This is a genomic window from Cupriavidus sp. SW-Y-13 (genome assembly GCF_009793345.1).
Lineage (GTDB): Bacteria > Pseudomonadota > Gammaproteobacteria > Burkholderiales > Burkholderiaceae > Cupriavidus.
In genome coordinates this window covers 1835612-1892798 of the sequence record NZ_WHLX01000001.1, presented here as the reverse complement: position 1 = coordinate 1892798, position 57187 = coordinate 1835612, and the positions used below count along the sequence as shown (strand labels likewise).

Here is a 57187-nt window from a genome sequence, read left to right as displayed (position 1 = left end):
CCGGCGCTCCTTTGCGCCCGTTCGGCAGGCACTCGAACGTGAGCGGGCGGCCACCGTGGCCCATACCGTTACCGACGAAACGCCGCCTTTCTGAGATTTTCCTTGAAGCACGTCACTTCGCGCGATAACGCGCTGTTCAAGCACCTGAAGGCCCTGGTCGGCTCCACGCATCAGCGCCGGAAGGCCGGCCAGTCGGTACTGGACGGTGTTCATCTGGCCGATGCCTATGTCGCCGCGCTTGGGCAGCCGGTCAGTTGCGTCGTGAGCGAGCGTCACTACGATCATTCCGAAGTGCGCTCTCTGCTGGAGCGCATCGAGCCGGAGCGCGTCGTCGTGCTTGCAGATACGTTGTTTGCGCAGATCAGCAGCGTGGCCAACGGTATCGATCTACTGTTTGTCATCGAGACGCCTGCGGGCCATCTGCCGGCAACAATCGATACAGATTGCGTCATCCTCGATGGCGTACAAGATGCGGGCAATGTCGGATCCATCCTGCGAAGTGCCGCTGCAGCGGGAATCGCTCATGCATTCCTGACCACCGGCTGTGCCTTTGCCTGGTCGATCAAGACGCTGCGGGCTGGTATGGGTGCCAACTTCCATCTCAATATCGTCGAGCACTGCACGCTGGACATGCTTGCCAGCCGCTTGTCAGTCCCACTGTTCGCGACGTCTTCCCACGCCGATGCTGCCGTTTTCGATACCGATCTGCGCCAACCCGTTGGCTGGATTGTCGGCAATGAAGGGGCGGGAGTGAGCGCGGAGTGGATGGAGCGGGTTACCCGCACGGTCGGTATTCCACAGCCAGGTGGGCTGGAGTCTCTGAACGTAGCTGCCGCCACGGCAATATGCCTGTTTGAAGCGGTGCGGCAACGGCGCTGAGTTGCTACTTGCTGTGCTTGGACGATGACTTCATCCTGCGCTCATGACTGCCGTATGCCTATTGGACGATTCTCAAAGATGCCCGCAAATCAGTAGTTATCGCGGTCGACTTTGATCTCCTGCAAAATCGTTGTCGCAATCTCTTCAATCGACTTGTGCGTTGACGACAGCCATTTGATGCCCTCGCGGCGCATCATGGCTTCCGCCTCGTTGACTTCGTAGCGGCAGTTTTCCACAGCCGCGTACTTGCTACCCGGGCGGCGTTCGTTGCGAATTTCGGTCAGTCGCTGTGGATCGATGGACAAGCCGAAGATCTTGGCCTTGAAGGCATAGAGCGCGGAGGGAAGCCTGCCTCGTTCGAAATCGTCCGGAATCAGCGGGTAGTTCGCGGCCTTGAGGCCATATTGCATGGCCAGGTACAGGCTGGTAGGGGTCTTGCCGCTACGGGAAACGCCCACCAGGATGACATCAGCTTCTGCCAGGTTCTTGTGGGACTGGCCGTCGTCATGGGCAAGCGAAAAATTGATCGCCTCGATGCGGTTCTTGTAGGCCTCGGTGTCGGCATTCTGATGGAACCGGCCAATCGCGTGGGTGGATTTCAGCCCCAGTTCCTTCTCGAGAGGCTCGATAAAGGTCTGGAACATGTCAAGAATCATGCCCTTGGCGCGGCGTATCGCCTTGTTCGAGTCGGAGTTGACCAGCGTGGTGAAGACGATGGGCGGTACGCCCTCGTTGTAGAAGGCCTCGTTGATCTTGCTGACAGCGATATGTGCCTTTTCCGGCGTGTCCACAAACGGCATCCGCACCTTGCGGAAGCGCATCTCGAACTGCGCGAGAATCGAGTGGCTGAACGTTTCGGCCGTAATGCCGGTACCATCGGAAACGATAAAAACCGTACGTACAGCAGGGCGATCCGCTGTCGCGGGGGCTGCGGGCTGCACAGCGCTGGCAGCCGGCGCGGTGTCAGTGGCTGGGGCGGAGGCGGGTTGCGATGCGTCAGGCGCGTCAGGCAGGGACATGTCTGGACAATTATTTTTGAGACGGCCGCCGCGCGAAAGTGCGATGCGGCACGGTAGAATAGCGGCGATCTTTTGGCTAAGCAATTCCGCCAACGTCGATCAGGCAACGATCCGGGGCCCGATTGTCGACAATGTGCGGTGCAGCATCGGAAGTTGCCGATTGCAGCCGGAATTGCTCAGCCAAGCGATCCGCCGGGGACAGAACATCAACAACATACCGGTCGGTGCAAAAGATTTCTTACTTTGTTTTGAGGCTTTTATGACCAACCAGGTAGATAACGGCGCCTACGTGCTGCCGTTTGAAGAACTGCGCATGCAGGATGTCGAGATCGTCGGCGGCAAGAATTCGTCGCTCGGCGAAATGATCTCGCAACTCGCCAACGCCGGCGTACGCGTACCCGGCGGCTTCGCGACCACGTCCCTGGCCTTTCGCGATTTTCTCGAACACAACAATCTCACCGCGCGTATATCGGAACGTCTGAAGACGCTTGACGTCGATGACGTCAAGGCGCTGGCCGAAGCTGGCGCGGAAATCCGCGGCTGGGTGGCATCTGCACCGTTCCAGCCCCGTCTCGACGCCGAGATCCGCGAGCACTACGCGCGCGTATCGGCGCGCGAAGGTGCCGAGGCGTCGTTCGCCGTGCGCTCGTCGGCCACGGCCGAAGACCTGCCCGACGCATCGTTTGCCGGTCAGCAGGAGTCGTACCTGAACGTCAGCGGTATCGATGACGTGCTGGACAAGGTCAGGCACGTATTTGCGTCGCTGTACAACGACCGTGCGATCTCCTACCGCGTGCACAAGGGCTTTGCCCACGACGTCGTGGCGCTGTCGGCTGGTATCCAGCGCATGGTCCGCTCGGATCTGGCCGCCTCGGGCGTGATGTTCACGATCGACACCGAATCCGGTTTCCCGGACGTGGTCTTCATCACGTCGAGCTACGGCCTGGGTGAAACGGTGGTGCAGGGCGCCGTGAATCCGGACGAGTTCTATGTCTTCAAGCCGACCTTGCAAGCCGGCCACTACCCGATCATCCGCCGCTCGATTGGCTCGAAGCTGATCAAGATGGAGTTCACGAAGCCCGGCGAAGCTGGCCGCGTGAAGACCGTGGACGTACCGCCCGAACTGCGCAACCGCTACTCGATCACCGACGAAGATGTCAGCGAGCTGGCGCGCTACGCGATGACCATCGAGAAGCACTATGGCCGCCCGATGGACATCGAGTGGGGCAAGGACGGCAAGGATGGCAAGATCTACATCCTGCAGGCGCGTCCGGAAACGGTGAAGAGCCAATCGGCTGGCAAGGCCGAGCAACGCTTCAAGCTCAAGGGCACGTCCGCCGTGCTGACGAGCGGTCGCGCGATTGGCCAGAAGATCGGCACGGGTCCGGTGCGCGTCATCAACGACCCGTCCGAAATGGAACGCGTGCAGCCGGGCGACGTGCTGGTGGCCGACATGACCGACCCGAATTGGGAACCGGTGATGAAGCGCGCTGCGGCAATCGTCACGAACCGTGGCGGCCGTACGTGCCATGCCGCGATCATCGCGCGTGAACTGGGCGTTCCGGCCGTGGTGGGTTGCGGCGACGCGACCGATCTGCTGAAGGACGGCACCCTCGTGACCGTTTCCTGCGCAGAAGGCGACGAAGGCCGGATCTACGATGGTCTGCTCGAAACCGAGGTGACCGAGGTCCAGCGCGGCGAGATGCCGCAAATCGCGACCAAGATCATGATGAACGTCGGCAACCCGCAGTTGGCCTTCGATTTCGCACAGATCCCGAACGAAGGTGTGGGCCTGGCCCGCCTGGAATTCATCATCAACAACAACATCGGCGTCCATCCGAAGGCGATCCTCGACTATCCGCAAGTCGATGCCGACCTGAAGAAGGCCGTGGAGTCGGTGGCACGTGGCCACGCGAGTCCGCGCGCGTTCTACGTCGACAAGCTGGCCGAAGGCATGGCCACGATCGGCGCAGCGTTTTATCCGAAGCCTGTGATCGTGCGTCTGTCGGACTTCAAGTCGAACGAGTACAAGAAGCTGATCGGTGGGTCGCGCTACGAACCGGATGAAGAGAACCCGATGTTGGGTTTCCGTGGCGCGTCGCGTTACATCTCGGAAGACTTCGCGGAAGCGTTCGAGATGGAATGCAAGGCCATGAAGCGCGTGCGCGACGAAATGGGTCTGACCAACGTCGAGATCATGGTGCCGTTCGTGCGCACGCTGGGCCAGGCCGAGCGCGTGATCAACCTGCTCGCCAAGCACGGTCTCAAGCGCGGCGAGAACGGCCTGCGTATCATCATGATGTGCGAGGTGCCGTCGAACGCGATTCTTGCCGAGGAATTCCTGCAGTTCTTCGATGGTTTCTCGATTGGCTCGAACGACCTGACGCAGCTCACGCTGGGCCTGGACCGCGACTCGGGCATGGAATTGCTGGCCAAGGATTTCGACGAACGCGATCCGGCCGTGCGCTTCATGCTGCAACGCGCCATCTCCACGGCGCTGCGCCTGGACAAGTATGTCGGTATTTGCGGTCAGGGTCCTTCGGATCACCCGGACTTCGCGGCATGGCTGGCTCAAGAAGGCATCAAGTCCATCTCGCTGAATCCTGATTCTGTGGTCGAAACCTGGAAGCAGCTGGCTTCGTGAGGCATTACACGTCACAATAGCGACATGACAACAAATTGGCGCCGGTCCTGAACCGGCGTCGTGCGGCACCGGCCCTGCGGCAGGTGTTCCTACTGCCCCCGCAGACGCCGAAGGCGTTTGGCGGGGGTTTTTGTTTTTCGGGTTGGCGTTTTGTGAAATGGAAAGGAGCGGGATGACGCCGTATTACGTTTGGTTTGCTGCTGCGGTGATTCTGATCATCGCGGAAATGGCCACGGGCACGTTCTATCTGCTGATGATTGCTTCCGGAGTTTTGGCAGGGGGTGTTGCTGCCATGTTGGGCCTGGACGTGCCACTGCAGACCGTAGTGGCCGCCGTCGTTGCGATCATTGCGATAGGGGCGCTGCGCCGTACGCGCTATGGCCGCTTGCGGCGCAGGGAGCCGGGCACCGATCCAAACGTCAACCTGGATATCGGGCAGGAACTGGATGTAGGCGCCTGGGATGGCTTCGGTCGAGCGCGGGTGCCATACCGCGGCGCTGACTGGACCGTGGAACTGGCGCCGGGGAGTGATCCGACGCCGGGACGATATCGGATCGTGGAAGTACGGGGCACTACGTTGATCGTGTCGCCACGGTAGATCTCACGGCCATGGGTGCCGGCTTTTTTCTTTGACGGGAGTTTTGTTGATGTCTGCTTTCCAGCTTGGCCTTTTTCCGCTGATTCTGCTTGTTGGTGCGATCGTGCTGATCGCAAAATCCATCAAGATCGTGCCGCAGCAGCACGCTTGGGTACTGGAACGACTGGGCCGCTACCATGCGACCCTGACGCCGGGTCTGTCGATCGTGGTGCCTTTTGTCGATCGCGTTGCCTACAAACACATCCTTAAGGAAATCCCGCTCGATGTGCCGAGTCAGGTGTGTATCACCAAGGACAACACGCAGTTGCAAGTCGACGGGGTCTTGTACTTCCAGGTGACGGACCCGATGAAGGCGTCGTACGGTTCCAGCAACTTTGTGGTGGCGATTACGCAGTTGTCGCAGACGACGCTGCGTTCCGTGATTGGTCGGCTGGAACTCGACAAGACGTTCGAAGAGCGCGACTTCATCAACCACAGCGTGGTCAACGCACTCGACGAGGCGGCCGCCAACTGGGGTGTGAAGGTGCTGCGTTACGAGATCAAGGACCTGACACCGCCCAAGGAAATCCTGCATGCCATGCAGGCGCAGATCACGGCGGAACGCGAGAAGCGAGCGTTGATCGCAGCATCGGAAGGTAAGCGCCAGGAGCAGATCAACCTGGCGTCCGGTGCCCGTGAAGCAGCCATTCAGAAGTCCGAAGGGGAAAGGCAGGCCGCCATCAACCAGGCGCAGGGCGAGGCGAACGCCATTCTGGCAGTGGCGGAAGCCAATGCTCAGGCGATTGCAAAGATCGGCCATGCCATTCGTAGCGAAGGTGGGGTGGAGGCCATGAACCTGAAGGTGGCCGAGGAATATGTGGCAGCCTTCGCGAACCTCGCCAAGCAGGGCAATACGCTGATTGTTCCCGGTAACCTGGGCGATATGAGCAGCATGGTTGCGACCGCATTGCAGATCGTGAAGTCGCAGGGTGGGACGAAGATCTGAAGTCCTGTGCACCATAGAAAACGGAGGCCTTGGCCTCCGTTTTTTTTGCCGCAACTGCGGACCTATTCCTTGGCGCCGCCCTTCATGATGCGAGCCTTTTCGCGTTCCCAGTCGCGATTCTTCTCGGTTTCGCGCTTGTCGAACTGTTTCTTGCCCTTGGCGAGGCCGATTTCGCACTTCACCCGGCCGCGCGTGTAATGGAGATTCAGCGGGACAAGGGTGTAACCGCGTTGCTCCACCTTGCCGATCAGTTTCTTGATCTCTTCGGCCTTGAGTAGCAGCTTGCGCGTCCGGACGGGGTCGGGCGTGACGTGGGTGGAGGCGCTCTGCAGCGGGCTGATGTGGGCGCCAATCAGGAACATTTCGGCGTCGCGGACTACGACGTAACCTTCCTTGATCTGGACGCGGTTTGCGCGGATTGCCTTGACCTCCCAGCCTTCCAGCACGATCCCGGCCTCATAGCGCTCTTCGATGAAGTAGTCGAAAAAGGCTTTCTTGTTGTCAGCGATCGTCATGCGGGTGGTGGAATCCTTTGCGGGCCGCCTGGTCTGTCAGGTGGCCGGTTATCTGGTGTGTGGCCGGTTGTCGAACCAGCGGTGTGGTGCGCAGGCCAAGCCGGGCGTGCCGTGTTGGCGGCTGTCGGCTAAAATCGGGATTCTAGCAAACCACCCGGCCCCAGCCCAGTTTCGCGGGGCCTGCGATCCGAATACATGGCAGACGTCCATAAATCCGTACTGCTCGGTTTCTCCGCCGAACAGATGTACGACCTGGTCACGCGCGTGGAAGATTATCCAAAATTCCTGCCCTGGTGTGGCGGAGTGGAGGTCTTCGAACAGACCGAGACCTTGCTCGATGCCAAGATCAACATCCATTTCAGTGGCATCAAGCAGTATTTCCATACACGCAATACCCAGGAGCGGCCGACGCGTATCGATATGACGTTCGCAGACGGTCCTTTCAAGACCTTTAATGGCTGCTGGCGATTTACGCCCCTGCGAGCCGATGCCTGCAAGGTCGAGTTTCACCTTCACTATGAGTTTTCGAGCGTTCTGCTCGAAAAGATCATCGGGCCGGCCTTCAGCGTCATCGCCAATACCTTCGTCGATGCCTTCGTCAAGCGTGCCGAGGTAGTGTATGCCGACAAGTCCTGAGCCTGGCGGCACCGTACGTCTCTCGGTCTGCTACGCGCGGCCCGATACGGTATTCCTCGAATCCGTGGCGGTGCCCGCAGGCACTACGATCATGCAGGCCGTTCAGTCCAGCGGACTGATCGCCACGTGTCCGGAAGTGGATCCCACCACGATGCGCGTGGGCATTTTCGGCAAGCTCAAGACCATTGACACCCCGGTGCGCGAGGGAGATCGCGTCGAAGTCTATCGTGCCTTGACGGCTGATCCCAAGCAGGCGCGCCGCAAGCGTGTGCAGAAAACCCGTGCCACAGCCACTGGCATCCGGGAAGGCCAGAAATGGCTGCGTGGCGGGGCGGGCGACTGATGTTGCCGGGAGCCTAGCTCGTGCAGTGCTGGCTCAGCGATTCGTTCATCCGGGCGATTTCGGCGGAGCGCTCCTCGTCATTGAGTCGCTGTGGCGCACCGTCCGGACCGGATCGTGATACGCGGACGCCCTGGCTGAGGCCCGTCGCATAGTTGCGCATTTCCTGGCATTTCTCCTGACGTGCCAGATCCTGGCGTTCCTTCGTCGCAGCTTCCAAATCAGCCTTGATCCGCGCATCGCGACGCTCGCGGAACGCTTCGTCAGCGTCTCCCGATTTCTCGCCCTTGCTCTTGGTGCTCACGGACTGCATACGCGGCTCGCCGGGCTTTGCGGCTTTCGCTGCCGTTCTGCCGTCGTTCTGGATCTCGGTGGCAGAGCCCTCGGCTTCGACCGGCCGGTAGGCCCCGGCAAAGCGCCCGGGCGCAGCCTTGATCGCGCTTGCCGGCACAGACAGCGGGGGCGGCACGTCGCTGTAGACGGTGCGCCCGTTGGCATCCGTCCATTGCCATTGCGAGATGGCGGTGCCCGGCACAAGCGCAGCGAGCGTTGCAGCAATCAGCGGATACAGCACGGATCGTTTCATGGCGAAGTCGTGAACAGGTCAGGCAGGTTTCAAGAGTGATGGACATCATGCGCCGGTGGGGTTGACAGCGATGTGACCCGTGCGGCATTGCGCTAGTCTACTGAGCCTTGTCCGTCGCGTGCAAGCGGACCGACCATGCCACACCCACCATCAGCAAAGCGATGGCGGCAATTTCCAGTGGTCGCGGCCAGCGATGATCGAACACAAAACCGTACGCCAGCGCGAAAAGCGTCTCGAATACGATCATCTGACCCGATAGCGTCAATGGCAATCTGCGGCTCGAGATGTTCCAGAGATTGTTGCCAATAAGCGACGCGCCAAGCGCAACGGCAGCGTTGACCGTCCAGAACCACTGCCATTCCCGACCGCTGCCGGGCGCTGTCAGATGGTCGGCGAAGGCCAGCCAGCCCACCACAGCCAGAATCAATGAGACAAGTCCGGTAGACAACCCATACAGCGCGGACCATTCATTTCCGCTGAACTGTGGATTGCGCTGCAAGTAGCGTGCGTTGTCCACGGCGTATAGCGTCCAGCAGATCAACGCCCCCGCCGCGCAGACAACGCCGGCCAGCTTCTGCCAGGCTGGGCGGGCCAGCGCACCCGCCACGGCACCCTGCGCGCCGTCGCCGCCAGTGAAGAGGTCGATGTTGATGCAGGCGATGCCTGCGGCCACCACCAATAGCGGAAGAGCCAGTCTGCCAAGCGGCACGGCGCCATGATCGCGCCGGCCCATGAGCGTGACCGAAATCGGCAGGATGCCGATGATCAGTGAAGTCGGGCCGACGCCTGCCAGTTGCACGCCAAACGCAAGCAGCACGTAGTAGAGAAGATTGCCCGTGAACGCCTGACGCAGCAGGGCGATGCAGTCGGCGCGCGTAAGCTTGCGGGCAATGCGACGCATCAGCGGTAGGGCGGCAACGCAGGCCACGATCCCGTAAGCGAGATAGCGGCCGATTGCCAATTCCCATGGAGAGAATGCGGGCAGCAGCTTGGGTGCAATGAAGACCATGCCCCAGAAGGCCCCGGCCAGGAGGCCGCACAATACGCCGATTCCCATGGTCTCCGATGCGCCGTTGAAAAAGGAGGCCGAGAATAGCAAACGCATTGCAGGAACGCATCAGCAAATCCTGCATTCCTGTATAATCTGCTTTTGCGCCTAGAGGATTCGCTATGCGTCTTGTCCAGAAAGCACTCACATTCGATGACGTGCTGCTCGTCCCGGCCTATTCGGCCGTCCTGCCCCGGGATGTTTCCCTCCGCACCCGACTGACCCGTTCGATCGAACTCAATATTCCGCTGCTGTCCGCCGCCATGGATACAGTGACGGAGGCTCGCCTCGCCATTGCCATGGCCCAGGCCGGCGGTATCGGTATCGTCCACAAGAACCTGAAGCCCGCTGACCAGGCTCGTGAAGTGGCGCGCGTGAAGCGCTACGAATCGGGTGTGCTGCGTGATCCGATCACCATTTCGCCCGACATGAAGGTGCGCGATGTGATCGCACTGTCGCAGCAGCATGGCATTTCGGGTTTCCCGGTGCTCGAGGGCAAGACCGTAGTCGGCATCATTACCAACCGCGACCTGCGCTTCGAGGAAGAACTCGACGCCCCGGTGCGCGCCAAGATGACCCCGCGCGAGAAACTCGTGACCGTGGCCGAAGGTGCACCGCTCGAGGAAGCCAAGCGTCTGATGAACCGCCACCGCCTGGAGCGTGTGCTGGTCGTCAACGGTGCATTCGAGCTGCGCGGCCTGATCACGGTGAAGGATATTCAGAAGGCCGTGGACAACCCGCTGGCCAGCAAGGATGCGCATGGCCAACTGCGCGTAGGCGCCGCAGTGGGCGTGGGTCCCGATAATGACGAACGCGTGGAACTGCTGGTCAAGGCCGGCGTCGATGTCATCGTCGTAGATACTGCGCACGGTCATAGCCAGGGTGTGCTGGATCGCGTGCGCTGGGTCAAGCAGAATTTCCCGCAAGTTGAAGTGGTCGGCGGCAATATCGCCACCGGTGCAGCCGCGCTGGCGCTGGTCGAGCATGGTGCAGATGGCGTAAAGGTCGGTATCGGCCCGGGGTCGATCTGCACCACGCGTATCGTGGCCGGTGTGGGCGTGCCGCAAATTACCGCCGTGTCGAACGTTGCCGAAGCGCTCAAGGGCACGGGCGTGCCGCTGATCGCCGACGGCGGTATCCGTTATTCGGGCGATGTGGCCAAGGCCCTCGCAGCCGGTGCACACACCGTGATGATGGGCGGCATGTTCTCGGGTACCGAGGAAGCGCCGGGCGAGGAGTTCCTGTTCCAGGGGCGCTCGTTCAAGAGCTACCGCGGCATGGGTTCGGTGGGTGCGATGAAGGATGGCGCGGCAGACCGCTACTTCCAGGAAGACAACACTGCGAACGTCGACAAGCTCGTGCCGGAAGGCATCGAGGGTCGCGTGGCCTACAAGGGTCCGGTGCAGGCGATCATCCACCAACTGACTGGTGGTATCCGCGCCTCGATGGGCTATTGCGGAGCCAGCTCGATTCCGAATTGGCACGAGAGCGCCGAGTTCGTCCAGATCACCGCCGCGGGCATGCGTGAGTCGCACGTCCACGATGTGCAGATCACCAAGGAAGCCCCGAACTACCGTATCGACTGATCTAGTCCCAAGCCCCTGGCCGGATATGCCGGCCCCGGGGCACCACGGCCGCGCTGGCTACGTCGATGTTGACGGGGCCACGCGGCCGCGCCGCAAGAAGGAGCGCCTGTTCATGAAGGTATTGCTGCGAGCCGTCCTGTTTTTTGACGCATTGCTCGACCTGCTGCTCGGCATGCTGTTGCTGATGTCGCCGTTCACCACGCTCTATGCCGCCTTGCAGTTGCCTGTGCCGGAGCCGGCGCTGTTTGGCCAGTTGCTGGGCGCTGCTACGATCGGCATGTCCTGGCTGCTGTTCTCGGCCGCAATCAACGGTCATCTGACGGTGCCGGTGGCACGTACAGTGGGCTGGGTGAATCTGGTCAGCGCGATCCTTATTGCGGTCTGGACGCTGTTTCTGGACATGCCCGTACAGGGTGCGGGCAAGGTATGGCTGCTGACGATGGCCGCCATGCTGCTGTTTTTCGCCATCGTGCAGATCCCGGCAGCGAAGAAGGTACGGCTGCGTGAGCGGGAACTCGCCGAACAGGCAAGGGCGGCGCGCGAAGTGCGGCCCGCCGAGGTTTATTATCCGAACAACGCCACCGATGTCCGCGACGCCCGCGACGTGACTGACGTAAGCGACGTGACCGACGTGTACGACCGTGGCGCCCCGCGTCCGACACGCGCGGCCACGTCCCCCGCATCCCCCGAATACCGGCGCGAGCCGATCATCACACCGCCGCCTGGCTACGGTCCGGGCACCGAAGTGATGCCCGACGAAGATCCGGAAGCAACGCCAACTGCACATCATGCACGACAAAATCCTCATTCTTGATTTCGGTTCGCAAGTCACGCAGCTGATCGCGCGCCGCGTCCGCGAAGCGCATGTCTATTGCGAAATTCATCCCAACGACGTGACCGACGAGTTTGTCCGCGAATTCGCGCCAAAGGGCGTCATTCTGTCGGGTAGCCACGCCAGCACGTACGAAGACCATCAGCTGCGCGCACCGCAAGCCGTCTGGGATCTCGGCGTGCCCGTGCTGGGCATTTGCTACGGCATGCAGACCATGGCCGTGCAACTGGGCGGCAAGGTGGAGTGGAGCGATTCGCGCGAGTTCGGTTACGCCGAGGTGCGCGCCCATGGCCATACGAACCTGTTGAACGGGGTCGAGGACTTTGCCACGCCGGAAGGCCACGGCATGCTGAAGGTCTGGATGAGCCACGGTGACAAGGTGACGGCGTTGCCCGAGGGCTTCAAGCTGATGGCCTCGACGCCGAGCTGCCCGATTGCTGGCATGGCTGACGAGGCTCGCGGCTACTACGGCGTGCAGTTCCACCCGGAAGTCACGCACACCGTGAAGGGCCGCGAGATGATCGAGCGCTTCGTGCTCAAGGTCAGTGGCGCGAAGGCGGACTGGGTCATGCGCGATCACATCACGGAAGCTGTGCAGAAGATTCGCGAGCAGGTGGGTGACGAAGAGGTGATCCTGGGCCTGTCCGGTGGCGTGGATTCGTCGGTGGCCGCTGCGCTGATTCATCGCGCCATCGGCGATCAACTGACCTGCGTGTTCGTCGACCATGGCCTGCTGCGCCTGGACGAAGGCAAGATGGTGATGGACATGTTTGCCGGGCGCCTGCACGCCAAGGTGATTCACGTCGATGCTTCCGAGCAGTTCCTCGGTCATCTGACCGGCGTGACCGATCCCGAGCAGAAGCGCAAGATCATCGGCCGCGAGTTCGTGGAAGTTTTCCAGGCCGAGGCCAAGAAGCTGAGCAATGCCAAGTGGCTGGCGCAGGGCACGATCTACCCGGACGTGGTGGAATCGGGCGGCACCAAGACCAAGAAGGCCACCACGATCAAGAGCCACCACAACGTGGGTGGCCTGCCGGAAACGCTGGGCCTGAAGCTGCTGGAGCCGTTGCGCGACCTGTTCAAGGACGAAGTCCGCGAACTTGGCGTGGCATTGGGCCTGCCGCCCGAGATGGTCTACCGCCATCCGTTCCCGGGTCCGGGCCTGGGCGTGCGTATCCTCGGTGAAGTCAAGCGCGACTATGCCGACCTTCTGCGTCGTGCCGATGCCATCTTCATCGAGGAACTGCGCAAGACCATCGCCACGGAACAGGACGCCGCCGCGGGCATGTGCGAGCCGAACCAGGTAGGCAAGAGCTGGTATGACCTGACCAGCCAGGCTTTCGCGGTGTTCCTGCCGGTGAAGTCAGTTGGCGTGATGGGGGATGGCCGCACGTACGATTACGTGGTCGCCCTGCGCGCCGTGCAGACCACTGACTTCATGACCGCCCACTGGGCACACCTGCCGTACGCGCTGCTGGGCCGTTGCTCGAATCGCATCATCAACGAGGTGCGTGGCCTGAATCGCGTGGTGTACGACGTATCGGGCAAGCCGCCTGCGACGATCGAGTGGGAATAACAACGGGTAGGACAGAAAAGGCCGACGGTTAAGTCGGCCTTTTTATTTTGTCAGGAACGTGTTGCCCGATCCCGTGCCTTCGGAATCGTCATCATGATCGATATTGCCGCGATCACGACCATCAGCAGGTTGAAGGAGAGGGCGATGCTGGCGGCTTCTCGCACGGCGATTTCCTTGCCCCCCTGAAATTCCAGCAGGCCGTCGAATATCGGGCCACCGGTATCGGTCCGGATCGCCGTAAAGATGGCTGCCGAGATGGCTACGCCAAATGCGCCGCCGAGTGACGATGCCATCTTGTAGATCCCCGCACCGGCGCCGGCCTGGTTCTCGGGGAGGGCCGACAGGGCCGCGTCGGTCGAAGGCGTTGCGTAGAACGCCAGTCCGATGCCTTGCAGCGCGAAGCCCACGAACACCAGTATCTTGTAGGTTTCCAGCGAGAATTGCGTCTGCGCCAGCAGCAGCACGGAAAGCCCTGTGATCATGCAGCCCCACAGCATGGGCAAGCGCGAGCCGAAGCGCCGCAGCAGTATTTCACCCACGCGGATAAACCCGATGATCGTGACGGCAAAGCCGATGGTCAGCATCCCCGCCTGCTGCACGGACAGCTTGCCGCCTAACTGCATCGTTTGCATCGTGACGATCAACGTACCGGCCACGCCGTTCAGCATGAAGTTGGAAATTGTCGCGCCGGTGTAGGTGCTATTGCGGAACAGGCTGAAATCGATGAACGGATCCTGTGTGCGCAATTCATGCCGCAGGAAGATCGCGCCGAACAGCAGCGCGCTGGCGCCGAGCAACAAGGTAGCGACGCTGTCCCAGCCAAGTCGGCTGCCCTGTGTCACAACTACCTGCAGCCCGATCATCGCGAGCATGAAAGTGAAGATGCCGAAGCGATCGATGCGCACCGCACGTCCGGTGTTGGCCCGGCTTTCGGGTGTGCCGCGGATCAGCAGCAATCCGGCCAGCGCCACGAAGATCGACACGAGAAAGATCGAGCGCCAGCCGAAATTGCCGGCGACGAACCCGCCGAACAGCGCGCAGAGACCCGAGCCGCCCCATGATCCGATCGACCACAGGCTGATGGCACGCTGCCGCGCCGCGCCGTGCCAATACGTCTTCACCAGCGCCAGGCTGGACGGCATGATGCACGCTGCCGATAAACCCTGCAGCGCACGGCCGAGGATCAGCGCCGGCGCGGCGAATGTGCCTGACGGCGCGAGCGCTACCAGCAGGCACCCACAGATGCTTAGGACAAAGCCGAAGCGGAGAATCCGCATCCGACCGATACGGTCGGCCAGGCCGCCCGTGAAGACGATGAAGATGCCGGAGAACAAGGCTGTGATAGCGACGGCGATGTTCATCGTCGTGGCAGGTAATCCCAGCGTCTTTTCCATATCGGGCGCCACATTGAACACGGTCTGCGCGAACAGCCAGAATGTGAGAACGCCCAGCACAATGCCGAACAACAGGCGGTCATTGCCCTGGAAACCGGGATCGGAGGCCGCGTCGACAGGCTGGATGACGGCGGTTGGGATGGCTTGCGAATTTGACACGTTGCTTCCCCTTTTCAGTTGCGCTTTTGTGCGCGATCGACAGCATTCCTGCTGGCGATCAACGTATCAGGGGGAGAAGAGGCGAGTCTTGCGCCAGCACAGTTTCCCGTCGCCAGCGGCATCGGGCTGCCAATGGGATTGACGCAGGCCAATCCGGCCTGGGGGCCAATGCGCGGCACCGCACAGCCGGGCGTGGCATTCCGTCCCATGCTGCGCAGGCGGACCGCACCATATGGGGCCGGCGCTACCGATCGAGAGCGATCACCCCGGGGTCAGGCGTGGAGGAGGGGGACATGCTGAACAATATTCAGATTCTGCGGGCGCTGGCCGCGCTGGCCGTGGTGATGTTCCATGTGATCGGCATTTCCAAGGTGTACGGCTTGTCCACTTCGCTGGTGCGGATCGAGGGGTGGGGTGACTGCGGCGTCGATGTCTTCTTTGTGATTTCCGGCTTCGTCATGGTCTACACGCAGGATCGCAAGCACCGTACCGCATCCGAGTTTTTCAAGGAGCGGCTTCTGCGGATCGTACCGATCTACTGGCTGCTTACCTTCGCCATGATCGCGCTGCTTTTTGTGGTGCCCGCCGCGTTTCGCGATGATGACCGCGGTCTGCTGCACATCGTGTCATCGCTTCTGTTCGTCGCGGGCGTCGCACTGGATCGCATGCCCGTGCTGTATGTCGGATGGTCGCTCGAGTACGAGTTGCTGTTCTATACGCTGTTCGCGGTAGGGCTCATCTTCACCCGCAGGCGTTATGCGTTCCTGTTTCCGATCCTGGCGCTGATCGTGGCGGTGCTGCTTGGGTGGAGCCGGCCGATAGCGCTCGAATTCGCGTGCGGCATGATGGTGGCAAAGGCTTACCAGTCAGGCAGATTTCGCATCGGACTGCCGCTCGCGATGGTGGGTGCGGCGTTGCTCTGCGTGACGATGGTCTGGCGGCCCGATATCGACCGCTTGCTGTTGTCGGGTGTCCCCGCTGTGTTGCTGGTCTATGGCGCGCTCCATATGCGGCAATTGGCCTCGAAATGGCTGGTCTACCTCGGGGGCGCGTCGTACAGCATCTATCTGGTCCAGGTCTTCACGATCCCGGCGTTCTACAAGTTTTCTTCGCGCTACCTGGACGCCGTGCCAGTGGATCTGCTGGCAGCGGCGGCCTTTGTCTCGACAGCGGTGTTCGGCTGTTTGGTCTACCGGTATGTGGAACTGCCGATGACCGCGCGGCTCAAGAAAATAGCGGCCGGCGACGGCGTGCTCGCGGTCAAGACCTGAGTCCGGCGGTCGACGGCAGGCTCAATCCCACTTCGGCGCGAAGTCTGGGCTGACGAGCCTTTCGCCACGGTCCAGTGCGGCAATCTCCGCCATTTCCGCATCGGTCAGTGTCAGTTGCGCAGCCGTCAGATTGCTGGCGAGGTTGGCGCGCTTGGTAGACGATGGAATCACGGCGATGCCTTGCTGCAACAGCCAGGCGAGAGTTACCTGCGCGGCGGAAACTCCATGCGCGCGGCCGATACGCTGAAGCGTGGCGTCCTCCAGCACTTTGCCGTATGCCAGCGGCATATAGGCGGTGACATGCAGCCCGTGTTCGCGCATGAAATCGGTCACCTTGCGGTTCTGCATGAACGGATGCATCTCGATCTGGTTCGTGGCGATGGCCGCGGCACCCACGACGTCGATGGCCTGTTTCAGGTGCCCGATCGTAAAGTTCGAGACGCCGATCTGGCGCGTCAGGCCATCAGCCTGCGCCTTGGCCAGGGCTTCCATGGATTCCGCCAGCGGCACGCCGTCGTCCGGTGCTGGCCAGTGGATCAGCGTCAGGTCCAGACGATCGAGGCCGAGCTTTTCGCGGCTGGTCTCCAGGCTGGCGTGCAAGGCGTCGCGACCCAGGTTCGCCATCCAGATCTTGGTGGTCACGAACAACTCGCCGCGCGGTACGCCGCCCGTGGCAATGGCCTGTCCGACATCGGCTTCATTGCCGTAGATCTGCGCGGTGTCGATATGGCGATACCCGAGCTCCAGGCCGGTAGTCACCGAGTCGATGGCCTGCTGTTGCTTGAGGCGGAACGTGCCGAGGCCGAGTTGAGGCATTTGCATGGGTGGCTCCTTGTGCATGCTGTGTGTAGACGATGAACGCAGTGTGCGCCAAGGTTTGTTGCGCAGAAACCCCGTGATCGACAGAACATAGTTGACTAGAATTCAACAATGACTCTGACACTAGAAGAACTGCTGGCCTTTGTCACCGTGGTGGACAGTGGCTCGATCACCGCCGCCGCCGAACAACTGGGACAGACCGTTTCCGGCATCAGCCGTGCGTTATCCAGGCTGGAAGAAAAGCTCGACACCACTTTGCTGCGCCGAACCACGCGGCGGCTTGAGCTGACCGAGGAAGGCGCGGTGATGCTGGCCCACGCGCGGCAGATCCTCGGGGCGGCGGATCAGGCCGAAGAACAGATGCGGCTGCGCCGGCAGAAACCGGCGGGGCGGCTGCGCGTCAATGCGGCGTCGCCGTTCATGTTCCACGTGATCGTGCCGTTGGTTGGGGCGTTTCGTGCGGCGTATCCCGAGATTTCGCTCGAACTGAACACCAACGATCAGATCATCGATTTGCTGGAGCATCGCACCGATGTCGCCATCCGCATCGGCCCGCTGCGCGATTCCACACTGCACGCCCGGCCGTTGGGCACGAGCCAGATCCGCGTCGTGGCAAGTCCGGGCTATCTGAAGGCGCACGGCCGGCCAAAGAGCGTAGCTGACTTGAGCCAGCACACGCTGATCGGCTTTACGCAACCCGAAACCCTGAACCGGTGGCCACTCCGGGATGCATCGGGCAGCGACATTCAGATCCAGCCCGCGCTAACGGCTTCCAGTGGCGAGACGCTCCGCCAGTTGGCGTTGGCCGGGGAGGGCATCGTGTGCCTGGCCGATTACATGACCGATGCCGACCGCCGGGCGGGCAGTCTGGCGCAGGTGTTGCCTCAAGACACCATCGAGGTGCGCCAGCCTATCCATGCCGTTTACTATCTCAACACGCAGCTATCCACTCGGATTGCTGTATTTCTTGATTTCCTGACCGATCGGCTGCGGGCCATGCCATAGGATGCCTTAGCAGAAACCCTAAGTTCTTGATACAATCGCCGGTTGCTCACGCTGCGGCTTTTGCCTATTTTTTGAGCAGGCAACCACTCGATTACAAGCCCTACACAAGTCCCATACCCACACGCATGACCTACGCCGTCAAGGAAATCTTCTACACGCTGCAAGGCGAAGGCGCTAACGCCGGCCGCGCCGCGGTGTTCTGCCGTTTCTCGGGTTGTAACCTGTGGACCGGTCGTGAGGAAGATCGCGCGAAGGCCGTGTGCCAGTTCTGCGATACCGATTTCGTCGGCACCGATGGTACGCGCGGCGGCAAGTACAAGACTGCAGAGGAACTGGCCGCGGTGGTGGCTTCGGAATGGCAGGGCCGGGGCGGTCAGCCGCTGGTGGTCTGCACGGGCGGCGAACCGCTGTTGCAGCTCGATGCGCCGCTGATCGACGCCCTGCACGCGCAGGGTTTCGAAATCGCCATCGAGACCAATGGCACCCTGCCAGTGCCGGACGGTATCGACTGGGTTTGCGTGAGTCCGAAGATGGGTTCGGAGCTTGTCGTCAAGAAGGGCGACGAGCTGAAGGTGGTGATGCCGCAGGACGGCCAGGACTTCGCGGCATACGAACAACTGGATTTCCGCTATTTCCTGGTGCAGGCCATGGATGGTCCGCTGGCACGGCAGAATACAGCCGCAGCGGTGGATTTCTGCCAGCGCCATCCGCGCTGGCGCCTGTCGTTGCAGACCCACAAGCTGCTGGGCATTCGCTGACACATGAGCAAACAAGTTTCGATTACACGCCGGCTCGAATTCGACTCCGGCCACCGCATCCCGAGCCACGGCGGCCAGTGCCGCAACATCCACGGCCATCGCTACCGGCTGGATCTGACGCTTTCCGGCGAGGTCTTGCATCAGGAAGGCGCGCCCGATGACGGCATGATCCTGGACTTCGGCGATATCAAGACGCTCGCCAACGAGCATCTGGTGTCGAAGTGGGACCACGCGTTCCTGATCTATCGGGGAGACACGGCACTGCTGAATTTCCTGCAGACCATGGACAACCACAAGACCGTGGTCATCGACAGCATTCCGACCGTCGAGAATTTGGCGCAGGAAGCATTCGACATCCTCGCCCCGGTCTTCCGCAACTGCTTCAACCACCATCTGCAACTGACCAAGCTTGTGCTGTTCGAAACGCCGAACTGCTGGGCCGAAGTCAGCGCCCCGTTCTCGCTGCCTGCGCAGGACTGAGCGAGCCGGATCATGACCACCGCGCCCACGTTCGAGGACGACGCTGCACGTGACCGCTTCTACATGACGGCTGCGCTCGAAGAGGCGCGGCTGGCGGAAGCGGCAGGCGAGGTGCCCGTGGGGGCCGTGGTGGTCTGGAACGACACGATCATTGCCCGCGGTCATAACCTGCCGATCCGTTCTGTCGATCCCTCGGCTCACGCGGAAATGCAGGCTTTGCGCGCCGCCGCCCGGGTGCTCGGTAACTACCGCATGCCCGAGTGCGAGATCTACGTGACGCTGGAGCCATGTGCGATGTGCAGCGGTGCCATCCTGCACGCGCGGCTCAAGCACGTGGTGTTCGGCGCTACCGATCCGAAAACCGGGGCGGCTGGCAGCGTCGTGGACCTGTTCGCGCAGGCCACACTCAATCACCAGACCACGGTCGCACGGGGTGTCATGGCCGACGAATGCGGGCAGATGCTGCGCGATTTCTTCGGTGCGCGACGCCGGGCGCAGAAGGCCGCACAGAAACTCGCCCAGGCGGCAGCCACGGAAGCGCAGCCGACGCCGCCCTCGCCATCGCCGGCCGATTAGGCGAAAATCGGCGCTTCCGCTGTTCCGACCCTACCGTCAACGCTGAAGCATGAGCCAACCCTCCCAAGTCCAGCCCGTAGCAGTCCGTCTTGTTGCGCCCTCCGGCTATCCGCATGATGCGGCGATTGCCGAACGCGGCTGCGCATGGCTCAAGCTGCACGGCTATCAGGTCAACAACCGCGAGGTCCTGTCGCGCCGCTACCTGCGGTTTGGTGGCACCGATGAGGAGCGGCTGGCGGACCTCCACGCCATCGGCACGGGCGACGCAGGCGAGCTGACGCTGGCCGTGCGCGGTGGCTACGGGCTGGCAAGGATACTCGGTAGCATCGATTTCGCACGTATCGCCGAACAGGCCCGGGCGACCGGCACGCCGATCATCGGACACAGCGATTTCACGGCTTTCCAGTTGGCCTATCTGGCCGCGACGGGCGGTGTAACGTTTGCAGGTCCGATGCTGCTGGCTGATTTTGGTGCCGAACCCGCCGATGCCTTCATGTGGCAGCACTTCGAAGGCATCCTGCGCAATCCGGCTTACCGGATTGACATCGACGCGCCGCAGAAAGGTGCCGCAACGACCGTAGAGGGCACCCTCTGGGGCGGCAATCTCGCCATGCTGTGCAGCTTGCTTGGCACGGCTTATCTGCCTGAAGTCGACGGCGGCATCCTCTTCCTCGAAGACATCAACGAACCGCCATACCGCGTGGAGCGGATGCTGCTGCAACTGCTGCAGGCTGGCGTGCTGGCGCGGCAGCAGGCCATCGTGCTCGGCGATTTCTCGAACTACCGCACCACGGATTACGACAACGGCTATGACATGGACACCGTGTTCGACTACATCCGTGCCCAGTTGCGCATTCCGGTGCTGACTGGCCTGCCATTCGGCCACTGCCCGCGCAAGCTGACGCTGCCGGTGGGCGCGCAGGCGCGCGTGAAGTCGGGGGCGGATGGATTCTCGCTGGCGCTGTCGGCGTATCCGACGCTGTAGTAACGCAGGCGGCACTGGCGGACCTGACTTACGGGATGCGTCCGCAAGTGCTAAAATGCCCGGTTATTTCCTCATTCCGCCGCGCCATCCGGTAGCCCCCTGCGCCCATATCAGGTGCAAGCCGGGTACATATCCGGTCCCACGCTGGCTTTCCAGGCTTCTCAGGGTACCCACGCGGCACACCCGCTTTCCAGACAAGGTTTCAGACGTGCTTTCTACCGCAAACATCACCATGCAGTTCGGCCCCAAGCCGTTGTTCGAGAACATCTCGGTCAAGTTCGGCGAGGGCAACCGTTACGGCCTGATCGGCGCGAACGGCTGCGGCAAGTCCACGTTCATGAAGATCCTGGGCGCCGACCTGGAGCAAACGTCGGGTACGGTCATGCTGGAGCCGGGCATCCGCCTGGGCAAGCTGCGCCAGGACCAGTTTGCCTATGAAGACAACCGCGTGCTCGACGTAGTGATGATGGGCCATACGGAAATGTGGGCTGCCGCCAGCGAGCGCGATGCCATCTACGCGAACCCCGAGGCCACCGACGAAGACTACATGAAGGCCGCCGAGCTGGAAGCCAAGTACGCCGAGTACGACGGCTACACGGCCGAGGCGCGTGCCGGCGAACTGCTGCTGGGCGTGGGCATTCCCACCGACCAGCACCAGGGCCCGATGAGCGATGTCGCCCCGGGCTGGAAGCTGCGCGTGCTGCTGGCCCAGGCGCTGTTCTCGAACCCGGACGTGCTGCTGCTCGACGAACCGACCAATAACCTGGACATCAACACGATCCGCTGGCTGGAAGATGTGCTCAACGAGCGCAACTCCACCATGATCATCATTTCCCACGATCGCCACTTCCTGAACTCCGTGTGCACGCACATGGCCGACATGGACTACGGCACGCTGAAGGTCTACCCGGGCAACTACGACGACTACATGCAGGCGTCGATGCAGGCCCGCGAACGGCAGATGGCCGCCAACGCGCGTGCCAAGGAACGCATCACCGAACTGCAGGATTTCGTGCGTCGCTTCTCGGCCAACAAGTCCAAGGCTCGCCAGGCGACGTCGCGCGCCAAGCAGATCGACAAGATCAAGGTCGAGGACATCAAGCCGTCCTCGCGCCAGAACCCGTTTGTGCGCTTCGAGTTCGAGAAGAAGCTGCACAACCTGGCGGTGGAAGCCGATGGCGTCACCAAGACCTATGACCGCAAGATCATCAACAACTTGTCGATGGCGATTCAGGCCGGCGAGCGCGTGGCGATCATCGGCGAGAACGGCGCGGGCAAGACCACGCTGTTGCGCAGCCTGCTGAACAGCGCGGTGGAAACCGGTGTGCAGCGTGGCGTGGAAGTGGATCGTGGCACGATCAAGTGGGCAGAAAACGCTAACGTTGGCTATATGCCTCAAGACACGTACGAGGAATTCCCGACGGACGTGAACGTGATGGACTGGATGAGCCAGTGGACGCAGGCCGGCGACGACGACACGTCGTTGCGCGGCACGCTGGGCCGTCTGCTGTTCTCGGCCGACGACATCAAGAAGAACGTGAAGGTGCTGTCGGGTGGCGAGAAGGGCCGCATGATCTGGGGCAAGCTGATGCTGGGCCGCCACAACGTGCTGGCCATGGACGAGCCGACCAACCACATGGACATGGAGTCGATCGAATCGCTCCAGATTGCGCTGGACAAGTTTGCTGGCACCCTGATCTTCGTCTCGCACGACCGCGAACTGATCAACGGCCTGGCCACGCGCGTGATCGAAGTCCGCACGGACGGTACGATCACCGACTACCTGGGTACGTACGACGAGTACCTGCAGTCGCAGGGGATTGAGGCTTAGTTTCTCAGGGTTTCTTTCCCGAGGTTTTGCTCCCCTCTCCCGCCTTGCGGGAGAGGGGCGGGGGAGAGGGCAGGCAGTTCTGCTTGCCGACTAACCGCAATTTGGACCGCTGGCCCTCTCCCCCAACCCCTTGTATGTCGCATCATTGTCTCCGGACGCCACAGATCGACAACCCCATGCTCTGGACGTTAGTCCAAGTTCGAGGGAGAGCTAGGATCGTGGTGTCCATTTCTTGGTAGCGTTTAGCCTAAGCCCGAACGGTTGTAAGGCAGCACGCCGGATTGACACAAGGATGGGACAAGCCAAATGGATATCAAGCTAGCAATCGGCATCGACGTCAGCAAGAAGACCCTGGATATCGATGTTGTGCCGCAAGGCGGCCCGCGCCAGTTCAGCAACGACGAGAAGGGTATCGCCTTGCTCGTGGAGCACCTGACGGAGCTCAACGTCAATGGCGAGGTGGATCGGGTTGTCATGGAGGCCACAGGCGGTTATGAGACCCCTGTGAGCATGGCACTGGCTGCCGCTGGATTGCCGGTGGTGGTGATCAATGCCAGGCAGATCCGCGACTTTGCCAAAGCGTGTGGCATCCTGGCCAAGACGGACAGGCTGGATGCGCGGGTAATTGCGCGCTTTGCCCAGCAAATTCGGCCGCCGGTGCGACCGCTGCCCGACGAGATGCAGCGTGAATTCGCTGATTTGCTGGATCGTCGCAGTCAGTTGGTCGTCATGCGTGCGCAGGAAAAGACCCGCCTGGACAAGGCGCCGGCTGTCGCGCAGAAGAGCTTGAAGGAGCATATCGCGTGGCTGGATGCGCGGATCAAGTCCACCGACCTCGACATGACGCACCGGCTACGCACCAGCGAAGCCTGGAAGAACAAGGTGGATTTGCTCGATAGCATGCCGGGGGTGGGCAAGGTGACAATCTTCACGCTGCTCGGACGGCTGCCGGAACTTGGCACGCTAAACCGCCAGCAGATCGCCGCGCTGGTCGGACTTGCGCCCTTCAATGACGATAGCGGCAGGCGGCGTGGTCAGCGTTACATAAGGGGCGGGCGTGCCGATGTTCGCAAGGCGCTGTTCATGGCTGCAGTCACAGCGATGCAGCACAACCCGGCGATCACCGAGTTCTATGAACGCATGAGAGCGGCTGGCAAGCCGTTCAAAGTCGCCATCGTCGGGTGCATGAGGAAGCTTCTGACGATTCTCAATGTCATGGTCAAGACGGGTCGGCCTTGGCAGAACAACCGACCTGCTTGACACGGTTGCTCTCCCGCGCGCGGGAGAGGGGAGCCGATAACAGGGAACGGGTGAGACCGTCTCCCCCGCTTCACCCCCACCACACAATCCCCTCACCACCCCCATCGACACTGGCAACTCCAACTCAAAAGGAGTTCTGCCATGCACCGTCGCCGTCCGCTTGACCTCGACGCCTTTCTGCGTCGCCTCCGATATCTGCTTGATGTGCCCGAACCGTCGCGCGATGGCGGATAATGCGGCGATGAAGCCGCCAGCCATTCTCGTCGTCGAAGACGAATCCGCGATTGCCGACACCATTCTGTATGCCCTGCGCACCGACGGCATGCAGGCCACGCATTGCGTGCTGGGCGGCGATGCGCTCGATCGGCTGCGTGCCGAACGACCCGACCTCGTGATCCTCGATGTGGGCCTGCCTGACATCAACGGCTTCGAGGTCTGCCGCACACTGCGCACCTTCTCGGATGTGCCGGTCATCTTCCTCACGGCTCGCCACGAAGAGATCGACCGCATCGTCGGCCTGGAGATCGGTGCCGATGACTACGTGGTCAAGCCATTTTCGCCGCGCGAACTGGCGGCCCGGGTGCGCGTGATCCTGCGCCGGGCACGCGGGGCGGTGGCGTCAGCGCCCGTGGCTGCGGCGCCGGTTCTTCCTGACGGCTTCCATCACGATTCCGATGGCGCGCGGATGGCGTGGCGGGGCCGATGGCTTGACCTGACCCGTTACGAATACCGGCTGCTCGCCGTGCTGGTGCAGCACCCCGGTCGCATCTATGCACGGCCGCAACTGATGGATCTGGTCTGGCACGATGCGCTCGATACCGTCGATCGCACCGTCGACACACACGTCAAGACGCTGCGCGCCAAGCTTCGCGAAATCGATCCGGGTGCCGACCCGATCCGCACCCATCGCGGCATGGGCTACTCGCTCGAAACCTGAGCGAACTCCGACCTTCCCGCCATGCATATCGGCCTGCGCATCTTCTTTGGCTTCTTCCTGATTGTGGGGCTGGCGGCGTTCCTGACGCTGCGCGTGTTCGTGCAGGAGGTGAAGCCGGGCGTGCGGCAGGCCATGGAAGATACGCTCGTCGATACCGCCAACGTACTGGCGGTGCTTGCTGCGGACGACTTCAAGAGCGGCCACGTTGCCGACGGCAACTTCGCCAGGCGGCTGGAGAACTTGCGTGAGAGTCCCGTCGATGCCAGCGTCTGGGGCCTGCACAAGGACGTCATCGGCTATCGCATCTACATCACCGACGCGCAGGGCATTGTCCGCTTTGATTCCACCGGGACCGATATCGGTGCCGACTACTCGCGCTGGAACGATGTCTATCTGACGCTCCAGGGCAAGTACGGCGCGCGCAGCACGCGGTCCGACCCAAACGACGAGACCAGCACCATCATGTACGTGGCGGCGCCGATCCGCGATGGCGATGCGATTGTCGGCGCGCTGACCGTGGCCAAGCCGAATCAGTCCATGGCGCCGTTTATCGCGCGCAGCCAGGGCAAGATCCTCACGTATGGGATGTTGCTGATTGGCGGCGCGGCTGTGATTGGCGTGGGCTGCACCCTGTGGCTTGTGTTCGGCCTGCGCAAGCTGCAGCGCTACGCGCGCGCGGTGGCCGCTGGCGAGCGTGCCGAGATGCCGCTGCGCGGCGCGAGCGAACTGGCCGAACTGGGTCGCGCTGTGGAGACCATGCGTTTGCGGCTCGAAGACAAGCAATACGTGGAGCACTACATCCACACGCTGACGCACGAGATGAAAAGTCCCCTGGCCGCCATCGGCGGGGCGGCTGAACTGCTGCAGGAAGATATGCCTGCCGCCGATCGCGCGCGGTTTCTTGGCAATATCCGCAGCCAGTCGCAGCGGCTCGACCAGCTAATCCGCAAGTTGCTCGCGCTCGCCGAAGTGGAGCAGCGGCAGCGGCTTGAAAACCGCGAGCCGGTGCCGCTGGCCGACGACATCGCGCAGATCGTGCAGTCGCTGGAACCTCGCGCGCGGCAACGCAATGTACAGCTGCGCTGGCAGCCGCCTGCACATTCAATCCCTGCCGTGACCGGCGATGCGTTTCTGTTGCGACAGGCCATCGTCAACCTGCTCGAAAACGCACTGGATTTTGCGCCGTCTGGCTCGGTCATCGATATCGCTCTCGAATCGGCATCGCAACAGGATGGCGTCGTGATCCGGGTCGAGGATCGCGGCCCCGGGATTCCTGATTACGCGACGGGACGATTGTTCGAGCGGTTCTATTCGCTGCCGCGTCCCGGTGGCGATCGCAGTACGGGGCTTGGATTGTGCATGGTGCGCGAGGTGGCGCACCTGCACGGTGGCGAGGTGACCGTGGGGAATCGGCTCGGCGGTGGGGCGAGTGCGGTCCTGACACTGCCCGTGTCGGGCTGAACGCGGCAAGAGGCTTCACTGGCGCTTCACAGACGTTTCACATCGGGCCCTCGGCGCGCCCACAGACGCTGGCTAGTCTTGCGGCATGTCCACTCGACACCTCAAGACGTCCATGAACAAACCTCTGATTTTCCGCATTCTGATGATTGGCGGCGTGATCCTGCTGCTCTGGATCGCCCTGCAAATGGTGCTCGGCATCGTGCGCGAGCGTGGTGCCTATCGCGATGAAGCCGAGCGCAGTATCTGGCAGAGTTATGCTGGTCCGCAGACCCTGACGGGTCCGATCATCGTGGTGCCCTTCAAGGAAGTCATCGCCGATCCGCCTGCGGTCGATCGGACGGCACCGCAAGCGCCCGCTACCTTCAAACCGGCCACCACCTATCGCGAGGAATCGCGCCAGATCCTGATCTTCCCCAAGACGCTGCAAGTGCGGACCGTGGTCACGCCCAGCGAACGCTACCGTGGCATTCACAAGACCATCGTCTACGAGACTGCCAGCGACCTGAACGGGACCATCGAACTGCCCGATCCCAAGTCGACCGTGGATCTGACGAAATCGACGAACCACGTGCGCTTCGACATGGGCCAGCCCTATGTGATGGTGGGCGTGGCCGATATGCGGGGTCTGGTGTCGGAGCCGGTGATCGAACTCGGAGGCGCGGCGCTGAAAATGGTGCAGGGCACGCGGCTGTCCAGCCTGCCGCAGGGCCTGCATGCGCGTATCGATGCCAGCGGCATGGCGGGCAAGCCGGCCGATGCGCGCATCGTGCCGTTCTCGATGAAGCTTTCGGTGCTCGGCGCCCGCTCGATGGCCATCACGCCAGTGGCAGGCCTGAACCAGTTCAGCATGCAGTCGCCGTGGCCGCACCCCAGCTTCGATGGCGACTTCCTGCCGCGCCAGCGTACGGTGTCCACGGACGGCTTCCGCGCGGACTGGTCGATTACCTCGTTCAATACCCGAGTGCGGGAACAGTTGGCGTCGTCGCAAGACGCGAGCCACTTGCAGTCGGCATCGGTCACGCTGATGGAGCCCGTGAACATCTACGTGCAGGCCGAACGCGCGGTGAAGTACGGCCTGCTGTTCGTGCTGCTGACCTTTGCCGGACTCTACCTGTTCGAACTGGTCAAGACGCTGCGCATCCATCCGATTCAGTACCTGCTGGCCGGCCTGGCCCTGGCGATGTTCTTCCTGCTGCTGGTCAGCCTCTCGGAACATGTGGACTTCGTGGTGGCGTACATCATCGCCAGCGCCGCCTGTATCGGACTGCTAGGCTTCTACCTGACATTCGTGCTGCGAAGCTGGCAACGCAGCCTCGGCTTCGCCACGCTGCTCACCGTGCTGTATGGCGCGCTCTACGGCCTGCTGGTCTCGGAAGACAACGCCCTCGTGCTCGGCACCGCGCTGCTGTTCGTGACGCTGATGATCATCATGGCGGTCACGCGGAAGGTGGATTGGTACACGGTGGGGATGCCGGCGACGCCGGCGGTGAGTTCCCCCCTCCCGCAAGCGGGAGAGGGGAACGCATAGCGGCTCACCGTGCCGGAGCCACCCCCATCTCCGCCAGCAGATCATCGAGCTGGTCGATGATCGCGTGGGCCGTGATGTCGCCTTTCGCCTTCTGCAGCGCAGTACCCAACACATCGCGCAACGCCGCCAGTTCGACGATGGTGGAGGCTTTTTCGACCTTGACCTGCATGACGTACCCGCGCAGTCCGAGGTGATTGCCGATCACATCCGTGAAGAAGTGGTAGAGCCGCTGGTAGTTGTCGGCCCCGGCAAGAGCGACTGGCGCAGGCGGTGCGGGAGTCATCGCCGGGGCGATGGTGGTATCGGCAAGGACGTCGAAGCGGTCGTCGATGCCCTTGCCGTCAGCCGAATTGAATCCCGAGTACGCGGCGAAGAGGTTGGTTTCCGGCCGGGTGCGGGCCGGTTCAGGCTTGCCGGCGCGAGGCGGTGGCGCTGCGTTGACGGGTTCCGGGATCGGCACGATGAGTCCCTGGGAGAGCAGGGTGTCGAGCGCTGCGTCGCTCACGCCCATGCCGCTGACTTGCGCCAATAGCGCCGATCTGCTGCGTTCCCCGTTCACGATCAGCAACAGCGCGCGCAACTTCTGGTCCAGCTTGCGGGCGCGGGTACGAATTTCCTCCTGACCTGCTTCCGTCTTTTGATAGATCGGGTCGACCATGTCTCGCTCCTTTTTTATGATTCGGCCGCCCGCGGCGAGGCCCCTCGGAAGAATGGTGCGCGGCCGATTATCGCCACCTGTACGGTGAGACTGTTGGAACCGCAAGAATTCCATAACAGGAAACCGCTCTACAATGTGGGGCACCATAAAAGTAACAAAAAAATTGCAATCGCCGATTCACCTAACGAGGGCTGTGGCCATGCAACAACGAGACAAAGTGTTTATCAACGGCAAGTGGGTCGCTCCGCACGGCACGGGAAGTATCGAAGTCATCCATTCGGCCACCGAGGCTGTCATGGGGACCATCCCCGAAGGCCATGCCCGTGATGCCGAAGACGCCATCGCCGCCGCCCGCGCGGCTTTCGATGGCTGGTCGAATACGTCGCCGGCCGTCCGCGCCGGTTATATCCGCAAGATCGCCGAGGGCCTGAAGGACCGCACCGAGGAACTGGCGCAGCTGATCGCCGGCGAAGTGGGCATGCCGATCAAGTTGGCCCGCGCGATTCAAGTAGGCGGCCCCGTCTACAACTGGGGCCAGGCCGCCACGCTGCTGGAGAATTTTGCGTTCGAGGAGCAGGTTGGCAATTCGCTGGTCGTCCGTGAACCGGTAGGCGTGGTGGCGGCGATTACGCCGTGGAACTACCCCCTGAACCAGATCACGCTGAAAGTGGCACCCGCGCTGGCCGCAGGCTGCACCGTGGTGCTCAAGCCATCGGAAGTGGCGCCGCTGAATGCATTCGTGCTGGCCGAGGTGATCGAAGCCGCCGGCCTGCCGCCTGGCGTGTTCAACCTTGTCACCGGCTTCGGCCCGGTGGTGGGCGAGGTACTGGCCAGCCATCCCGAAGTGGACATGGTGTCGTTTACCGGCTCAACCCGCGCCGGCAAGCGCGTGTCCGAACTGGCCGCGCAATCGGTCAAGCGCGTGGCGCTGGAACTGGGCGGCAAGTCGGCATCGGTCATCCTGGACGATGCGGACCTGCAATCGGCCGTCAAGGGTACGATCAGCGCCTGCTTCCTGAACTCGGGCCAGACCTGCTCGGCCCATACCCGCATGCTGGTGCCGCGTACCCGCTACGACGAAGTCAAGGCGATTGCGGCCAAGGTCGTGGAAGGCTTCACGCTGGGCGATCCAATGTCCGAGACGACCCGCCTCGGACCCCTGATTTCCGATGTGCAGAAGGGACGCGTGACCAGCTACATCCGGCGTGGCCTGGAAGAGGGCGCGGAACTGGTGGCAGGCGGACCGGACGCACCGGAAGGCTTCGACCGTGGCTTCTACGTCAAGCCCACCGTGCTCGGCAATGTCGATCCGCGCGCCACGGTGGCGCAGGAGGAAATCTTCGGGCCGGTGCTGTCGGTGATCTGCTACGACACCGAGGAAGACGCCATCCGCATCGCCAACGACAGCGTCTATGGCCTGGGCGGCGGCGTGTGGTCCGGCGACGAGGCGCGGGCCATCAAGGTTGCACGTCGTATCCGTACCGGACAGGTGGATATCAACGGCGGTCCGTTCAACATGAACGCGCCGTTCGGCGGGTTCAAGCAATCGGGTAACGGACGCGAAGGCGGCAAGTTCGGACTGGAGGAATTCCTCGAATACAAGTCGCTTCAACTGAAGAAGCCTGCCTGAGCGGCATCCGAGCGGATACCGTGAAAATTCCGATCTGAAATCTCGATGCCCGGCCTGCCCGGGCATTTTTGTATCGACGGAAATCTGCGATGCTTGCGGATTTCCAAGGGGGAGATGGTCCGATGCGCTGGTTCAAGAGGCTGGGCTGGTTGTTGCTGTGCGTGTTGTTGCTGACCGTCACCGGCGGCATCGGCGCCTATATCTGGTATCGCCAGGCGTCGCAGCCGGATACGGCTGGCACGCTGCAACTCTCCGGCCTGCGGGACCGCGTTGTGGTGGTGCGCGACCGCAACGCCGTGCCGCATATCCAGGCGGCCAACGCGCTCGATGCCTATTACGCGCTGGGTTATGTCCATGCCCAGGATCGCCTGTGGCAGATGCAGATGAACAAGCGCATCGTGGCGGGCCGGCTCGCGGAAATCCTCGGACCGAAAGCGCTCGACAATGACCGGTTCCTGCGCACGCTGGGTGTGCGGCGCAATGCGGAGGAGGTCTACGCGCGCGCCTCGCCCGAGACCCGCGCCGTGCTGCAGGCTTACGCCGATGGCGTGAACGCGTTCATCGACACGCGCAAATCGGCGTTGCCCCCCGAATTCCTGATCCTCGGCACCAAGCCCGAACACTGGGAGCCTGTGGATACCCTTGGCTGGCAGACCATGATGGCCTGGGATCTCGGCGGCAACTGGTCGCAGGAAGTGTTGCGCATGGGGTTGGCCCAGCAGTTGCCCACCTCGCGGATTGCCGAACTCCTGGCACCGTATCCCGGCGACAAGCCCATGCGGACGATGGACTACGCCAACTTCTATCGGCACCTGGCCCCGGTGGCCACGGCCATGGCGCAGGTGATGGAACATGCCCCGTCCGGCTATGTGGAGGGCATGGGGTCGAACAACTGGGTGGTATCGGGCGCGCACACGCGCAGCGGCAAGCCGTTGCTGGCGAACGATCCCCATCTGGGGCTGCAGGCGCCTGCGCTCTGGTACTTCGCGCATCTCCAGGCGCCAGGGATCGAACTGGCCGGCGCCACGTTGCCTGGCGCGCCGCTCGTGGTGCTGGGCCACAACAAACGCATCGCGTGGGGATTCACCAACACGGCGCCCGATGTGCAGGACCTGTTCATCGAACGGATCGACCCGGCCAATCCCAAACGCTATCAGACGCCGGACGGTTGGGCCGAGTTTGTGACCCGTACCGAGACCATCCGTGTGAAGGGCGAGTCGGATGTCTCGATGCAGGTGCGCACCACCCGCCATGGCCCGGTCATGTCCGATGTGGCCGAGCCGATCCGCGCGGCGGCCAAGCCGCTGGGCGAGCGGTATGTGGTCGCCTTCCAGTGGACGGCGCTGCGGCCCGACGACAAGACTTTCCAGGCCAGCCTGCGCATGGGGATGGCGACGGACTGGAAGAGCTTCACCACCGCGCTGCGCGACTTCCACGCGCCGCAGCAGAACATGGTCTATGCCGATGTCGATGGCAACATCGGTTTTATCGCGCCAGGGCTGGTGCCGATCCGCCGCGCGGACAACGACCTGATGGGGCTGGCGCCGGCACCGGGCTGGGACGCGCGCTACGACTGGCAGGGCTTCATCCCGTTCGAGGAACTGCCGCAGCGGTATAACCCGCCCAACGGGATGATCGTCACGGCCAATCAGAAGATTGTCGACGACAACTATCCGCACTTCATTACCAGCGAATGGACCGTGCCATATCGCGCCCAGCGCATCCAGACGTTGCTCGATGCCACGCCGCGCCATACGCCGGAATCCTTCGGCGCGATCCAGAAAGATGTGCTGTCGCTGGCCGTGCGCGACGCGCTGCCGTTGCTGCTGGCCGCACCAGTAGCCAGCGACAAATCGCTGCCCGCCCGCCAGCGCGATCTGCTCGACGCCCTGCGCAAGTGGGACGCCACGATGGCCGCCGACCGCGCAGAGCCGCTGGTGGCCACTGCATGGCTGCGTGAACTGTCGCGCGTGCTGTTCGAGGACAAGGTGGGCGATCCGGCGTTCGGCAAGCTCTGGGAGCAGCGTAACGTGCAGCAGCCGATGATGAACGCGCTGCGCGACCCGACGGGCCTTGGCGCGTTCTGGTGCGACAACACACGCACCACCACGCGGGAGACCTGCGCGGATGCGATTGGTGTGGCATGGCAACGCGCCATCGCCGATCTGGATCGCCGGTATGGCGACGATGCGGGCAAGTGGCGCTGGGGCAAGGCGCATACGGCGCGCTCCGAGCACAAGCCGTTCGGCAAGGTGCCGTATCTCAACAGCCTGTTCAACGTGCGGGTGCGCACGGGCGGCGATACCTATACGGTCGATGTCGGACGCCACAGCCTGCGCGACGAGAACGCGCCATTTGAAAACAACCATGCGGCGAGCCTGCGTGCCATCTACGATCTGGCGGACTTGTCCGATTCTCGTTTCATGGCATCGACGGGGCAGTCGGGTAACGCGCTGTCGCCGCACTATCGGGACTGGACGGACAAGTGGGCGCGTGTGGAGTTTGTCACGATTGGAGGACATCGGCGCAATCCCGGTGGCGACAGTTTCGACACGCTGGTCCTGCAACCTGGAAAGCCGAAACCCTAGATAAGACGGCGGGCGGAGTTTGGCAGTACCATCCGGTTTTCGCCTCTCCCGTTCGCGGGAGACGGGCCTACAACTTCCGAGCAGGAGTGCCCTCCGATGACCGAACCCAGGCGCCAGCCTCGCACCGACGTGATCCAGCACGTCGCCTTTGAACATGCAGGTGTGATTGGGGATGTCGCGCGCGATCGCGGCCATGAGATCCGCCTGTTCCAGGCGGGCGTCGATGACCTGACGCTGGTGCAGACCGATCCGGCGGACCTGCTCGTGGTACTGGGCGGCCCGATCGGCGTCTATGAAACCGAAGCCTATCCATGGCTGGAAGCCGAGATTGCCGTGATCCGCCAACGTCTGGAAGCGGGTTTGCCGATTATCGGTGCCTGCCTGGGCGCGCAACTGATTGCCGCGGCGTCGGGCGCCAGGGTCTATCCGGGGACACGCGAAATCGGCTGGGCGCCGATCCAGCCGACTGAAGCCGGCAAGAGGTCGCCGCTGGCACTGCTCGCCAATGCCGACTGGGAAGTTCTGCACTGGCATGGCGATACCTTCGACCTGCCGGAGGGTGCCGAACGACTGGCCTCTACCGCAGCCACGCCGAATCAGGCGTACGCCATCGGCAAGCATGTGCTGGCGCTGCAGTTCCACCCCGAGGTCAAGGCGGGCGACATCGAGACCTGGCTGATCGGCCATACCGTCGAACTCGCCAAGGCGGGCGTCGATCCCCGCACCATCCGCCGCCGCACTGCTGAGATTGGCGCGACGGTAGCCAGTGCGGGCGAACTGATGTTCGCGCGCTGGATGGAGGAGGCAGGGTTGTGATTGTTGTCGATACCGTTATGGCAGGCCGACTCCAGCCATTCGGACCCAAGGGCGTGCCGAGCGGCATCGCCAAATCCCCAGTCGACGGTCCGGTGCGTGTCACGACCGTCGGATTGGATATCGACGAGCAGGGCGACCCCAGGCATCACGGCGGCCCTGAGAAAGCGCTGCACCACTATCCGCGCGATCACTATGCGGGTTGGCGACAGGAACTGGCCGGGCAGGGCGGCAATGTGGCGCCGCTTGACCAACCGGGCGCGTTCGGCGAGAACCTGAGCACCGTGGGCGTGACCGAGGCCGATGTCTGCGTGGGGGATCGTTATCGGCTCGGCACGGCGTTGCTCGAAGTCTCGCAGGCGCGCCAGCCGTGCTGGAAACTCAATCACCGTTTCGGGTTTGCTGGCATGTCGCGTGCCGTGCAGGGCTCGGGCAGGACGGGGTGGTATTACCGAGTGATCGAAGAAGGCGAGATCGCTGCGGGCGATCGGCTGGAGCTGGTGAACCGTCCCTATCCGCAATGGACACTGCAGCGCCTGCTGCATGTGCTCTACGTGGATCGGCTCAACTATGCGGCGCTCGCCGAGATGGCGGAGCTACCTTGTCTGGCGGAAAGCTGGAGGAAGCTGGCGCGACAACGCGTGGCGAGTCAGGTGGTGGAAGATATGGAGAAGCGGTTGGCGGGTGGGTGATGAATCGTCACTAACGACCGTCGCTATGCGCTCCCTTTGTCTTGCTCCCCTCTCCCGCCTTGCGGGAGAGGGGTTGGGGGAGAGGGGCGGCAGTTCAAAATTCGACCAGTCGGTAAGCAGAACCTCTTGCCCTCTCCCCCGCCCCTCTCCCGCGCTGCGGGAGAGGGGAGTAAACCATCAGGGATGATAGGGTTCAACCCTCCCGAAACCGCCAGGCCGTCCCTTCCCTCGTAATCCGCTCCCAGATCACCTGCTTTTCCTCTTCGCTATAGAACACCCAGTTGCTGACCTCGCCTGCCGTGCGGCCGCAGCCCTGGCAGATTTCGTCGAACAGGGTCGAGCAGATGCCGATGCAGGGGCTGTCCGGACGGTCGGCCAGGCGTGACTGGGCCGCGTCGGCTTGCGGGATAGGGGCCTGCGGGTGAAGCGGATCGGCGGGGTGGTCTGACATGTGGCGGGAAAGGCGGGGGCGGCAATGACTGACCGCGCATTATAAACGGCCCCCCGCATCCCTCCCCGAGTCCTTATTACGGCAGAGGTCATTGTGGAACGCCGGCCCGGCACCTACGCTGTCTTCACAACCGCTATCACACCCGGACAAGGAGACCACCCATGCCAGACCAGACCGTCCAGACTGTAGATCCCCGCGCGATGGCCATGCTCGAATCGGTGCTCATTGGTTCGCCCGTGGCGCGTGCGCTTGGCATCCGCTTTGGCCGGGTCGAGATCGATCATGTGGAGTTGCTGCTGCCGTTCAGCATGCAGAACATCACGGTGGGCGACATGGTGCATGGCGGTGTCATCGCCACGCTGATCGATGTAGCGGGCGCGGCGGCGGCGTTCACGAACGTGGATCAGGAAACGGTGAAGGGCGGGGCAACGTCTTCGCTGTCCATCCAGTACCTGGCGCCGGCGAAGTCCGCCACGCTGCGGGCAGTGGCCGATGTGGTGCGTCGGGGCCGCAGGCAGGTGGTGACCGAGGTCGCGGTCTATGCGGAAGCGGAAAATGAAAGGGCCGCGCTCTGCGCCAAGGCGTTGATGAGCACGGCCCTTCTTTGAAACGTCAGGACTTCGGCGGGATCAGTACTTCCAGAAGATCTGCTGCAGCGCCTTCGGATCGTTGGTCTTGGTCAGCGCCAGCGCCATCAGGATGCGCGCCTTCTGCGGCAGCTGGTCATCCGTCACGATCCAGTTGTACTTGTCATCGGGCTGCTCGGCGTTGCGGACCACGATGCCGCTGCCGGTGCGCGATGCGCGTACCACCTGCACGCCCTTGGCCTGTGCCGCCTTGAGCGATTCCACCATGTAGTCGCCCACGCTGCCGTTACCGGTGGCTGCATAGACGATGGCCTTGGCACCGCTCTTCACCGCAGCATCGACGCTGGCTGGGTTGACGTTGCCGTAGGCATAGACCACGGCCACTTCCGGCAGCTTGTCGATCTTGTCGATATCGAACTCCGTCTGCGTCGTGTGCGGACGGGCCAGCGTACGGTAGTACAGCGTGCGACCTTCCACTACGTAGCCGAGCGGGCCGAACGGCGAGCGGAACGTTTCGGTCTTGAACGTATTGGTCTTGGTCACGTCGCGGCCGGTGTGGATCTCGTCGTTGAGCACGGCCAGCGTGCCCTTGCCCTTCGAGGCCGGGCTCGACGCCACCAGCACGGCGTCATACAGGTTCAGCGCGCCATCGGCACCCAGCGCGGTGCCCGGACGCATCGAGCCGACCACCACCACCGGCTTGTCGCTCTTGAGCGTGAGGTTGAGGAAGTACGCGGTTTCCTCGATCGTGTCGGTGCCGTGCGTGATCACCACGCCGTCCACATCCGGTTGCTTGAGCAGTTCGGAGACGCGCTTGCCCAGTTTCAGCAGCCGCTCGTTGTTGAAGCTCTCGGAGCCGATCTGGAAGATCTGTTCGCCCTTGACGTTGGCGACTTTCGAGATTTCCGGCACCGAGGCAATGATCTTGTCGACTGGCACCACGGCGGACTGGTAGGCCGCGGTGTTGGTGGCCGAGGCCCCTGCACCGGCGATGGTGCCGCCCGTGCCGATGATCACGATGTTCGCCTTGCGTGCCTCGGCCGTGGTGCCTGCGGGCGCCGTGGCGCTGGGCGACGGTGCGAGCTGCGCATGGGCCGCGCCGGCCATCAGCGTGGCGGACAGCAGCAGGGCGGTGACGATGGGTTTCAACTTGGCAGGATGTTGCATGCGTTCTCCTCTTGGCGGCATCGTGGCGACTTCTTGTGGAAGCGGTGATGCCGCTGGTGGCTGGGTCATGAGACTGCGGCTGACGTACTGCTGGCCCTCTCCCCCGGCCCCTCTCCCAGAGGGAGAGGGGAGAAAACCAAAAGGCGCGGGAGAGGGCCGTCGTCAACCAACAGAGCGAGCACTATACCCACCAAAAAAAGTTGCGTCGACAACTGCGCCAGCGCTGTCACAAGTCCGCAAAGGTACGCCTGATAAGACAAAGCGGCATCTTCCCTTTCGAAAAGATGCCGCTCGAACAATCTAAAGAATCAGCGATCAGGTATTGCTCAGAACGCGTCTCCCGGCACCCTTACCCAGCCTTCCATCAGCACGCGTGCGCTGCGGCTCATGATGGCTTTCTTCACTGTCCATTGCCCATCGGCCTGCACCGCTTGCGCGCCAACACGCAGCGTGCCGGACGGATGCCCGAAGCGCACGGCCTCGCGCTCACCGCCGCCCGCCGCCAGGTTCACGAGCGTGCCGGGCACTGCTGCCGCCGTGCCGATGGCGACTGCAGCCGTGCCCATCATCGCGTGGTGCAGCTTGCCCATCGACAGCGCGCGGACCAGCAGGTCCACGTCCTCGGCCTTGACCGCCTTGCCGCTCGATGCCGTGTAGGTCACCGGTTTCGCCACGAAGGCGACTTTCGGTGTGTGCTGGCGCGTCTTGGCCTCGTCGATGTTCTGGATCAGACCCATGCGCTTCGCACCGTAGGCGCGGATGGTTTCGAACATCGCCAGTGCCTTCGGGTCGCCGTTGATGGCGTCCTGCAACTCCGTACCCGTGTAGCCGATGGCCTCGGCCTCGACGAAGATCGTCGGGATGCCGGCGTTGATCATCGTGGCGCGCAGCGTGCCGACACCGGGCACTTCGAGGTCATCGACGAGGTTACCGGTGGGGAACATCGCACCGCCGCCGTCATCGCCTTCGTCGGCAGCCGGGTCCATGAATTCGAGCTGGACCTCGGCAGCCGGGAAGGTCACGCCATCGAGTTCGAAGTCGCCGGTCTCCTGTACTGCGCCGTCCGTGATCGGCACGTGCGCGATGATCGTCTTGCCGATATTGGCTTGCCAGATCTTCACGGTAACCGTGCCGTTTTGAGGAATCCGCGATGCCTCGATAAAGCCGTTGCTGATCGCGAATGGCCCCACGGCTGCCGACAGGTTGCCGCAGTTGCCGCTCCAGTCCACGAATGGCTGATCGATCGATACCTGACCGAACAGGTAATCGACGTCGTGACCGGGACGCGTGCTCTTGGCGATGATCACCGTCTTGCTGGTGCTCGACGTGGCGGCGCCCATGCCGTCGATCTGCTTGCCGTACGGATCGGGGCTACCGATCACGCGCAGCAGCAGCTTGTCGCGTGCGGCGCCGGGCACCTGCGCGGCTTCCGGCAGATCTTGCAATCGGAAGAAGACGCCCTTGCTGGTGCCGCCACGCAGGTAGGTGGCGGGAATCTTGATTTGAGGTGCGTGAGCCATCGTAATTGTCCTAATCAAGCGCGGCGATATCAGGCCGCTGCGCGCGACGATTCCAGGAAGTCCTGCGCAAAGCGCTGCAGCACGCCCCCGGCTTCGTAGATCGACACTTCTTCGTCGCTGTCCAGGCGGCACAGCACCGGCACTTCGATCTTGTCGCCATCGCGGCGATGGATCACCAGCGTCAGTTCCGCGCGCGGACGGCGTTCGCCGATCACGTCGAAGGTTTCGGTGCCGTCGATGTTGAGCGTGGTGCGGTTGGTGCCCGGATAGAACTCCACCGGCAACACGCCCATGCCGATCAGGTTGGTACGGTGGATGCGCTCGAAGCCTTCGGCAACGATGGCCTCCACACCGGCCAGCCGCACGCCCTTGGCTGCCCAGTCACGCGACGAGCCCTGGCCGTAGTCGGCCCCGGCAATCACGATCAGCGGCTGCTTGCGCTCCATGTAGGTCTCGATGGCTTCCCACATCCGCACCACCTTGCCTTCCGGCTCGATGCGGGCCAGCGAACCCTTCTTCACGGCACCATCGACCACGGCCATTTCGTTAAGCAGGGTCGGATTCGCGAAGGTGGCGCGCTGGGCGGTCAGGTGATCGCCCCGGTGCGTGGCGTACGAGTTGAAGTCCTCTTCGGGCAGCCCCATTTTGGCCAGGTACTCGCCAGCCGCGCTGTCCAGCAGGATCGCGTTCGACGGGGAAAGATGGTCGGTGGTGATGTTGTCGCCCAGCACCGCCAGCGCGCGCATGCCGTGCAGCGTGCGTTCGCCGGCCAGGGCGCCTTCCCAGTACGGCGGGCGGCGGATATACGTGCTCTGCGGACGCCAGTCGTACAGCGGATCGATGGACGTGTCGTTCTCCGCATGTAGCGCGAACATCGGCTCGTAGACCTTGCGGAACTGCTCGGGCTTGACGCTCTGGCGCACGATGGCGTCGATTTCCTCGTCGCTCGGCCAGATGTCCTTCAGGTAGACCGGCTGGCCATCCGTGCCGATGCCCAGCACATCCTGCTCGATATCGAAACGGATGGTCCCGGCGATGGCATAGGCCACCACCAACGGCGGCGAGGCCAGGAATGCCTGCTTGGCGTACGGGTGGATGCGGCCATCGAAGTTGCGGTTGCCCGAGAGCACTGCCGTCGCGTACAGGTCGCGATCGATGATTTCCTGCTGGATCTTCGGATCGAGCGCGCCAGACATGCCATTGCAGGTCGTGCAGGCGAACGCGACGATGCCGAAGCCGAGCTTTTCGAGATCGGGCAGCAGCCTGGCTTCTTCGAGATAAAGCTCGACCGCCTTGGAGCCCGGTGCCAGCGACGACTTCACCCACGGCTTGCGCGTCAGCCCCTTGGCATTGGCGTTGCGGGCCAGCAGCGCGGCGGCGATCACGTTGCGCGGGTTGCTGGTGTTCGTGCAGCTCGTGATGGCCGCGATGATGACCGCGCCATCGGGCATCTGGCCCGGCGTTTCTTCCCACTTGCCGGCAATGCCGCGCGCGGCCAGGTCGGACGTGGGCAGGCGCTTGTGCGGGTTCGACGGACCGGCCATGTTGCGGACCACGGTGGAAAGATCGAACGAGAGCGTGCGCTCGTACTCGGCATTGGCGAGGGCATCGGCCCAGAGGCCAGCCGTCTTTGCGTAGGTCTCGACGAGTTGCACCTGTGCTTCGTCGCGGCCGGTCAGGCGCAGGTATTCGGTGGCCTGGCCGTCGATGAAGAACATCGCAGCCGTGGCGCCGTACTCGGGCGCCATGTTCGAGATCGTGGCGCGGTCGCCCAGCGTCAGGCTAGACGCACCTTCGCCCCGGAATTCCAGATACGCGCCCACCACCTTTTGCTGGCGCAGGAATTCGGTCAGGGCCAGCACGATGTCGGTGGCGGTGATGCCCGGCTGGCGGCGGCCGGTCAGTTCCACGCCGACGATGTCCGGCAGGCGCATCCACGACGCGCGGCCCAGCATCACGTTTTCGGCTTCCAGTCCGCCCACGCCGATGGCGATCACGCCCAGCGCATCCACGTGCGGCGTGTGGCTGTCAGTGCCGACGCAGGTGTCGGGATAGGCCACGCCGCTCACGGTATCGGCATGGATCACCGGCGACATCTTCTCCAGATTGATCTGGTGCATGATGCCGTTGCCCGGCGGGATCACGTCGACGTTGCGGAACGCCTTCTTGGTCCAGTTGATGAAGTCGAAGCGGTCTTCGTTGCGGCGATCCTCGATGGCGCGATTCTTCTTGAACGCATCCGGATCAAAGCCGCCACATTCCACGGCCAACGAGTGGTCGACGATCAGTTGCACCGGGACCACCGGGTTGACCTTGGCCGGATCGCCGCCTTGATCGGCAATGGCATCGCGCAAGCCAGCCAGATCCACCAGTGCGGTCTGGCCCAGGATGTCGTGGCAGACCACGCGGGCCGGGAACCACGGAAAGTCCAGGTCGCGGCGGCGCTCGATCAACTGCTTGAGCGAGTCGGTCAGCGTGGCCGGGTCGCAGCGGCGCACGAGGTTTTCGGCGAGCACGCGGGAGGTGTAGGGCAGCTTGTCCCAGGCGCCGGGGGAGATGTCATTGACGGCGGCGCGGGCATCGAAGTAGTCGAGCTTCGTACCAGGCAGCGGCTTGCGATAGGCGGTGTTCATGGCGGCGTGAGGACTGGGTGCTTGCCGCCCGCGCGGTTCCAGGGGAACGCAGCGGGCGGTGGCACTTTTACTAGTGACTGGGGTTGCCCCCGGACGATGCGAGTTGTGCGGACTGAGTTGTGCAGACTCAGGCGCGCTTCTCGATCGGCACGAACTTCAGGTTTTCCGGGCCGGTGTAGTTGGCCGTGGGACGAATGATCTTGTTGTCGATGCGTTGCTCGATCACGTGCGCGGCCCAGCCCGAGGTGCGCGCAATCACGAACAGCGGCGTGAACATCGCCGTGGGCACGCCCATCATGTGGTAGCTCACTGCGCTGAACCAGTCGAGGTTCGGGAACATCTTCTTGGCGTCGGCCATGACCGTTTCCAGGCGCTCGGCGATGTTGAACATCTTCATCGAACCGGCGTCCTTCGACAGCTTGCGCGCCACTTCCTTGATCACCACGTTACGCGGATCGCTGATCGTGTACACCGGGTGGCCAAAGCCAATCACCACTTCCTTGTTCTCCACACGGCGACGGATATCGGCCTCGGCCTCGTCCGGCGTGTCGTAGCGTTTCTGGATCTCGAATGCCACTTCGTTGGCACCGCCATGCTTCGGGCCGCGCAGCGCGCCGATACCGCCGCAGATGGCCGAGTACATGTCAGAACCCGTACCGGCCACCACGCGGCAGGCGAACGTCGAGGCGTTGAATTCGTGCTCGGCGTAGAGATTCAGCGAGGTCTGCATCGCACGTTCCCACAGCTTTGACGGCGGCACGCCATGCAGCAGGTGCAGGAAGTGGGCGGCGATGGAGTCGTCGTCGGTTTCCACTTCGATGCGGCGGCCGTTGTGGCTGTAGTGATACCAGTACAGCAGCATCGAACCCAGGCTGGCCATCAGGCGGTCTGCGATATCGCGTGCGCCCGGCACGTTGTGGTCGTCCTTCTCCGGCAGCACCGTGCCGAGTACGGACACGCCGGTGCGCATCACGTCCATCGGGTGGGCGCTGGCGGGCACCCATTCCAGTGCAGCCTTGACGTTGGCGGGCAGGCCGCGCAGCGCCTTGAGCTTGGCCTTGTAGGCGGCCAGTTCGGCGCGGGTGGGCAGCTTGCCGTGGACCAGCAGGTGGGCCAGTTCCTCGAATTCGCAGGTATCGGCGATGTCGAGAATGTCGTAGCCGCGATAGTGGAGATCGTTGCCGCTGCGGCCTACGGTGCACAGCGCGGTATTGCCGGCGGCAATCCCGGACAGGGCAACAGACTTCTTGGGCTTCGGCGTGGCCAGCGGTTGGGCTTCGGACATCGGGGTCTCCTTGTTTTGTGCTTTCTGTGAGGTGGGCTTGCGAGCTGCCATGGTGGTTCTCTCGCTAATCGGAACTGAAGGTTGTCTCTGTCTCGGAGGCGGTCGGGTCTTACTTGCCCTTGCCTTGTGCGAACAGCGCGTCGAGCTTGTTCTCGTAGGCATGGTAGTCGATCCGCTCGTACAGTTCGGCGCGCGTCTGCATCGTATCGACCACATTCTTCTGGGTGCCGTCGCGGCGGATGGCGGCGTAGACGTTTTCGGCAGCCTTGTTGGCGGCGCGGAAGGCCGACAGCGGGTACAGCGACATCGCCACGCCCACGCTGCGCAGGTCATCGAGCGTGAAATACGGGGTGGCGCCGAACTCGGTCAGGTTGGCCAGCACGGGCACCTTCACGGCATCGACGAACTTCGCATACATGGCCAGATCGGTCATGGCTTCCGGGAAGATGGCGTCGGCGCCGGCTTCCACGCAGGCCACGGCACGCTCGATCGCCTTGTCCAGTCCTTCCACGGCCAGCGCGTCGGTACGGGCCATGATCACGAAGTTCTGGTCGGTACGGGCATCCACGGCGGCCTTGATGCGGTCGACCATTTCATCCTGACCGACGATTTCCTTGCCCGGGCGATGGCCGCAGCGCTTGGCGCCCACCTGGTCCTCGATATGCATGGCCGCTGCGCCGAACTTGATCAACGAGCGCGTAGTGCGGGCCACGTTGAAAGCGGAAGAGCCGAAGCCGGTATCGACATCGACCAGCAGCGGCGTGTCGCAGACATCGGTGATGCGGCGGATATCGGTCAGGACATCGTCCAGGTTCGAGATGCCGAGGTCCGGCAGGCCCAGCGAACCGGCTGCCACGCCGCCGCCCGACAGGTAGATCGCACGGTAACCGGCGCGCTTGGCCAGCAGGGCGTGATTGGCGTTGATCGTGCCCGGGATCTGCAGCGGGGATTCATCGATCAGAGCCTGGCGGAAGCGGGCACCTGCGGAGCGGGCGAGTTCGTTGGCGGTGAAGGTCATGGCGTGGATCTCGTTGGTCTTCTATTCGATTTCGTTTCAAAGCTGCTTCGGGGGCAGGGCGGTGCAATGAAGCGCAAGGGGTGTGCCAGCAGGATGGGACCGTACTGCGAGTGAATGGATCGGCTCGCGGGTATCTCGTAATCCCTTACGTTTCAAGGGGTTGGGTTCCTTGTGCGCAACTTGGGGCCACCTTCCGTGTCGTGTGGATTTCACTTTCACGTATTTCGATGAATTCCATGCATTTCAAAGTTGAAATGCATGGGGCAGCGGCGCACAATGCCAACACCCCGACCGACTATATGCCTTACCCGGCTCTCCCGCCATGTCGTCCCTGCCTTCCATCGCGCTGAAACCCACCCCTCCCACTGCTGCCGGCGCCCGGCCCAGGATATGGGCAATGGGGATCAGCCGACTGTCGCGTGCGTTTGCCGACTTGATTCCCGCCTACGCAGCGCGGGCCGAGTTCCGCATCGTCGGGCGCGCCTTCGAAGCAGCAGCCAGCGCCATCAATCGCGAGGCGCGCGAGAACCGGGTGGATGTCGTGGTGGCGGGCGGCTCCAATGGTGCCTATCTGCGGCAGCACGTGGACGTGCCCGTGGTGCTGGTCAAGGTGACCGGCTTCGACGTGATGAGCGCGCTGGCCACGGCGCGGCGCATCTCTCCCAAGGTGGCGCTGGTGACGCACGCCTCGACCTACGCTGAAGTCGACGAGTTCGTGCAGGCGTTCGGCCTCGATATTCCGCGCTACACCTACCTGACCGAAGACGACGCCACGGCGCGTGTGCGGGCGCTCAGGGAAGAGGGCATTCGCGTGGTGGTGGGGCCGGGCATGGTGACGGACCTTGCGGACAAGTACGGGCTGGTGGGCGTGTTCCTGTATTCCGGTAATGCCGTGCGGCTGGCGCTGGAAGATGCGATCGAGGCCGCGCGGCTGCGGCGTATCGAATCCACGCGGCGCGACTACGTGAATGCCATCCTGGCCCATCTGAACGAAGGTGTGGCCGCCGTGGATGCGGAAGGGCGCGTCCAGGCGTTCAATCCTGCCATGGAGCGATTTCTTGGCACACCGGCGGGCGTGGCCGTGGGCCGTAAGCTCTCGACGCTGGCACCGGGTTTGTCGCTCGATGGCGTGATGCAGAGCGGCACGAGCGATCTGGAGGCGATCCATCGGCTCGGTGATCGCATGGTCGTGGTCAATCGCATTCCCATTGTTGGCGAGGCGGGTAGTTCCGGTGCGGTGCTGACCATCCAGGATGCCAACGCGATTCATCGTGCGGACCGCAACCTGCGCTCGCGCAATCGTCCCCGGGCTGCTGGGGTGCGATACAGCCTGGATGATCTGGCTGGCGATTCGGCGGCAATGTCGGGTTTGCGGGCGCTGGCGCGGCGCTACGCCGTGGTGGATTCCACCGTGCTTGTGAGCGGCGAGAGTGGCACCGGCAAGGAAGTGCTGGCGCAAGGCATGCACGACGCCAGTCCGCGCCGCGCGTTTCCGTTCGTCGCAGTCAATTGCGCGGCTTTCCCGGAAACGCTGCTCGAATCGGAACTGTTCGGCTACGAGGAAGGCGCCTTTACGGGCGCGCGACGGGGCGGCAAGGCGGGCTTGTTCGAATCGGCCCATAACGGCACGCTGTTCCTCGACGAGGTGGGCGACATGCCGCCTGCACTGCAGACCCGGCTGCTGCGTGTACTGCAGGAAAAACAGGTGCTGCCGATTGGCGGGATCGAAGCGGTGCCGGTCAACGTGCGCGTCATCGCCGCCACGCACCGGGACCTCGCCGCGCTCGTGCGCGATGGCACGTTCCGCCAGGATCTCTACTACCGGCTCAACATCCTCCGCATCGAAATGCCACCGCTGCGCGAGCGCTCCGCCGACCTCGCCGCGCTGGCGTTGCTGCTCTATCGCCGTGCGCAGGAACGACTGGGCATCGCGGCGCCGCAGCCTCTGCCAAGGCTGGTGTCCGAGCGTCTGGCGTCTTACGACTGGCCAGGCAATATCCGTGAACTGGAGAACGTGACCGAACGGATCGCGGTGCTGGTGGCAGGGGTGGAACTTGCCCCGATGGCCTTGCAGCAGGAATTGCAGGCCGCCGTGCCCGAACTGTTCGCCACCCGCGAAGCCGCGCCATCGCTGGCCGGTATTGCCCGGATGAGCGAAACCGACCACATCCGCCGTGTGCTGGAGGAGTGCGGCGGCAACCGCGCCGAGGCGTGCGCGAAGCTGGGGATTAGTGCGACGACGTTGTGGAGGCGGTTGAAGGGAGCGTAAGCGTTCTCATCTCCCACGGATTTCGCTCCCCTCTCCCGCGACGCGGGAGAGGGGCTGGGGGTGAGGGCAAGCGGATCTGCTTGCCAATCACGCTCAGATTTTTCACCGCCACGCCCTCTCCCCCAACCCCTCTCCCACCTGCGGCGGGAGAGGGGAGCAAACAAATGGACGGCGCGAAGGCTAGTAACGCAATTAACCGCCAATATTCTCCCCACCCAAACAAAAAAGGCTCCCCCGATTCCGGGCGAGCCTTTTCCTCTTCGTCTGCAGGAGCCAGGCAGTCAGTCAAACATCATCCGCCAACCGTACCCCCGTGAACTGCCACCGTTGATGCGGGTAGAAGAAATTCCGGTATGTCGCCCGGATGTGCGACTCGGGCGTGACGCACGACCCGCCGCGCAACACCATCTGGCTGCTCATGAACTTGCCGTTGTACTCGCCCACCGCTCCCGTGCTCGGCTGAAAACCGGGGTAGGGCAGGAAGGCGCTGGCGGTCCATTCCCAGACATCTCCGAACATCTGGCGCAGCACACCTGACGTGTTCTGCCGATCCGGCAGTGGGCGCAGCGCGCGGCCTTCGATGAAGTTGCCGGTGGCGTGCAGATTGCGGGCCGCGTGCTCCCATTCGGCTTCGGTCGGCAGCCGGCGCTCGGCCCAGCGTGCGAACGCGTCGGCTTCGAAAAAACTCACGTGCGTCACCGGGCTATCCGGATCGACGGGATGCATGCCGCGCAGGCTCATCTGCCACCATGTACCTTCGCGCGCTTCCCAGTACAGCGGCGCCTCGATCTGGTTGTCGCAGACCCAGCGCCAGCCATCGGACAGCCATAGTCCAGCCGTCTGGTAGCCGCCATCCTCGATGAACTCGAACCATTGATGGTTGCTCACCGGATGCGTACATAGCGCGAACGGCCGCAGCAGCACCTGGTGCCGAGGGCCTTCGCAGTCGAACGCGAAATCGTCACTGCCATGCCCGATCGAGACGATGTCGCCGGCAAAGCGCACCCATTCCGGTGCGGGACGCGGGTCCGCCACCACCGGCTCCGCCAGTTCCGGCGCATAGGCAGGCCGCAGCGGATTCTGGGCGAACAGGTGCAGGATGTCCGTCAGCAACAGCTCCTGGTGCTGCTGCTCGTGATTCAGGCCAAGGGTGATGAGCGCCGCTTCGTCGTCGGTCTGCGCAGTCATGAGCAGCGAGAACATGCTCTCGTCGACGGCTTCGCGATAGGCCAGCACCTCGTCGAGCGTGGGCCGGGTCAGCAGACCGCGCTTCGGACGCGGATGACGCGCGCCAACCGCTTCGTAATAGGAGTTGAACAGGTAGCGATACTGGGGGTCGACGGGTTCGTAATCGGGTAGCCGTGCGGCGAGCACGAACTCCTCGAAAAACCACGTCGTATGGGCCAGGTGCCACTTGGCCGGGCTGGCATCGTCCATCGACTGCACGGTGGCATCGGCATCGGTCAGGTCCGCCACAAGCATTTCGCTGGCGGCGCGCACATGGCGGTACTGGGACAGCAGTGCGGGTTCCTGCGGAGGATGGCTGGCGGTGGCTGGCAACAGTGCTGAGGCTGTGGGCATGCAGGCTCCCGGTGGCGTGGCGGACAGTCGAACCATCATAGACCTATCCGCCCGGCGGGGCGAGCGGCCGGAGATCGGGTGTGGGTGTAGGTTGGCGCCTACGCGGTCACGCCAGAAAAACAAAAAAACCCGCATCCCCCGACCGGAGAGGTAAGGGGATGCGGGTGGCAGCGTCGGCGCCAACGGGATGGCGCCGGGTACTTCACGGAGTGATGGGTCGTAGCAGATTCAGACTCAGGCGGCAGCGCGTACGGCGTCGTTCAGCGCGGCAATCTCGGTACGGGCCTGGTTCAGGCCGGCTTCGCGGGATTCCGGACCCATCGCCAGTCCATGAGCACGGACAAACTGGATATCCGTCACGCCCAGGAAGCGCAGTACGGCGTTCATGGTGATCTCGTGCAGGTCCAGCGCCGAATCGTCCTGGCGCACGCCGCCACGCGACGACACCACGATCGCACGCGCCTTGGCCAGACCTTCGGGGCCGTTGGCCGTGTAGCGGAACGTGCGGCCAGCCTGGGCGATACGGTCGATCCAGGCCTTGAGCTGGCTCGGAATACCGAAGTTGTATTGCGGTGCACCGATCACCAGCACATCGGCAGCCAGGAATTCGGCCAGAAAGGCTTCCGTGCGATCGAGTTCGGCTTGCTGTTCTGCGTTCAGCCCTTCCTTCGGGCCGCCCAGCACGGGCAGCAGGTTGTCGGTCAGGTGGGCGGGTGCCTCGCGGTTGAGGTCGCGGACGGTCACGTTGGCGGCGGGGTTGGCTGCGACAAGGTCGGCCACCACGGCGGCGGTCAGGTTGCGCGAAACGGAGTTGTCACCGAGGACGCTGGAATCGATCTGGAGGATGTTCATTTGTCTGGCCCCACTGAAGTTCGTTTGGATGGACTGAAAGATAGAGGGTCGCCATTGATGCCGGTAGTGAGGCAAAATGCAAATGATTGTTCTGCAGATGCAACGACGAACGAGCCCCCATTAATCGCCCCCAAGGTCAGACATGCAGGATCTCAACGATTTGTCCCTCTTTGCACAGGTCGTGCAGCACGGCAGTTTCTCGGCCGCCAGCCGCGCCAGCGGTGTCCCCAAGTCGCGGCTCTCCCGCCGTATTGCCCAGTTGGAGCGTGACCTGGGCGTGCAACTGCTTCGCCGCACCACACGACAGGTGCGTGTCACACCACTCGGTGAAGCCTATTACGCGCGGTGCCGCGAGATGCTCCAGGCTGCCGAGGCGGCGCGCGAGGTGATCGACAGCGCCCGCGAGCAACCCGGCGGCGTACTGAAGGTCAGTTGCCCGGTTGCAATCGTGCAGATCCTGCTGGCGCCCAGCATCGGCCAGTTCATGCGTGCCAATCCCGGCATCGAACTGGAGATCGAGGCGACCAATCGACGCGTAGATGTGATTGCCGAGGGCTTCGACCTGGCCCTGCGCGTGCGCAACGTGCTCGACGATTCCAGCCTGGCTGTGCGCACGTTCGGCAAGAGCGACCTGAAACTGGTGGCCAGTCCCGCGCTGCTCGACAGCATCGGTCGGCCCCGTACGCCGCAGGCGCTGGAAGGCATGCCGGGCCTGGGACAGAAGCCGCACGAAGGCCGCCATGTCTGGACGCTGTTCGACAAGTCAGGAGAGCCCGTCCACATCGGCTACCAGCCGCGCCTGATTTCCGACGAGTTCGCGCTGCTGCGCGAAGCCGCCATCGCAGGTGCAGGGGTCGCGATGTTGCCGCGCATGTACTGCCGAGACGAAATCGAGCGCGGCGAGCTTGAAGTGGTGCTGCCGCAGTGGGATCTGCCGATGGGCGTCTTGCACGCGGTGTTCCCGTCCCGCCAGGGCGTGACGCCTGCGTTGCGGCGTTTTCTCGATTTCCTGGCCGAGGTGCTGCCCGAGCATGCACGCCGGGTCGGCATGATGCCGCATGGTGGATTGGCGATGCACCTGACACCGCCCATGGGGCTGCCACCGGGAGAGGACGCGTAGGCACCTGCTGAAAAGCGTGCGGATAGGCTGGAATCCGGTCAAACGCGACAAGTTAGCGTCTTTACCTTCACGTCGGCACGGGCTAAGGTAGTTGAATGCAGGTCACATGTGGATCTGCATCCAACGGCAGGACTTTCAGGAGGGAACACCATGAGTCGCACGCAAGGAACGCAAGACCTTGGCAAGGCCATTCTGCGGATAGCCCTCGGGGTGCTGATCCTCCTTCACGGTATTGCCAAGTTGATGGCGGGTCCCGGATTCGTCATGCAGGTAGTGGCGCAGGCCGGGCTGCCTTCCTTCGTGGCCTATGGCGTCTACATCGGTGAAGTGGTGGCGCCCATCTTGTTGATCATTGGCCTGTTCACGCGGCTGGGCGGTCTCATCATCGCCGTCAACATGCTGTTCGCGTTGGGGCTGGTCCACGTCAAGCAGCTTGGCGAAATGGCGAACACAGGCGGTTGGGCGCTGGAACTGCAGGGCATGTACCTGGCAGCGGCGCTGGCCGTGGCGTTTCTCGGTGCGGGCCGCCTGAGCGTGGGCGGCATCGACGGTAAATGGAACTAGGACTCGACGTCATCAGACGTCACTCGACGCAATCAGGAGCTCGCATGCAATTCACGAAACTGTCGCAGTGCCACATGGCCCTGCGTGGCCTGCCTGTGGCTGGCGCACTGCTGGCAGCGCTGGCGCTGACCGGCTGCGCCACTGGCCCGGACATTCGCTCGGACTACAACCGCAGTGTCGATTTTGGGCAGTTCCGGACGTTCGGCTTCGAGCCGAAGCTGGGGACGGACCGGCAAGGGTACGAGACCCTGACCACGCAGTATCTGAAAGGCGCCGTGCAGCGCGAAATGACGGCGCGTGGCTACCAGTTCGCGCCGCAGCGGCCGGACCTGCTGGTCAACTTCAACGTGCAGTTCCGGCAGCAGATCGTGAGCAACCCGGCGCCGTTGCCACCGCCGGGCTACGCGGGCTACTACGCGTATCGTGGCGGTCTCTATGCGCCATGGCCGGGCTACGGGTTCTATAACGACACGTACACCTACACCGAAGGCACGCTGAACATCGACGTGATCGACGCGAAAAAGAACCAGCTCGTCTGGGAAGGCATCGCGCAGGGCGACGCCAGCCAGGCCGATCCGCAGAACAACCAGGCGGCCATCGACAAGGTCGTGGGCAAGATCTTTACCAAGTACCCCTTCCGGGCCGGACAACCGTCGCCGGTCAGCCCGCCGCCTGCGAAGTAATTCCTCGCAAAAACGCGCCACAACGCCCGCAATCGAAAACTTTAGCGAAAGTTCCGGGTAAGTTTTTGTGCGCGCGACGGTCTCGCCGATCCAGACCCGCTACAATCGCTGCCCGTGGTTTTCTAACGTGCAAATTGAAATGGGTCTGGGCTGGTTCGGAATTTCGACCTTCTGGCTGTTGCCGCTTCTCTGGCGAACGGTGAGCCGTGTGCTCGCCGGCGATCGTCGGTTGTTCGGCCGGGGTTCGCTGCGCGTGCTGATGGGTACTGTGCTGGTGCTGGGCGCCAGCGCCACGCTGGAAGCGCTGACAGGCGGCGAGACCGCTGAAGCCACTCATGCCCTGGCAGGCGGTGCAGCGGGCCATGCGCTGGCCGGTGCTGTCTCGAGCATGCTCGGCTGGACGGGTGGGTTGCTGATGATGCTGGCCGTGCTCGGCTTGTCGGCGCCCATGGTATTCGGCGAGACGTGGCGCGGTCTGTTCCAACTGCATCGTCCTCCGGTCAATCCGGAAGAGAACCGTCCCTCGCCGAAGCCCGCCGCACGTGCCGAGACGCGCGTGGACACCCGACACGACACGGTCTCCACTTCTTCATCCTTCTCTTCTTCATCGCCGGCGTCTTCGCGCGACGATGCGGACCGTTGGGAAACCACGTCGATGCCTTCGCAAGCTGGCCGGCAGCCGCTGCGCCAGAAGGGCATCGAGCCGGTCTCCGCACGCCGCCAACCCGCATGGCAACCACCGGCGCGTACGCGGCAATCGCCGCCGCAGCCGGGCGAGATCTGGCTGCATCACGCCGATGCGCCAGGCGTGGTCAAGCGCGATGCCACGCCACCGTCGGCACCCGTGATCGCTGCGCGTGCTCCGTCGTCGGCCTCGTCGGCGTCTACAGCGACCAAGCCCGCACAGAAGCCTGTCCAGACACCCGCGCAAAAACCTGCGGCCCGTCCCACCCCTGCTGCGGCGCCTCAAGCCACCGTTGTCAGCAGTCCGTTCCGCAATCCGCAACTGGGTCTTCGCTCGGCGGTTACCACGCTGCCAGAGGCCATGACGAAGCCGGCGGCAGCCGTCGCGGCTACGCCCGCCGTGAGTGCAGCCGTCGCCGAGGATGATGCCGTGGCGGTTGTGGAGGCCCCGTTACCGGTGGCCGCTCCCGCTGCCACGCCTGCGCAGCCCGCTGTACCGGCGGAAGATGTCGTGCCCGAGGATGGCGTGACGCTTGACTCCATTCGGGCCGAGGCGCTGGCGTTGATGGCGGAATTGCGTGCACTGGCTGGCAAGCCAGGGTCCGCATCAGAGACCGGGTCGCTTGCCGAAGCAGAGGCCGCAGTCGAAGCCGAAGCCGAAGTCGCAGTCGAAGCCCTGGAGGCAGAGGCCGAAGCAGTCCCGGAGGTGAACGAACCGGAGTCCGAGGTCGCCGAGGTTGTGGATATCGCCAGGGTTGAGCTTGTCGAGGAAGCGCCGCTGGAAGTCATCGCCCAGCCCATCCAGGAAGCCTTGCCTGCCCAGCCCTCCGCATCGGAAGCCATCGAGCAGGCGGTAGCCGCCTCGATGGCGGAAGAACAACCCGACGACGTGCCATCGTCCGACGAGCCCGCCGCGCTTGAAGACGCCAACGTTTTCGTTCAGCCCGCGCCCAAGCCGCGCATCGTGCTCCAGGCCGTGATCGGCAATACGGTGCCGCTGGCGCCTGCGCAACCCGTGGTACCGGCACCGGTCGTCGTGGCGCCGCCGCCCCCGGCAGCCCCGCGCGAACCTGTGGATTACCGCTTGCCGGGTGTGGATCTGCTCGCCGCTGAAGACGGCAATATCGAAACGGTATCGGAGGAGCGCTTGCTCCAGACCGGTGAACTGATCGCCCAGCGACTGGCAGAGTTCAAGGTGCCGGTATCGGTGGTGGGTGCCAGTGCGGGTCCGGTCATCACGCGTTTCGAGGTCGATCCCGCCGTGGGTGTGCGTGGCGCGCAGGTGGTGGGGCTGATGAAGGATCTGGCGCGTGCGCTTGGCGTGACGTCGATCCGCGTGGTCGAGACCATCCCCGGCAAGACCTGCATGGGCCTGGAACTGCCGAATGCCAAGCGGCAGATGATCCGGCTGTCGGAGATCGTGAGTGGCAGCGCGTTCGATGCGCATGCGTCCAAGCTGGTTCTGGCGATGGGCAAGGACATCACCGGCAATCCCGTCGTGACGGACCTCGCACGCGCGCCGCACCTGCTGGTGGCGGGTACGACCGGCTCGGGCAAGTCAGTGGCGGTCAACGCGATGATCCTGTCGATGCTGTACAAGGCCACGCCCGAGGATGTGCGCCTGATCATGATCGACCCGAAGATGCTCGAACTGTCGGTCTACGAAGGCATCCCGCACTTGCTGGCACCCGTGGTGACGGATATGAAGCAGGCCGCGCACGCGCTCAACTGGTGCGTGGGCGAGATGGAAAAGCGCTACCGGCTGATGTCCGCGCTGGGCGTGCGCAATCTGGCCGGCTACAACCAGAAAATCCGTGCAGCGGAAGCGGCGGAGCGCAAGGTGCCGAACCCGTTTTCGCTGACGCCTGACGCCCCCGAGCCGCTTTCGACGCTGCCCCTGATCGTGGTGGTGATCGATGAGCTGGCCGATCTGATGATGGTGGCCGGCAAGAAGATCGAAGAGTTGATCGCCCGTCTTGCGCAGAAGGCCCGTGCAGCCGGTATCCACCTGATCCTGGCGACGCAACGTCCGTCGGTGGATGTCATCACCGGCCTGATCAAGGCCAACATCCCGACGCGCGTGGCGTTCCAGGTGTCATCGAAAATCGATTCGCGGACGATCCTGGACCAGATGGGTGCGGAGAGCCTGCTGGGGCAGGGCGACATGCTCTTCCTGCCGCCCGGCACCGGTTATCCGCAACGCGTACATGGCGCCTTTGTTGCCGACGAGGAAGTCCACCGCGTGGTGGAGCACTGGAAGCAATTCGGCGAGCCTGACTACGAAGAGGCGATCCTGGCGGGCGATGCCCCGGAAGGGGCAGCCGACCTGTTCGGGGAAGGGGGTGGCGATGCCGAAGCCGATCCGCTTTATGACGATGCCGCGCAATTCGTCCTGACATCGCGTCGCGCATCGATCTCGGCCGTGCAGCGCCATCTGCGCATTGGCTACAACCGGTCCGCGCGCCTGATCGAACAGATGGAGGTTGCCGGACTGGTCTCGCCAATGGGCCGCAACGGCACACGCGAAGTCATCGCGCCCGGTCCCGCCGACTGAAGCGCCCAAGGAACTGGTCATGACCGCGACGCGAGGCAACCTGCTGCATGATGTGCCGGTACATGCCACCGGCGAGGTTTTCACGGACCTGCTGGCTTGGCAGTCTACGGGCGGGGTGCGGATCGAGCGGATCGTATCGAACGGCCAGGCCAGCCCTCCCGGCTTTTGGTACGACAGCACCGACGACGAGTGGGTGCTGGTGATCAGTGGCACCGCTGCAGTGGAGCTTGACGATGGAACGACACACACGCTCGGCGCCGGGGACTGGCTGCGTCTGCCACCGAACTGCCGGCATCGCGTGGCATGGACCGATGCGGCGCAGCCCACGATCTGGCTGGCGGTGCATGTGACGCCGTAGGGTTTCTCCCGCTCGGTTTTTACTCCCCTCTCCCACACAGTGGGAGAGGGGCTGGGGGTGAGGGCAAAGCGGTTATCCTGCGACTTGTCTCATTTGAACCGCTGGCCCTCACCCCCGACCCCTTTTCCCCAAGCGGGAGAGGGGAGAAAAAAGGGAGACTCCGTTTGCATTGTTTCATCCGGCTGTCCCTGGCCTTGCTGCTGGCGATCACCGTCGCCGCTCACGCCGATCCCCTCCGCATTGGCTCGAAGCGGTTCACCGAGTCGTACATCCTCGGCGAGGTCCTGACGCAGTCAGCCGCGCCCCATGCCGATGCCAAGCATCTTCCCGGCCTGGGCAATACGGCCATTCTGTTCGAAGCACTCAAGGCGGGCAGCATCGATGCCTACCCGGACTACACGGGTACGCTGGCCAGCGAGATCCTCAAGTTGCCCCCGCCTGTCACGCTCGAGCGAATTAACGCCGCGCTGGCGCCGTTGGGCCTTGCGGCGGGCATTCCGCTTGGCTTCGACAACACCTACGCAATTGCCGTGTCCGATGGGCGCCCGGAAAGCCTGCGCACGCTGGGCGACCTTGCGCGGCAGCCGGGCCTGAAGCTCGGGCTGTCGCACGAATTCATCGGGCGAGCCGATGGTTGGCCTGCGCTCGTGCGGGCTTATGGCCTGCCGCAGCAGCCAATCGGCATTGATCATGGCCTGTCCTACGAAGCGCTCGCCAAGGGACAAATCGACGCGACAGACATCTACGCCACCGACGCCAAGATCCGGCGCTACCACCTGCGCGTGCTGGAGGACGACCGCCATGTCTTTCCTCGCTATGACGCGGTGATCGTCTATCGCGCCGATGTGCCGCACCGCTTTCCCGAGGCATGGCAGGCGTGGCAAAACTTGGCGGGGCGGATCGATGTGGCGGCGATGATCGGCATGAATGCCGCAGCTGAGATCGACGGCGCATCGTTCGCGGCCGTGGCAAGCCGCTTCCTGTCCGGTGGCGAGGGCAGTGCGGAACCGCGCAACGGCCTGCTTGCGACCTTGTTGGGCGCCGAGACCTGGCGCCTGACCTTGCGCCATCTGGCGCTGGTTGGTGGCGCGGTGGGTGCCGCCACGCTGGTGGGCGTGCCCTTGGGTATCGTGGCTGCACGTAGACGTCGCACAGGCCAGGTGGTGCTGGCCATCGTCGGGGTGTTGCAGACCGTGCCGTCGCTCGCATTGCTGGCGATGTTGATTCCGCTGCTCGGCCGTATCGGCATCTGGCCGGCCATGATCGCGCTGTTCCTCTATGCGCTGCTGCCGATCGTGCGCAACGCCTGCATTGGCCTGCAGGAGGTGCCTCCAGGCATGCGCGATGCGGCGCGCGCGCTGGGCTTTCGTCCGTTACAGGTATTGCGCTACGTGGAGTTGCCGCTGGCCATGCCCGTGATGCTGGCGGGGATCAAGACTGCCGCAATCATCAGCGTGGGCACGGCCACGATTGCCGCCTTCGTGGGCGCAGGCGGTTACGGCGAGCGGATCGTAACGGGCCTGGCCCTGAACGACACCACCCAGTTGCTGGCGGGTGCCATACCGGCAGCGGTGCTGGCACTGGCAGTGCAGGGCGCATTCGGTGCCGTGGAATGGTTTATCCGGCACCGCCGCCCCTGGCGTTAACCGGAAAATCGTTACCGCAATATCCACGATCCGGGTATGCCGATCACCCGGAAACGAATTTCTGAAGAAGCCGGCGGAACTCCTCGAATTCCTCAATGGTAAATCCCTCCAGTCGCTGATTTAGCACTTCCGGTGCAATAGTAGGGATTTCCTCGGCAATATTCCGGCCCTTGGTTGTCAGCGCCAGATTTACCACGCGTCGATCATCGATACTGCGGCTGCGTTCCAATACCCCTTTCTCCTCCAGCTTGTCGAGCATGCGGGTCATGAGCCCACTGTCGATTCCCAGGACCTTGCTGATTTCGAAAGGCGTGCTGGCCACGCCCCGCATCAGGCAGAGCAGGATACCCATCTGCTGCCCATTGATGTCCAGAGGGCGCAAGGCGGAGTCCAGCTCCGTCAGCAAGCTATTGCGAGCTCGATTCAGGTGGAATCCGATGCTCTGCGTCAGGTGGAAGTTTTCCGGAGTGTAGTGCTTCACTGTGGTTTCCTTTGTGTTGCACCGCTGAAGATTGATCAGTCAGTAACCGATCCGCGTCTTGAACATCGGAGCGCGTCCGCGATTCATGGGAGCGAGTTTGGCAAATCCGGGACAAGAATGGAATTCAATTTTATTGTCTCTAGATTTAGAAAAAATGGAAACCACAAGTGTGTCTTTAAAGTAATGCGAAAATCGGAACATTAGCGATTGGATAATCCCCCATACGGGTTATGAATGACATGACATTATGTCATTGCGTGGTGAAGGGAATTTCCCGGCTTAACCCGGATGCGGGGCGTGGACGGCGTCCCGGGGCGTGTCTGGTGCAAAGTACTTAATGCTCGCTACGAGAAACTTCATCACGGCGGGGCGGGCATCCGGGCAGCGCGTCCGGTACATTGCCTGCAGGAGATCGGTAAGTCCCTTGGCCGGTTTTCCCATGACCGCCTGGAGCCGAGAGCAATGACGATTGACCGTGTTTGGAAACGTGTTGGCAGTATCTGGATGGGCTGTACGCTGCTGGCGTCCGCGGCGATGGCGCAGACCAGTGCCGAAGATGCCAACAAGAGCAACAACCCGCTCAATCCGTCACCGGCGTTCAATCTCCAGAACTACTACACGCCGCGCCTGTACGGCAGCGGCGCGCACACAAACGACTTCCTGTTGCGAGGCACGCTTCCTGTAGCGCCGAACAGCCTGATTGGCGCGCCACAGATCATTCGTCCCACGGTGCCGATCAGCACCCGTCCCAAGGGCGACGGCACCTACGAAACCGGACTCGGCGATATCAACCTGTTCGACATTTTCCTGCTGCGCGCGCAGGGGCTCGAACTTGGCGTAGGACCGCTGCTGACGATTCCGACGGCCACCGATCCGAGCCTGGGCACCGGCAAGTGGCAGGCCGGGCTGGCCGGCGTGGTGGTGGATGCCAAGCCCGCGCGACTGCTGGGCATGCTGTTGCAATGGCAGCACTCGTTCGCGGGCCAGAGCAGCCGCCCCACCGTGCAAACGCTGACGGCACAGCCATTCATGATTTTCAATCTGCCGCAGGGCTGGTACATCCGGTCGACCGGCACCTGGACCTTCGACCTGCAGCGCAGCACCTACTACATCCCGGTGGGCCTCGGCGCGGGAAAGGCATGGAAGGAAGGCAAGACGATCTTCAATGCCTTTGTCGAACCGCAGTATTCGATACTGCATGACGGCACCGGTATCCCGCAGTGGACCGTATTCGCCGGCCTTAACATGACGTTCGGCAAATGACGCCCCGCCATGCGGTACTGGCCGTAGCGGCGGCGGCTTGCATGGGAGGACCCGTGGCATGGGCGCAGTCCGAGCCCGCCGCGGCAGCGGAGCCGGTTTCCAAGCCCAGGCTGTCGTTCTTCGATCCCGAGGACGGCATGCTCGACATGAGCGATTTCCTGCTCCATCACAAGGGTGCGCTACCCGTCCCGACGATCATTACCGAGCCGGCGGTCGGCTATGGCTTCGGGCTAGGGCTGGCGTTCTTCTCGCAGTCCATGGCCGAGGCGGCAGCCGAGGGCAAGGCCACGGGCAAGGGGCCTGCACCGCCGAACATCACGGTTGTTGGCGGTGCTTATACGGAGAACGGTACGTGGGCGGGTGGCCTGGCGCACTTTCACAC

General features: G+C 63.1%; 50 protein-coding genes and 1 pseudogene (2 of these 51 cut by a window edge). 35 read left to right on the top strand and 16 right to left on the bottom strand.

Features of this window, described 5'->3' with window-relative positions; genetic code table 11:
* Positions 1 to 94: the final stretch of a ribonuclease HII gene (rnhB, locus tag GA566_RS08455; RefSeq protein ID WP_137924608.1), read on the top strand. 599 nt of this gene lie to the left of the window's left edge; 94 of the gene's 693 nt are visible here — the last part of the coding sequence; its start codon lies beyond the left edge, outside the window; its stop codon occupies positions 92 to 94.
* Between the two features lie 8 nt (positions 95 to 102).
* Positions 103 to 879: an RNA methyltransferase gene (locus GA566_RS08450; protein ID WP_160472497.1), complete on the top strand. Its 777-nt coding sequence runs from the start codon at positions 103 to 105 to the stop codon at positions 877 to 879.
* Between the two features lie 89 nt (positions 880 to 968).
* Here the strand turns inward: GA566_RS08450 and GA566_RS08445 are convergent, their stop codons facing one another.
* A complete protein-coding gene (locus GA566_RS08445; RefSeq protein ID WP_137924675.1) occupies positions 969 to 1898 on the bottom strand; it encodes a pyruvate, water dikinase regulatory protein in 930 nt (309 codons plus the stop codon).
* A gap of 259 nt (positions 1899 to 2157) precedes the next feature.
* On the opposite strand from GA566_RS08445, the gene ppsA reads away from it, so the two are divergent.
* From ppsA to GA566_RS08430, 3 genes are all read left to right on the top strand, one after another.
* Positions 2158 to 4542 carry a phosphoenolpyruvate synthase gene (ppsA, locus tag GA566_RS08440; RefSeq protein WP_137924610.1) on the top strand — a complete coding sequence of 795 codons (2385 nt, stop codon included), beginning with the start codon at positions 2158 to 2160 and terminating at the stop codon, positions 4540 to 4542.
* A 172-nt stretch (positions 4543 to 4714) separates the two neighbouring features.
* Complete coding sequence (locus GA566_RS08435; protein WP_160472496.1) at positions 4715 to 5140, top strand: NfeD family protein; 426 nt, start codon at positions 4715 to 4717, stop codon at positions 5138 to 5140.
* Positions 5141 to 5189: 49 nt separating this feature from the next.
* Positions 5190 to 6125, top strand: a complete 936-nt coding sequence (locus GA566_RS08430) for an SPFH domain-containing protein (protein WP_137924612.1) — start codon at positions 5190 to 5192, stop codon at positions 6123 to 6125.
* A 62-nt stretch (positions 6126 to 6187) separates the two neighbouring features.
* On the opposite strand, the pseudogene smpB reads toward GA566_RS08430, so the two are convergent.
* A pseudogene (gene smpB / locus GA566_RS08425) lies at positions 6188 to 6646 on the bottom strand (SsrA-binding protein SmpB); the annotation flags it as partial.
* 189 nt (positions 6647 to 6835) lie between these two features.
* Between smpB and GA566_RS08420 the strand changes: the two are divergent.
* Both GA566_RS08420 and GA566_RS08415 read left to right on the top strand, forming a co-directional pair.
* Complete coding sequence (locus GA566_RS08420; protein WP_137924614.1) at positions 6836 to 7276, top strand: type II toxin-antitoxin system RatA family toxin; 441 nt, start codon at positions 6836 to 6838, stop codon at positions 7274 to 7276.
* On the top strand, positions 7260 to 7619 hold the full coding sequence (locus GA566_RS08415; RefSeq protein ID WP_137924615.1) for an RnfH family protein: 360 nt from the start codon (positions 7260 to 7262) through the stop codon (positions 7617 to 7619). Before GA566_RS08420 ends, GA566_RS08415 begins: the two co-directional genes overlap by 17 nt.
* Before the next feature lie 13 nt (positions 7620 to 7632).
* Here the strand turns inward: GA566_RS08415 and GA566_RS08410 are convergent, their stop codons facing one another.
* Positions 7633 to 8202, bottom strand: a complete 570-nt coding sequence (locus GA566_RS08410; protein ID WP_160472494.1) for a DUF4124 domain-containing protein — start codon at positions 8200 to 8202, stop codon at positions 7633 to 7635.
* Between the two features lie 97 nt (positions 8203 to 8299).
* Positions 8300 to 9259: a DMT family transporter gene (locus tag GA566_RS08405; RefSeq protein ID WP_160472493.1), complete on the bottom strand. Its 960-nt coding sequence runs from the start codon at positions 9257 to 9259 to the stop codon at positions 8300 to 8302.
* 113 nt (positions 9260 to 9372) lie between these two features.
* Here GA566_RS08405 and guaB point away from each other — a divergent pair, with 113 nt between their 5' ends.
* The 3 genes from guaB (at position 9373) to guaA (ending at position 13244) form a co-directional block, all read left to right on the top strand.
* On the top strand, positions 9373 to 10836 hold the full coding sequence (gene guaB, locus GA566_RS08400; protein WP_137924618.1) for an IMP dehydrogenase: 1464 nt from the start codon (positions 9373 to 9375) through the stop codon (positions 10834 to 10836).
* Positions 10837 to 10948: 112 nt separating this feature from the next.
* Positions 10949 to 11650 carry a hypothetical protein gene (locus tag GA566_RS08395; protein WP_137924619.1) on the top strand — a complete coding sequence of 234 codons (702 nt, stop codon included), beginning with the start codon at positions 10949 to 10951 and terminating at the stop codon, positions 11648 to 11650.
* Complete coding sequence (gene guaA, locus GA566_RS08390) at positions 11625 to 13244, top strand: glutamine-hydrolyzing GMP synthase (RefSeq protein WP_137924620.1); 1620 nt, start codon at positions 11625 to 11627, stop codon at positions 13242 to 13244. The genes GA566_RS08395 and guaA overlap by 26 nt, the downstream gene beginning before the upstream one ends.
* 50 nt (positions 13245 to 13294) lie before the next feature.
* On the opposite strand, the gene GA566_RS08385 is transcribed toward guaA, so the two are convergent.
* Positions 13295 to 14797, bottom strand: a complete 1503-nt coding sequence (locus tag GA566_RS08385) for an MFS transporter (RefSeq protein WP_346813649.1) — start codon at positions 14795 to 14797, stop codon at positions 13295 to 13297.
* Positions 14798 to 15090: 293 nt separating this feature from the next.
* On the opposite strand from GA566_RS08385, the gene GA566_RS08380 reads away from it, so the two are divergent.
* Positions 15091 to 16068, top strand: coding sequence for an acyltransferase (locus GA566_RS08380; protein ID WP_160472492.1), 978 nt, complete (start codon positions 15091 to 15093; stop codon positions 16066 to 16068).
* 21 nt (positions 16069 to 16089) lie between these two features.
* Here GA566_RS08380 and dkgB read toward each other — a convergent pair whose 3' ends face one another.
* Positions 16090 to 16890: a 2,5-didehydrogluconate reductase DkgB gene (dkgB, locus tag GA566_RS08375; RefSeq protein ID WP_160472491.1), complete on the bottom strand. Its 801-nt coding sequence runs from the start codon at positions 16888 to 16890 to the stop codon at positions 16090 to 16092.
* 108 nt (positions 16891 to 16998) lie between these two features.
* Between dkgB and GA566_RS08370 the strand changes: the two genes are divergently transcribed.
* From GA566_RS08370 to creD, 10 genes are all read left to right on the top strand, one after another.
* The gene (locus GA566_RS08370; RefSeq protein WP_137924668.1) at positions 16999 to 17892 is read left to right on the top strand and encodes a LysR family transcriptional regulator; all 894 of its coding nucleotides are present in this window, start codon (positions 16999 to 17001) and stop codon (positions 17890 to 17892) included.
* Positions 17893 to 18017: 125 nt separating this feature from the next.
* Positions 18018 to 18650, top strand: a complete 633-nt coding sequence (queE, locus tag GA566_RS08365; RefSeq protein ID WP_137924669.1) for a 7-carboxy-7-deazaguanine synthase — start codon at positions 18018 to 18020, stop codon at positions 18648 to 18650.
* A gap of 3 nt (positions 18651 to 18653) precedes the next feature.
* The gene (locus GA566_RS08360) at positions 18654 to 19130 is read left to right on the top strand and encodes a 6-carboxytetrahydropterin synthase (protein WP_137924670.1); all 477 of its coding nucleotides are present in this window, start codon (positions 18654 to 18656) and stop codon (positions 19128 to 19130) included.
* Positions 19131 to 19142: 12 nt separating this feature from the next.
* Positions 19143 to 19706, top strand: coding sequence for a tRNA adenosine(34) deaminase TadA (gene tadA / locus GA566_RS08355; RefSeq protein WP_137924671.1), 564 nt, complete (start codon positions 19143 to 19145; stop codon positions 19704 to 19706).
* A 49-nt stretch (positions 19707 to 19755) separates the two neighbouring features.
* Entirely contained in the window at positions 19756 to 20691 is a 936-nt protein-coding gene (gene ldcA, locus GA566_RS08350; protein WP_160472490.1) for a muramoyltetrapeptide carboxypeptidase, read from the top strand.
* Between the two features lie 208 nt (positions 20692 to 20899).
* Complete coding sequence (locus tag GA566_RS08345; protein WP_160472489.1) at positions 20900 to 22522, top strand: ABC-F family ATPase; 1623 nt, start codon at positions 20900 to 20902, stop codon at positions 22520 to 22522.
* Positions 22523 to 22828: 306 nt separating this feature from the next.
* Positions 22829 to 23782 (top strand): IS110 family transposase, encoded by a 954-nt coding sequence (locus tag GA566_RS08340; protein WP_160471606.1) that lies wholly within the window; start codon positions 22829 to 22831, stop codon positions 23780 to 23782.
* 241 nt (positions 23783 to 24023) lie between these two features.
* On the top strand, positions 24024 to 24719 hold the full coding sequence (gene creB, locus GA566_RS08335; protein ID WP_160472488.1) for a two-component system response regulator CreB: 696 nt from the start codon (positions 24024 to 24026) through the stop codon (positions 24717 to 24719).
* A gap of 21 nt (positions 24720 to 24740) precedes the next feature.
* Entirely contained in the window at positions 24741 to 26180 is a 1440-nt protein-coding gene (gene creC, locus GA566_RS08330; protein ID WP_160472487.1) for a two-component system sensor histidine kinase CreC, read from the top strand.
* A 112-nt stretch (positions 26181 to 26292) separates the two neighbouring features.
* Complete coding sequence (gene creD / locus GA566_RS08325; protein WP_160472486.1) at positions 26293 to 27708, top strand: cell envelope integrity protein CreD; 1416 nt, start codon at positions 26293 to 26295, stop codon at positions 27706 to 27708.
* A 4-nt stretch (positions 27709 to 27712) separates the two neighbouring features.
* Here creD and GA566_RS08320 read toward each other — a convergent pair whose 3' ends face one another.
* Positions 27713 to 28366, bottom strand: coding sequence for a hypothetical protein (locus GA566_RS08320; RefSeq protein WP_137928506.1), 654 nt, complete (start codon positions 28364 to 28366; stop codon positions 27713 to 27715).
* Positions 28367 to 28565: 199 nt separating this feature from the next.
* On the opposite strand from GA566_RS08320, the gene GA566_RS08315 reads away from it, so the two are divergent.
* The 4 genes from GA566_RS08315 to GA566_RS08300 all read left to right on the top strand — a co-directional run bounded on the left by GA566_RS08315 (position 28566) and on the right by GA566_RS08300 (position 34089).
* Positions 28566 to 29996 (top strand): aldehyde dehydrogenase family protein, encoded by a 1431-nt coding sequence (locus GA566_RS08315; protein WP_137928505.1) that lies wholly within the window; start codon positions 28566 to 28568, stop codon positions 29994 to 29996.
* A gap of 122 nt (positions 29997 to 30118) precedes the next feature.
* Complete coding sequence (locus GA566_RS08310; protein ID WP_160472485.1) at positions 30119 to 32584, top strand: penicillin acylase family protein; 2466 nt, start codon at positions 30119 to 30121, stop codon at positions 32582 to 32584.
* A gap of 96 nt (positions 32585 to 32680) precedes the next feature.
* On the top strand, positions 32681 to 33400 hold the full coding sequence (locus GA566_RS08305; RefSeq protein WP_137928503.1) for a glutamine amidotransferase: 720 nt from the start codon (positions 32681 to 32683) through the stop codon (positions 33398 to 33400).
* A gap of 17 nt (positions 33401 to 33417) precedes the next feature.
* Positions 33418 to 34089 carry an MOSC domain-containing protein gene (locus tag GA566_RS08300; RefSeq protein ID WP_160472484.1) on the top strand — a complete coding sequence of 224 codons (672 nt, stop codon included), beginning with the start codon at positions 33418 to 33420 and terminating at the stop codon, positions 34087 to 34089.
* A 193-nt stretch (positions 34090 to 34282) separates the two neighbouring features.
* Here GA566_RS08300 and GA566_RS08295 read toward each other — a convergent pair whose 3' ends face one another.
* Complete coding sequence (locus GA566_RS08295) at positions 34283 to 34540, bottom strand: DUF1289 domain-containing protein (protein ID WP_160472483.1); 258 nt, start codon at positions 34538 to 34540, stop codon at positions 34283 to 34285.
* Between the two features lie 161 nt (positions 34541 to 34701).
* On the opposite strand from GA566_RS08295, the gene GA566_RS08290 reads away from it, so the two are divergent.
* Positions 34702 to 35148: a PaaI family thioesterase gene (locus GA566_RS08290; RefSeq protein ID WP_160472482.1), complete on the top strand. Its 447-nt coding sequence runs from the start codon at positions 34702 to 34704 to the stop codon at positions 35146 to 35148.
* A 21-nt stretch (positions 35149 to 35169) separates the two neighbouring features.
* On the opposite strand, the gene GA566_RS08285 is transcribed toward GA566_RS08290, so the two are convergent.
* The 5 genes from GA566_RS08285 to prpB form a co-directional block, all read right to left on the bottom strand.
* Positions 35170 to 36294: an asparaginase gene (locus GA566_RS08285; RefSeq protein ID WP_160472481.1), complete on the bottom strand. Its 1125-nt coding sequence runs from the start codon at positions 36292 to 36294 to the stop codon at positions 35170 to 35172.
* 326 nt (positions 36295 to 36620) lie between these two features.
* Complete coding sequence (gene prpF / locus GA566_RS08280) at positions 36621 to 37814, bottom strand: 2-methylaconitate cis-trans isomerase PrpF (RefSeq protein ID WP_160472480.1); 1194 nt, start codon at positions 37812 to 37814, stop codon at positions 36621 to 36623.
* 29 nt (positions 37815 to 37843) lie between these two features.
* Positions 37844 to 40447: a Fe/S-dependent 2-methylisocitrate dehydratase AcnD gene (acnD, locus tag GA566_RS08275; protein ID WP_160472479.1), complete on the bottom strand. Its 2604-nt coding sequence runs from the start codon at positions 40445 to 40447 to the stop codon at positions 37844 to 37846.
* A 127-nt stretch (positions 40448 to 40574) separates the two neighbouring features.
* Positions 40575 to 41732 carry a 2-methylcitrate synthase gene (prpC, locus tag GA566_RS08270; RefSeq protein WP_137927491.1) on the bottom strand — a complete coding sequence of 386 codons (1158 nt, stop codon included), beginning with the start codon at positions 41730 to 41732 and terminating at the stop codon, positions 40575 to 40577.
* Between the two features lie 109 nt (positions 41733 to 41841).
* Positions 41842 to 42750, bottom strand: coding sequence for a methylisocitrate lyase (gene prpB / locus GA566_RS08265; RefSeq protein ID WP_137927490.1), 909 nt, complete (start codon positions 42748 to 42750; stop codon positions 41842 to 41844).
* A gap of 322 nt (positions 42751 to 43072) precedes the next feature.
* Here prpB and prpR point away from each other — a divergent pair, with 322 nt between their 5' ends.
* Positions 43073 to 45019 (top strand): propionate catabolism operon regulatory protein PrpR, encoded by a 1947-nt coding sequence (gene prpR / locus GA566_RS08260; RefSeq protein WP_160472478.1) that lies wholly within the window; start codon positions 43073 to 43075, stop codon positions 45017 to 45019.
* Positions 45020 to 45304: 285 nt separating this feature from the next.
* Here the strand turns inward: prpR and egtB are convergent, their stop codons facing one another.
* Both egtB and GA566_RS08250 read right to left on the bottom strand, forming a co-directional pair.
* Entirely contained in the window at positions 45305 to 46600 is a 1296-nt protein-coding gene (gene egtB, locus GA566_RS08255; protein WP_160472477.1) for an ergothioneine biosynthesis protein EgtB, read from the bottom strand.
* 234 nt (positions 46601 to 46834) lie between these two features.
* Positions 46835 to 47452: an FMN-dependent NADH-azoreductase gene (locus GA566_RS08250; RefSeq protein WP_160472475.1), complete on the bottom strand. Its 618-nt coding sequence runs from the start codon at positions 47450 to 47452 to the stop codon at positions 46835 to 46837.
* 142 nt (positions 47453 to 47594) lie between these two features.
* Here GA566_RS08250 and GA566_RS08245 point away from each other — a divergent pair, with 142 nt between their 5' ends.
* The 6 genes from GA566_RS08245 to GA566_RS08220 all read left to right on the top strand — a co-directional run bounded on the left by GA566_RS08245 (position 47595) and on the right by GA566_RS08220 (position 55061).
* Positions 47595 to 48572 (top strand): LysR substrate-binding domain-containing protein, encoded by a 978-nt coding sequence (locus GA566_RS08245; RefSeq protein WP_137927486.1) that lies wholly within the window; start codon positions 47595 to 47597, stop codon positions 48570 to 48572.
* Between the two features lie 150 nt (positions 48573 to 48722).
* Positions 48723 to 49136 (top strand): DoxX family protein, encoded by a 414-nt coding sequence (locus tag GA566_RS08240; RefSeq protein WP_137927485.1) that lies wholly within the window; start codon positions 48723 to 48725, stop codon positions 49134 to 49136.
* 74 nt (positions 49137 to 49210) lie between these two features.
* Positions 49211 to 49819, top strand: a complete 609-nt coding sequence (locus GA566_RS08235; RefSeq protein ID WP_137927498.1) for a DUF4136 domain-containing protein — start codon at positions 49211 to 49213, stop codon at positions 49817 to 49819.
* Positions 49820 to 49958: 139 nt separating this feature from the next.
* Positions 49959 to 53057 (top strand): DNA translocase FtsK 4TM domain-containing protein, encoded by a 3099-nt coding sequence (locus GA566_RS08230; RefSeq protein ID WP_160473259.1) that lies wholly within the window; start codon positions 49959 to 49961, stop codon positions 53055 to 53057.
* Positions 53058 to 53076: 19 nt separating this feature from the next.
* Positions 53077 to 53415 (top strand): cupin domain-containing protein, encoded by a 339-nt coding sequence (locus tag GA566_RS08225; protein WP_137927484.1) that lies wholly within the window; start codon positions 53077 to 53079, stop codon positions 53413 to 53415.
* Positions 53416 to 53579: 164 nt separating this feature from the next.
* Positions 53580 to 55061 (top strand): glycine betaine ABC transporter substrate-binding protein, encoded by a 1482-nt coding sequence (locus tag GA566_RS08220; RefSeq protein ID WP_160472473.1) that lies wholly within the window; start codon positions 53580 to 53582, stop codon positions 55059 to 55061.
* 43 nt (positions 55062 to 55104) lie between these two features.
* Here GA566_RS08220 and GA566_RS08215 read toward each other — a convergent pair whose 3' ends face one another.
* The gene (locus GA566_RS08215; RefSeq protein WP_137927482.1) at positions 55105 to 55542 is read right to left on the bottom strand and encodes a MarR family winged helix-turn-helix transcriptional regulator; all 438 of its coding nucleotides are present in this window, start codon (positions 55540 to 55542) and stop codon (positions 55105 to 55107) included.
* A 462-nt stretch (positions 55543 to 56004) separates the two neighbouring features.
* Here GA566_RS08215 and GA566_RS08210 point away from each other — a divergent pair, with 462 nt between their 5' ends.
* Both GA566_RS08210 and GA566_RS08205 read left to right on the top strand, forming a co-directional pair.
* On the top strand, positions 56005 to 56805 hold the full coding sequence (locus GA566_RS08210; RefSeq protein ID WP_237380102.1) for a hypothetical protein: 801 nt from the start codon (positions 56005 to 56007) through the stop codon (positions 56803 to 56805).
* On the top strand, positions 56802 to 57187 hold the 5' end (the start) of the coding sequence (locus tag GA566_RS08205) for a BamA/TamA family outer membrane protein (RefSeq protein ID WP_160472472.1). The gene runs 784 nt beyond the window's last position; the window shows 386 of its 1170 coding nt (coding positions 1–386); its start codon is at positions 56802 to 56804; the stop codon falls past the right edge of the window. The genes GA566_RS08210 and GA566_RS08205 overlap by 4 nt, the downstream gene beginning before the upstream one ends.

What these genes read in the sequence shown, in the direction of transcription:
- GA566_RS08445 (WP_137924675.1), bottom strand. Translation starts at nt 1,898, where the DNA reads ATGTCCCTGCCTGACGCGCCTGACGCATCGCAACCCGCCTCCGCCCCA.
- ppsA (WP_137924610.1), top strand. Translation starts at nt 2,158, where the DNA reads ATGACCAACCAGGTAGATAACGGCGCCTACGTGCTGCCGTTTGAAGAA.
- GA566_RS08435 (WP_160472496.1), top strand. Translation starts at nt 4,715, where the DNA reads ATGACGCCGTATTACGTTTGGTTTGCTGCTGCGGTGATTCTGATCATC.
- GA566_RS08430 (WP_137924612.1), top strand. Translation starts at nt 5,190, where the DNA reads ATGTCTGCTTTCCAGCTTGGCCTTTTTCCGCTGATTCTGCTTGTTGGT.
- GA566_RS08420 (WP_137924614.1), top strand. Translation starts at nt 6,836, where the DNA reads ATGGCAGACGTCCATAAATCCGTACTGCTCGGTTTCTCCGCCGAACAG.
- GA566_RS08415 (WP_137924615.1), top strand. Translation starts at nt 7,260, where the DNA reads ATGCCGACAAGTCCTGAGCCTGGCGGCACCGTACGTCTCTCGGTCTGC.
- GA566_RS08410 (WP_160472494.1), bottom strand. Translation starts at nt 8,202, where the DNA reads ATGAAACGATCCGTGCTGTATCCGCTGATTGCTGCAACGCTCGCTGCG.
- GA566_RS08405 (WP_160472493.1), bottom strand. Translation starts at nt 9,259, where the DNA reads ATGGGAATCGGCGTATTGTGCGGCCTCCTGGCCGGGGCCTTCTGGGGC.
- guaB (WP_137924618.1), top strand. Translation starts at nt 9,373, where the DNA reads ATGCGTCTTGTCCAGAAAGCACTCACATTCGATGACGTGCTGCTCGTC.
- GA566_RS08395 (WP_137924619.1), top strand. Translation starts at nt 10,949, where the DNA reads ATGAAGGTATTGCTGCGAGCCGTCCTGTTTTTTGACGCATTGCTCGAC.
- guaA (WP_137924620.1), top strand. Translation starts at nt 11,625, where the DNA reads ATGCACGACAAAATCCTCATTCTTGATTTCGGTTCGCAAGTCACGCAG.
- GA566_RS08380 (WP_160472492.1), top strand. Translation starts at nt 15,091, where the DNA reads ATGCTGAACAATATTCAGATTCTGCGGGCGCTGGCCGCGCTGGCCGTG.
- dkgB (WP_160472491.1), bottom strand. Translation starts at nt 16,890, where the DNA reads ATGCAAATGCCTCAACTCGGCCTCGGCACGTTCCGCCTCAAGCAACAG.
- GA566_RS08370 (WP_137924668.1), top strand. Translation starts at nt 16,999, where the DNA reads ATGACTCTGACACTAGAAGAACTGCTGGCCTTTGTCACCGTGGTGGAC.
- queE (WP_137924669.1), top strand. Translation starts at nt 18,018, where the DNA reads ATGACCTACGCCGTCAAGGAAATCTTCTACACGCTGCAAGGCGAAGGC.
- GA566_RS08360 (WP_137924670.1), top strand. Translation starts at nt 18,654, where the DNA reads ATGAGCAAACAAGTTTCGATTACACGCCGGCTCGAATTCGACTCCGGC.
- tadA (WP_137924671.1), top strand. Translation starts at nt 19,143, where the DNA reads ATGACCACCGCGCCCACGTTCGAGGACGACGCTGCACGTGACCGCTTC.
- ldcA (WP_160472490.1), top strand. Translation starts at nt 19,756, where the DNA reads ATGAGCCAACCCTCCCAAGTCCAGCCCGTAGCAGTCCGTCTTGTTGCG.
- GA566_RS08340 (WP_160471606.1), top strand. Translation starts at nt 22,829, where the DNA reads ATGGATATCAAGCTAGCAATCGGCATCGACGTCAGCAAGAAGACCCTG.
- creB (WP_160472488.1), top strand. Translation starts at nt 24,024, where the DNA reads ATGAAGCCGCCAGCCATTCTCGTCGTCGAAGACGAATCCGCGATTGCC.
- creC (WP_160472487.1), top strand. Translation starts at nt 24,741, where the DNA reads ATGCATATCGGCCTGCGCATCTTCTTTGGCTTCTTCCTGATTGTGGGG.
- creD (WP_160472486.1), top strand. Translation starts at nt 26,293, where the DNA reads ATGAACAAACCTCTGATTTTCCGCATTCTGATGATTGGCGGCGTGATC.
- GA566_RS08320 (WP_137928506.1), bottom strand. Translation starts at nt 28,366, where the DNA reads ATGGTCGACCCGATCTATCAAAAGACGGAAGCAGGTCAGGAGGAAATT.
- GA566_RS08315 (WP_137928505.1), top strand. Translation starts at nt 28,566, where the DNA reads ATGCAACAACGAGACAAAGTGTTTATCAACGGCAAGTGGGTCGCTCCG.
- GA566_RS08310 (WP_160472485.1), top strand. Translation starts at nt 30,119, where the DNA reads ATGCGCTGGTTCAAGAGGCTGGGCTGGTTGTTGCTGTGCGTGTTGTTG.
- GA566_RS08305 (WP_137928503.1), top strand. Translation starts at nt 32,681, where the DNA reads ATGACCGAACCCAGGCGCCAGCCTCGCACCGACGTGATCCAGCACGTC.
- GA566_RS08300 (WP_160472484.1), top strand. Translation starts at nt 33,418, where the DNA reads ATGGCAGGCCGACTCCAGCCATTCGGACCCAAGGGCGTGCCGAGCGGC.
- GA566_RS08295 (WP_160472483.1), bottom strand. Translation starts at nt 34,540, where the DNA reads ATGTCAGACCACCCCGCCGATCCGCTTCACCCGCAGGCCCCTATCCCG.
- GA566_RS08290 (WP_160472482.1), top strand. Translation starts at nt 34,702, where the DNA reads ATGCCAGACCAGACCGTCCAGACTGTAGATCCCCGCGCGATGGCCATG.
- GA566_RS08285 (WP_160472481.1), bottom strand. Translation starts at nt 36,294, where the DNA reads ATGCAACATCCTGCCAAGTTGAAACCCATCGTCACCGCCCTGCTGCTG.
- prpF (WP_160472480.1), bottom strand. Translation starts at nt 37,814, where the DNA reads ATGGCTCACGCACCTCAAATCAAGATTCCCGCCACCTACCTGCGTGGC.
- acnD (WP_160472479.1), bottom strand. Translation starts at nt 40,447, where the DNA reads ATGAACACCGCCTATCGCAAGCCGCTGCCTGGTACGAAGCTCGACTAC.
- prpC (WP_137927491.1), bottom strand. Translation starts at nt 41,732, where the DNA reads ATGTCCGAAGCCCAACCGCTGGCCACGCCGAAGCCCAAGAAGTCTGTT.
- prpB (WP_137927490.1), bottom strand. Translation starts at nt 42,750, where the DNA reads ATGACCTTCACCGCCAACGAACTCGCCCGCTCCGCAGGTGCCCGCTTC.
- prpR (WP_160472478.1), top strand. Translation starts at nt 43,073, where the DNA reads ATGTCGTCCCTGCCTTCCATCGCGCTGAAACCCACCCCTCCCACTGCT.
- egtB (WP_160472477.1), bottom strand. Translation starts at nt 46,600, where the DNA reads ATGCCCACAGCCTCAGCACTGTTGCCAGCCACCGCCAGCCATCCTCCG.
- GA566_RS08250 (WP_160472475.1), bottom strand. Translation starts at nt 47,452, where the DNA reads ATGAACATCCTCCAGATCGATTCCAGCGTCCTCGGTGACAACTCCGTT.
- GA566_RS08245 (WP_137927486.1), top strand. Translation starts at nt 47,595, where the DNA reads ATGCAGGATCTCAACGATTTGTCCCTCTTTGCACAGGTCGTGCAGCAC.
- GA566_RS08240 (WP_137927485.1), top strand. Translation starts at nt 48,723, where the DNA reads ATGAGTCGCACGCAAGGAACGCAAGACCTTGGCAAGGCCATTCTGCGG.
- GA566_RS08235 (WP_137927498.1), top strand. Translation starts at nt 49,211, where the DNA reads ATGGCCCTGCGTGGCCTGCCTGTGGCTGGCGCACTGCTGGCAGCGCTG.
- GA566_RS08230 (WP_160473259.1), top strand. Translation starts at nt 49,959, where the DNA reads ATGGGTCTGGGCTGGTTCGGAATTTCGACCTTCTGGCTGTTGCCGCTT.
- GA566_RS08225 (WP_137927484.1), top strand. Translation starts at nt 53,077, where the DNA reads ATGACCGCGACGCGAGGCAACCTGCTGCATGATGTGCCGGTACATGCC.
- GA566_RS08210 (WP_237380102.1), top strand. Translation starts at nt 56,005, where the DNA reads ATGACGATTGACCGTGTTTGGAAACGTGTTGGCAGTATCTGGATGGGC.